Source organism: Pseudoalteromonas sp. NFXS39 (assembly GCF_040148775.1).
Lineage (GTDB): Bacteria > Pseudomonadota > Gammaproteobacteria > Enterobacterales > Alteromonadaceae > Pseudoalteromonas > Pseudoalteromonas apostichopi.
The window spans coordinates 1-57,671 of sequence record NZ_JAGDEC010000004.1; the positions used below are offsets into that span (position 1 = coordinate 1).

Sequence of the window (57,671 nt, forward strand, 5' to 3'; positions counted from 1 at the left end):
CAATCTGGCGCGGATCTCATCGTAGAGCTGGGACTAATGAAAGTCTCTAATAGACTCTGAATACATTAGCGCAAACCATCTCCGTTATTTTAAATTATTAACTTGCAAAACGGGGCGTACCATACATTTTGCCCCAAAACAAGTTAGGGTAAATCCTCTAATGGTTGCTTTGAGCGAAGCAGGCATTCAAAGTGTTAATGAATGAATAAATAATCAATTCTCGTTATGTAATATAATTGGCTTCTCGTTAAAATTTTTCATAAATATTTAAGCTACTAATTTTAAAAGCCTTTTTTATGCGTGTTCCCGTAATGTATTTTCCCCATTCTCGAATAAGTAAATTCTCGGTTATAGGGTAGTCTAAACAATTGTAATTCCTTTAGGTTATGTGTAAGTTATTAATAATTAGATTATTAATAACCGTATTTTGATAATTCTGGAAATTGACACATTGAGTGTTAACGGGAATTCTCGGTAATACGCTGTCGGGCCTATTTATGGAACGTGACGAACTTTTAAAGCATGCATTTACACTTGAAGAACTTTGTCAAATTAAGCTAAACCAGAGTTCCAAGAAAAAAGATGCAGCAGAAGCAGAAGAATATGCATACAAATTACTAACCGCTTTAAAGTGTCCAATAGTTACAAAAATAGATGGGCAAGATAAATATAAATATCTAGAAGACGGCTTGTTAAAGCCAGACTTTATTGTTGGTTCCCGAAGCTTTGGAGAAAACCGCCCAAAAGATTTTTATGTTGACGTTCAGTGTATCACTGGAGGTCCGTGGGATATTACGTCTAAATCTAACCCGTATTTCGAAAATGGTAGTGCTCCAAGAAATATTTGGAAATCTAACGCTCCGTATGAGGTAGTTGATAAAGCTCCAAAGAAGAATTTTTATGGCGATGAACAAGCTTTAAAAGATGCAGTTTGGAGTACTTTTAGTAAAAAAACTCAAAAGTATGGGCTGGAACGTAACTCTCCAAGATTTGGCTTAGTCAGTATCGCTCAAAGTTCCGAAATTGATTCGCTAATGCATTTGGGTAATATAGTGTCCGACATATGCCATACACTACAAAGACATGTAGGTAATAACGATTTTGCGTTTAATAAAATTGCAGATCTCCAAATGGAATTTTTAACAAAACAAAAAACAGGAGTAATACCTATCGTAGCTCCATTTGACAAAGATTATTGGTGTTTTTGGATAATAACGAGTCGATATTTCCCTTACGGTAACTGCTTATTTATTGTAAACACTACGGGTGTATCTAGGTCTGTTAAAGAATTTGGTAATTCTCCAGTTACAAATTGGCTTAAACAAATTCATACTATGCAAGGTTATGATTACTTTAATAAAATTGATTAAATCAGGCATAACAACGCGCTCAAGGGCGGATGTAAAAAGTTTGGCGTTAGCCAACCTTAAACTCACATTTAGCGCGAAAATCCTAACTAGGAAATGTCCAAATACGAGTTTGCTCGAGATCCTGATTTTCAGATGTAGATACATAAACAAAAAGAGCATTGTATATAGCGCGATATAAATGGCGCTTACAATGCTCTTCAAAGACTACTTTAAAATAACGAGGTTATTTAAGTGAGTCGTTAATTTCTTTTAGTGTTGCAACTGGGTCTGCCGATTGGGTGATTGGGCGGCCTACAACTAAATAGTCGCTGCCATCTTCAACGGCTTGTTTTGGTGTCATGATGCGCTTTTGGTCACCTGCATCACTGCCTGCAGGGCGAATACCAGGAGTAACCAGTTTAAAGTCTGCGCCAAGTTCTGCTTTTAGCTTTTTCGCTTCTTGTGCTGAGCACACTACCCCATCAAGGCCTGATTCTTTAGCAAGGTTTGCTAGGTAAATTACTTGCTCTTCAGGTGTTTTATCTACACCTAAACGAGTAAGCTCTGCGGCATCCATACTAGTTAATACAGTTACTGCAATCAGTAATGGCGCGTCATCACCAAACTGCTCTAAAGCTTGTTTTGCTTTAGTCATCATTTCAACGCCACCAGAGGCATGCACGTTAACCATCCATACACCCATTTTTGCAGCTGCTGTTACAGCTTTAGCCACTGTGTTTGGAATATCGTGAAATTTTAGGTCTAAGAATACATCAAACCCTAAGTCGATTAGTTCCTTAACAAAGCTAGGACCAAAATACGTGAACATTTCTTTGCCTACTTTAAGACGACACGTATCAGGCGATAATTGCTTTACAAACGCAAGAGCTGTTTGTTGATCATCGTAATCAAGGGCAATTAATACTTTTTTTGAATCTTCGACAGACATAACTTTCCTAAAAACTAATGGACTAATATGAATTAAAAACCGTCTATGCCACGGCTTGGAACAATTGTTTCCCAGTGCTTACAAGATGGACATACCCAATAAATGGTATGACTGGTAAAGCCACAGTGTTGGCACTGAAAATCAGGTTTGGTTGCGATATAAGACGTTACTAGCTTATCAATTTGATCGAGTACATCTTTAATATCGTTGTTTTGTTTGGCAAGTAGCTGTAATAAAAAGCTAAAGCCACGAATAGTTGGATGACGCTTTAAACTATCCGTTAAAAATTTTATCGCTTGCTCTATGTGACCTTGCTCAAGTAAGGCTTGGCAGTGTTTTATTTTTATTAATACGCCACCTTTATCGAGCAGTTCATTAAGTAATTCGTAAAACTGATGCGTTAAATTTAGCTTTTGATAGCTCAGTGCAAGCTCTTCAATAAATACCGGCGCAAAAAACGTGAACTGACTGATTAGCTCGCGCCAATAGTAAATTGCTTTTACATAATCTTCATTGGTAAAGGCACTGTGACCAAGCTCATATAATGGACGAATGGCTTTATGGTTTAAGCTAATGGCTTTACGCATAATTTGCGTATCATTATCTTGTAAGGCCGCTTCACAGTAAAAATTGGCAATGGCTTTTACATGCTGAGGTTTAGTGAACAACTCACTGTGGGCCTCGTACATGTTAATGCCCTTTTCCCATTCACGAGTTTGTGAATAAAGATTAATAATTGGTTCGAGCGCTTCTTTATATCCTGCTTTTACGAGCCAAACTAAATGCTCTTCTGCGCTATCTAATAAGCCTGCCATGATGTAATCTTCAGCCAGCTCTAAACGACTGGTTGCAGCTTGTTGTTCATCAAGGCTTGGGTGTTTTAATAACAGCTCATGAATTTTAATTGCGCGGTCAAGCTCGCCACGGCGGCGAAACATAGTTGCCAGTGTTGAATAGTGTTCAACTGAGTCGGCAGCAACTTCAAGTAGATTGATAAGGTGCTCTAAGCCTTGGTCTTCTTCTCTGTCTAAGAGAAATTTAAGGCCTTTAGAATATTCAGAGGTGATTTGGCGATTAAGCTGATGAGCTTGGTTTTTAGCGCTGTTTTTACCCATTATCCAACCGTAACCGGCTGCAACGGGTAAAAGTAAAAACAGAAGCTCAATCATGATTAGGTGTCTTTATTAGCAACAAGCTTTTTATTGTTTTTTTCAGGCGCTAATTTTTTCTTTAAACGATAATTTTGCCACTTTAACTGAGAAAATAGTGTAAAGCTTATAAAACAACCAATTGCGACACCTAAAATAAAGCAGATACTTATTACAACAGCTAGGGGTAAAGTATTACTAGCGATTAAATAATTGATTTGCACCAATTGTGGATTCTGTGAACCAAGTACAAACGCAATAAATAAACACAGCGCAATTAATACAATTTTTAATACCCTAAACAAGTAACTACTCCTGTATAAAACTAGGCAATACTCGCATTTACGCGGTCACGTAACTCTTTACCTGGTTTAAAATGTGGTACATGCTTACCGTCTAACTCAACTGTTTCGCCAGTCTTAGGATTACGACCTGTGCGAGGAGAACGATAATGCAATGAGAAACTTCCAAAGCCACGGATCTCGATGCGATCTGAGCTAGATAATGAACCGGCCATTTGTTCAAGAATTTCTTTAACGGCATTTTCAACATCTTTCACAGGGATGTGTGCATGTTGCTCGGCAAGTTGTTCTATCAATTCTGACTTAGTCATAGCGTTTCCTTAAAGAGTGGTAAAGGAAGGGCAAAACTGCCCTTCCAATTTTAAAAGACTAGATATTAGTCTTTTTGAGCATTTTTGAATGCTGCAGCCATAGCGTTTTCGAACGCTGGCTCTTCTTTCTTAAGCTTCTCTAGTACTTCTTTCTCTTCTGCTTCGAAAAGAGCTTTAACAGATAAGCTTAAAGTGCGGTTCTTACGATCAACACCAACGTATTTCGCTTCGATTTCGTCGCCTGCAGAAACTACAGTAGTAGCATCTTCAACACGCTCTTGAGCGATATCAGCTACACGGATGTAACCTTCAACGCCTTCGATAAGCTCAACAGTTGCGCCTTTCGCATCAACTTCAGTCACTTTACCTTTAACAATAGCACCTTTTTTGTTTGCGTCCAGGTAGTTATTGAATGGGTCAGCTTCGATTTGTTTAACGCCTAGAGAGATACGCTCACGCTCTGGGTCAACTTGTAATACGATAGCAGTGATTTCGTCGCCTTTCTTGAATTCACGTACAGCTTCTTCGCCAGGCGTGTTCCAAGAAATGTCTGAAAGGTGAACAAGACCGTCAATACCGCCTTCAAGACCGATGAAGATACCGAAGTCAGTGATTGATTTGATCTTACCAGTAACTTGGTCGCCTTTGTTTTGTAGACGAGCAAATTCTTGCCATGGGTTAGCAATACATTGCTTAAGACCAAGAGAAATACGACGACGCTCTTCGTCGATTTCAAGAACCATAACTTCAACAGTGTCACCTAGTGAAACAACTTTTGAAGGGTGGATGTTCTTGTTAGTCCAATCCATTTCAGAAACGTGTACTAGACCTTCTACGCCTTCTTCGATTTCAACGAAACAACCGTAGTCAGTAAGGTTAGTTACACGACCAGAAAGCTTAGAACCTTCTGGGTAACGACCAGCGATAGCTGCCCATGGATCTTCGCCAAGCTGTTTAAGGCCTAGAGATACACGAGTCTTTTCTTTGTCGAATTTAAGAACTTTAACTGCGATTTCGTCGCCAACATTAACGATTTCTGAAGGGTGCTTAACACGCTTCCACGCCATGTCTGTGATGTGTAGTAGACCGTCAACACCACCAAGGTCAACGAACGCACCGTAGTCAGTAAGGTTCTTAACGATACCTTTAACTTCTTGACCTTCAACAAGGTTAGCAAGAAGCTCTTCACGCTCTTGTGAGTTTTCTGATTCGATAACTGCACGGCGAGAAACAACAACGTTGTTACGTTTTTGGTCAAGCTTGATTACTTTGAACTCAAGCTCTTTACCTTCAAGGTGAGTTGTGTCACGTACTGGACGAACATCAACAAGTGAACCAGGTAGGAAGGCACGGATTGAATCAACTTCAACAGTGAAACCGCCTTTAACTTTACCGTTGATAACACCAGTAACAGTCTCTTGCTCTTCACATGCTTTTTCTAAGCGGATCCACGCTTCGTGACGCTTCGCTTTCTCACGAGAAAGGATAGTTTCACCGAAACCGTCTTCGATTGCGTCTAAAGCAACATCTACTTCGTCGCCAACAGCAACTTCTAGTTCACCAGCAGCATTTTTGAATTGCTCAGCAGGGATTGCACTTTCAGATTTAAGACCAGCATCAACAAGTACGATGTTGTTCTCGATTGAGATAACAGTACCTTTAACGATAGAGCCTTGCTCTGCTTCAAAACCCTTAAGGCTTTCTTCAAATAACTGCGCAAAATTTTCTGACATTATACGTCTCTAAATAATTAAATAACCAATTAGCAACCATGCTGCATGGGGTTGTTAAAATAGCGCTGGCTTCCTGCCGGCACCTTAATAAATTACTTTTTAGCTTTTGGAAGCTTTCCTGCAAGTACTGCTTCGTCGAGTAAAGTTACAACTTTATCAAACACTTGCATTGCATTGAGCTCACTAGTATCAAGCTCAATAGCGTCTTCTGCAGGAACAAGCGGCGCAACTTCACGCGTCATATCGCGGTGATCACGAGCTTTTATGTCCTCAAGTAGACCACTTAGTGTAACATCAAGACCGCGTTCATTCAACTCAGCAAAGCGACGACGAGCGCGCTCTTCAGCTGATGCGGTTAAATAAATTTTCAATGGTGCATCTGGAAACACAACTGTGCCCATATCACGACCATCGGCAATTAGGCCGCTCTCAGTACGAAACGCACGTTGACGACGTAATAATGCTTCTCTCACCCGTGGTAATGCAGCAATTTTTGATGCCGCAGCACCCACTTCTTCGTTGCGGATTGTGGTTGTGACGTCTTCGCCTTCCAAGACAATTTTAGAAGTATGTGTTTGGCTGTCGACCAAAAACTGTACATCTAAGTTTGCAGCTAACGGCACTAGCGCATCTTCATTATCTAGTTCAATTTGATGATGAAGCGCTGCAAGTGACAGCACACGATAAATCGCTCCACTGTCTAATACATCCCAACCTAATTTCTCGGCTAACAAGCGACAAACAGTTCCTTTACCTGAACCACTTGGGCCATCGATGGTGATTACGGGCATTGATAACGCCTGCATTTATAACCTCCTGCAATGCACACCAAAATAAATCCGCGATATTATACGTCAGTTCTTAAAATAGATCCGCATCTAGAGTGTAACTTTTTATATTTTCTTCTGTTTTATTGACTTGAGACAGACTCTAGTACTTTGAAAAACGTTGGAAAAGTTTTGTATGTACATTTAGGATCGTTAATGGTTATCGGCTTCCCGCCAACAGCAACCATCGCAAAACACATGGCAATACGGTGATCGTTGTACGTATCAATCGCTACATCATTGAATGTTTCTGGTGGTGTTATTTCGATGAAATCTTCACCCTCAACAACTTCTGCACCAACTTTTCGAAGCTCAGTAGCCATTGCATATAAACGGTCTGTTTCTTTTACACGCCAGTTATAGATATTACGAATCGCCGTTGTACCTTTTGCGAAAAGCGCAACGGTTGCGAGAGTCATCGCTGCATCAGGGATTGCATTAGCATCAATATCAACCGCGTTCAGCTCGCCTTTACGAACCACCAGCTTTTCATCGTACCAATCGATTTTAGCGCCGACTTGTTCCATAACTTTGGCAAAACCAATATCACCCTGAACAGATGCAGCACCTACCCCATTAATTTCAATTTCGCCGCCTGCTATTGCAGCCGCCGCAACAAAATAAGAGGCGCTTGAAGCATCACCTTCGACCATAATACGCTCAAGTGCTTGATACTGCTGACAGCCTTTAACGTAAAACGTTTCATAGTTGTCATGACTCACAATAACACCAAAACGCTTCATCACATCTAGGGTAATATCAATGTAAGGCTTTGATACCAGCGTGCCTTTAATGGTGATTTTTGTGTCGCCATTAAATAATGGTGCCGCCATTAGCAACGCAGTTAAGAACTGGCTCGAAATACTGCCATCAATTTCAACTTTACCGCCGTTGATTTTGCCGCCTTTAATGGCCAGTGGTGGATAGTCTTTATGCTTAAGATATTCAACATCACCACCCAGAGCTTGCAGTGCATCAACCAAATGGCCGATTGGGCGCTCTTCCATACGTGGCTCACCCACCAGCTGATATTCGCCTTCTACAGCAGCTAATACAGCTGTCAGTGGACGATAAGCAGTACCAGCATTGCCTAAAAATAATGGCTCACTTGGGGTTTTAAATTTACCTGAAACCCCCTCTACGGTAGCCACTGTTTTATCTTCATTAAGCGATACATTTACGCCCAAAAGATTTAACGCACCTAGCATATGACGAATATCATCACTGTCGAGAAGGTTTTCAACAACCGTTGTGCCCTCTGCCAGTGCTGCTAACAGTAAGATACGGTTTGATAAACTTTTTGAGCCTGGCAGTGTCACACTACCATTTACTTTTGAGATTGGTTCAAGACGAAGCTGTTCCATAATTAGCTGTGCTCCTTGGCGAATTTTTCCATAAAATTAACCAAAGCTTGAACACCTTCAAGTGGCATCGCGTTATAAATGCTTGCGCGCATACCACCAACAATACGATGGCCTTCAAGGGCTAATAAGCCTGCTTCTTTTGACTCATTAATGAATTTTTCATTCAATGATTCATCGTTTAACCAAAACGGTACGTTCATGCGTGAACGGCAATGCTTGGCAACTTTATTACTATAAAAATCTGAGCTATCAATAAAGTTGTAAAGTAATTCTGCTTTTGCGATGTTTTGCTCTTCCATCGCTTTAACGCCACCGTTTGCTTCAAGCCATTCAAATACTTCAGCAGCTAAGTACCATGCAAATGTAGGTGGTGTGTTATACATGCTGCCTTGTTTAGCTTCTAACGCGTAATCAAGAATTCCTGGCTTTGCAAGGCCTTCACGTTCAAGTAGCGTTTTACGAATAATAACAATCGATAAACCAGACGGGCCGATATTTTTTTGTGCGCCAGCGTAAATAAGATCAAACTGATTTACATCAAATTCGCGCGATAAAATAGTCGATGACATATCAGCAACAATCGGTGCAGATGGATGTGATGGTACTTCGAAAATCTCAATGCCATCTACGGTTTCATTCGGGCAATAGTGGATGTACGACGCATCAGCAGGTAATTCCCAGCTGCTTGCTGGTTTGATAGAGAACTGACCATTTTGCTGTTCATCATCACGTACATTAATACTTTCAACAGCAGTGAATTTAGCAGCTTCTGAAGTAGCACCTTTAGACCATACACCGTTTTCACAGTACACAGCTGGTTTATCATCAAGGTGAAGATTCAATGGCACAGCACTGAATTGACCACGGCCACCGCCGTGCATAAATAACACTTCAAACTCATCACTAATATTCATTAAGCGACGCAGGCTTGCTTCACATTTAGCAGTAAGTGCTAAAAAGTCGCTGCTGCGATGGCTAATTTCCATCACAGAGACACCTAAACCTTGCCAATCTATAAATTCTTTTTGTGCTTTTTGCATAACTGCCGGCGGTAGCATTGCCGGTCCTGCACAAAAATTATATTTAGTCATTACTTTGCCTCATTCCAGTAATTATAGTGCGGATAAAAAAAGCGGCCGAAGCCGCTTTTTAAATCAATGTTATTCTGAAGGTGGGTTATCACCCGTTTCTTCAGTATTGGTATCGACTACTTCAACGGCCTCGCCTTCGATGGCTTCAAGCTCATCAACTTCGATTTCTTCGATACGTTGTAAACCAACTACTTGCTCTTCGTCAATAGTTCGTATCAAAATAACGCCTTGAGTATTACGACCAACCGTAGAAACCTCATTAACACGGGTACGTACTAATGTACCGCGATTAGAGATGATCATGATTTCGTCGTTTTCGTCAACTTGTACTGCACCAACCACAGCGCCATTACGCTCGCTTACTTTGATTGATACAACACCTTGTGTTGCACGGCTCTTCGATGGGTAATCTTCAAGTGCTGTACGCTTACCGTAACCGTTTTCTGTCACAGTTAGGATCGCACCATCTGACTTAGGTACGATTAACGACACAACGCGTTGGTCGTCAGCCATCTTAATACCACGAACACCCGTTGCTGTACGGCCCATTGGACGAACACCTTTGAAGCGGATTTCCGGGTTACCGTTTTCGTCTAGCACAGGGTTGCCGTTTTCATCAACAACTTCTGACTCTTCTGCTTCTTTAAAGCGGACAACTTTACCGGCATCAGTGAATAGCATGATTTCATTCGTGCCATCAGTGATATCAACACCAATTAAGCTATCACCTTCATTCAGGTTAACAGCGATAATACCGCTCGCACGTTGACGGCTGTATGCTGTAAGTGGTGTTTTCTTAACTGTACCAAACGCAGTGGCCATGAAGATGTATTTATCTTCTTCGTACTCACGTACTGGTAAGATAGCGGTAATACGCTCATCAGCTTCAAGTGGTAATAAGTTTACAATTGGCTTACCACGCGCTGCACGGCTTGCTAATGGTAACTGATAAACTTTCAACCAATATAAGCGACCTGCCGTTGAGAAACACAGAATTGTATCGTGTGTGTTAGCAACCAATAGACGCTCGATGAAGTCTTCATCTTTCATCTTAGTTGCTGACTTACCTTTACCACCACGGCGCTGTGCTTCGTAATCAGAGAGTGGTTGATATTTAACGTAACCTTCGTGAGAAAGCGTTACTACAACGTCTTCTTCATTGATTAGGTCTTCAAGGCTAATATCGTGAGCAGCTGCACTGATTTCAGTACGACGTTCGTCACCATATTGCTCTTTAATTTCTACTAGCTCGTCGCGGATAACTTCCATTAAACGATCTGGGCTTGAAAGAATGTGTAAAAGCTCAGCAATTAGATCAAGTAAGTTTTGGTACTCGTCTAAGATTTTCTCATGTTCAAGACCTGTTAGTTTGTGTAAACGTAGGTCTAAAATTGCTTGTGCTTGTTGCTCAGATAAATAGTACTGACCGTCACGGATACCTAAATCAGCGGCTAACCAGTCAGGACGTGCTACGTTATCTTCACCTGCCTTTTCAAGCATAGCTTTAACTGTACCAAGTTCCCAAGGACGAGCTGTTAATGCTGCTTTTGCTTCTGCTGGGGTTGGTGACTTACGAATAAGTTCGATAATCGGGTCGATATTCGCAAGAGCAATCGCTAAGCCTTCAAGCGTGTGAGCACGGTCACGGGCTTTACGTAAATCGAATACAGTACGACGTGTAACAACTTCACGGCGGTGAACGATAAACGCTTCAAGCATTTCTTTTAAGTTGAAACACTTAGGTTGGTTGTTATCAAGTGCAACCATGTTCATACCAAACACAGTTTGTAACTGAGTTTGTGCATATAGGTTGTTTAAGATTACTTCACCAACATCACCACGTTTGATTTCGATAACGATACGCATACCGTCTTTATCTGATTCGTCACGTAGTGCGCTAATACCTTCAATCTTCTTATCTTTAACTAGCTCAGCGATTTTTTCGATAAGGCGCGCTTTGTTAACTTGATAAGGAATTTCGTGAACAATAATGGTTTCACGACCAGTTTTTTCGTCAACTTCGATTTCAGCGCGAGCACGGATGTATACTTTACCACGACCCGTTAAATACGCCTGCTCAATGCCTTTTTTACCATTGATAATCGCCGCAGTCGGGAAATCCGGACCCGGGATATATTCAATAAGGTCAGCAATTGACATGTCTGGGTTTTGGATCAGCGCTAAACAACCATTGATAACTTCTGTTAAGTTATGAGGTGGGATGTTTGTCGCCATACCAACAGCGATACCCGAAGAACCGTTTACTAATAAGTTAGGTACTTTAGTAGGTAATACGTCAGGAATTTGCTCAGTACCGTCGTAGTTAGGTACGTAATCAACCGTTTCTTTTTCTAAATCAGCTAATAATTCATGTGACATTTTCGCCATACGGACTTCCGTATAACGCATTGCTGCCGCAGAGTCACCGTCAACAGAACCAAAGTTACCTTGGCCGTCAACAAGCATGTAGCGTAATGAGAAAGGCTGCGCCATACGAACGATGGTGTCATATACCGCGCTGTCGCCATGTGGGTGGTACTTACCGATTACATCACCAACAACACGTGCTGATTTCTTGTAAGGTTTATTCCAATCATTATTGAGTTCGTTCATTGCGAACAAAACGCGGCGGTGAACAGGCTTTAAGCCGTCACGTACGTCTGGCAATGCACGACCTACGATTACACTCATGGCATAATCAAGGTAAGAATTTTTTAATTCATCTTCAATATTGACTGGCAGAATTTCATTGGCGAGATCAGTCATTTGATTTCACATTCCTTCAGTATTGACTCATTAAGAGGCAAATCGCCGTCTTAAGAGCTTTAGTTATTATTTCCTGACCATGCTATCACAATTTATTTAGATTTACAGGCGCTAAATCTTTGCGATTTATTAATTTACCCCTATATAATGGCCTCAGATTAACGAGGAAGTTTTTTATGACCGAGCATCAAAATGTAGATAATGCAGAAATTGCAAAGTTTGAAGCCATCGCAGAACGTTGGTGGGACCGCGACGGAGAGTTCAAACCCCTTCATGAAATAAATCCTCTTCGCTTGGATTTTGTCGCAGATAAAGTGGGCGGCTTATTTGATAAGGAAACCTTAGATGTTGGCTGTGGTGGCGGCATCTTAAGTGAAAGCATGGCCCGTATGGGCGCTAAAGTAACTGGCATTGATATGGGCCAAGAGCCATTAACCGTTGCTAAGTTACATAGTTTAGAAACAGGCGTGCCTGTTGATTATATAAAAGTACCTGCAGAGCAATTTGCTGCTGAGCACCCTGCTCGCTTTGATGTTGTGACGTGTATGGAAATGCTTGAGCATGTTCCAGATCCTGCTTCTATTATTCGCGCTGTAGCAGAACTTGCTAAACCTGGTGCCGATGTATTCTTTTCAACATTAAATAAAACACCAAAAGCTTATTTGTTTGCCATTGTTGGTGCTGAAAAGCTATTGAAAATGGTACCTGAAGGTACCCATGACCATAAAAAATTCATTAAACCTGCACAGCTTATTGCATGGGCTGAAGAAGCTGGATTAAAAGTACGCGCCAGTACAGGTCTTAACTATAATCCGTTTTCTAAGCAGTACAGCTTAAACGATGATGTAAGTGTTAATTACATCCTGCACTTTGAGAAACTAGCGTGATGAGTGGTGTGCAAACACCCTCTATCGATTTTGATGCCTTTATCTTTGATTTAGATGGCACTCTACTCGATACTGCGGATGACTTAGGTGGTGCATTAAACCGCGTGTTAGCAGATGCCAATGTGGCCCCTGTTGCTGAACATGTTTATCGCCCTGCTGCTTCTAATGGTGCAAATGCATTATTAGAAGTAGGCTTTGGTGATAAATGGCCAGAACTTGAACAACTCGCTTTGCGCCAACAGCTTCTTGATTACTACGCCGAAGATATCGCTGTACACAGTAAATGCTTTAATGGCATCGAGCAGCTTTTAATTGCACTTGAGCAAAACAATATTAAGTGGGGCATTATGACTAATAAGCCCGGCTTTTTAACTGAGCCCTTAGTACAAGCTATACCCTCTTTGAGTAAAGCGATGGCGGTAGTAAGTGGCGATACATTAGCTGTTTCAAAACCATCTCCCGATCCACTTTTACACACAGCTGAGATCTTAGACGTTGATCCGTGTCGCTGTTTATATATCGGTGATGCTGAACGTGATATACAAGCTGCAAAAGCTGCCAATATGTATAGTGCAACGGCGTTATGGGGTTACATACCCAGTGTTGATGCTGCTCTTGACTGGCAAGCGGATTTCAATTGGCAAACACCCATTGATGGATTTAACCATATATAGTGTTATTTGATAGATGAAACACCATATATTGTGATTTGATTCACTTTTGAGCATTCTTTGATGATAAAAAAATCAGTCAAAATTTATTTTTAAAAACGATAAATTTTCTGGATCTTTTGTTGATTTCTACAAATTTCGTCTTCTATGAATGTTCAAAGGTTAATGGTTACTAACACAATACGTTTATCCAATAGTTATCCACAAAATGGGGCAATTCTATCCCTTGCAAAACAACGCAGACCACACTATCTTGTGATCTGCAATTTAAACAACACCAGATATTGTGGCTAAATGTTATTCAATTAGTTCACCCTGGTATTGAATAATAATAATTACATAAAGAATACCTTTGTCTTTACAACGATAATTTCCCAAGGAATACAGGCAAAACTATGAACCAACAGCTATCTGTAAGCAAACGTGACGGCCGTAAAGAGTCACTTGATCTAGATAAGATCCATCGCGTGATCGCTTGGGCCGCAGAAGGTCTAGAGAATGTGTCTGTCTCACAAGTTGAATTAAAATCTCATATTCAATTTTATGACGGCATTCGTACCGATGACATTCATGAAACAATCATCAAAGCTGCAGCTGATCAGATCTCTAAAGATACGCCTGATTACCAATACCTAGCTGCTCGCTTAGCTGTATTCCATTTACGTAAAAAAGCGTACGGTCAATTTGAGCCGCCACGCTTATATGATCACATCACGAAATTAGTTGAAGACAAACGTTATGATCAACACCTTTTGGTTGATTATACCGAGCAAGAAATTGACGAGTTAGATGCTTACATCGATCACAACCGTGACTTAAACTTCAGCTACGCTGCTGTAAAGCAACTTGAAGGTAAGTATTTAGTTCAAAACCGTGTTACTGGTGAAATTTACGAAAGTGCACAGTTTTTATATATCTTAGTTGCTGCAAGCTTATTCTCTGATTATCCAAAAGAGACGCGTATTGATTACATCAAGCGTTTTTATGATGCAGTGTCTACCTTCAAAATTTCGTTACCTACGCCAATTATGGCAGGTGTTCGTACGCCTACACGTCAGTTCAGCTCATGTGTACTAATTGAATGTGGTGATAGCCTAGACTCTATTAATGCGACATCATCTGCGATCGTTAAATATGTTTCGCAACGTGCTGGTATTGGTATTAATGCGGGTCGCATTCGTGCGCTTGGTAGCCCTATTCGTAATGGCGAAGCGTACCACACAGGTTGTATTCCATTTTATAAGCACTTCCAAACTGCTGTTAAGAGCTGTTCACAAGGTGGTGTTCGTGGCGGCGCAGCTACGCTGTTCTATCCACTTTGGCATTTAGAAGTTGAAAATTTATTAGTTCTAAAGAACAACCGTGGTGTTGATGATAACCGTGTACGTCATCTTGACTACGGTGTGCAGTTCAACAAATTAATGTATAGCCGTTTAATCAAAGATGATTACATCACATTATTTAGCCCATCAGATGTTCCGGGTCTATACGATGCGTTCTTTGAAGATCAAGCGAAGTTTGATGAGCTATACATCAAGTACGAGCAAGACGAGTCAATTCGTAAAAAACGTATTAAAGCGATTGAGTTATTCTCAATGTTTGCACAAGAGCGTGCGAGCACAGGTCGAATTTACTTACAAAACGTTGACCACTGTAATACGCACAGCCCGTTTATCTCGACTGTTGCGCCAATTCGTCAATCTAACCTATGTTTAGAAATTGCATTACCAACTAAGCCTCTTAGCAATGTAATGGACGAAGAAGGTGAAATTGCCCTTTGTACGCTTTCAGCGTTTAACTTAGGTGCAATTGAGTCACTTGATGAATTAGAAGAGCTTGCAGAGCTTGCCGTACGTGCTCTTGATAACTTACTTGATTTCCAAGACTACCCTGTTCCTGCGGCTAAAAACGCAACTATGGGTCGTCGTACGCTAGGTATTGGTGTTATTAACTACGCATACTACTTAGCGAAGAACGGTAAGCGTTACTCAGATGGCAGCGCAAATGCCCTAACTCACAAAACATTTGAAGCTATTCAATATTATCTAATGAAAGCATCAAATGAGTTAGCGAAAGAACGTGGTGCGTGTCCTAAGTTTAACGAGACAACGTATTCTCAAGGCATTATGCCAACAGATACTTATAAGCGTGACCTAGATCAGTTCTGTGATGAACCTCTTCACTTAGATTGGGATTCATTACGCGAAAGCATTAAAGAGCATGGTATGCGTAACTCTACGTTATCTGCACTTATGCCTTCAGAGACATCATCGCAAATCTCTAACGCAACAAATGGTATTGAGCCACCACGAGGTCATATCAGCGTTAAAGCAAGTAAAGATGGTATCTTAAAGCAAGTAGTTCCAGATTATGAAAATCTGAAAGATAACTACGAGCTACTGTGGGATATTCCTTCAAACGATGGTTACCTACAGCTTGTTGGTATTATGCAAAAATTCGTTGACCAAACGATCTCTGCAAACACCAACTATGATCCATCTAAGTATGAAGGCGGTAAAGTACCTATGAAGGTGCTATTAAAAGACCTACTGACTGCGTACAAACTCGGTGTTAAAACTCTGTATTATCACAATACACGTGATGGTGCATCAGACTCTCAAGATGAGTTAACACCAGAGGTAGAAGATGACGGTTGTGCAGGCGGCGCTTGTAAAATCTAATTAAATTAATAACATAACAAAAGCGGGCTCATTAGCCCGCTTTGTCCTGACTGTTTTTTGAGAAATCACTATGTCTTATACAACTTTTAGCCGAAATCATAATAACCAATTACAAGAACCGATGTTTTTCGGCCAAACGGTAAACGTGTCACGTTACGACCAACAAAAGTACCCTATCTTCGAAAAGCTAATCGAAAAGCAACTTTCGTTCTTTTGGCGTCCTGAAGAGGTTGATGTAAGTAAAGACCGTCTTGACTTCCAAGCATTACCAGATCACGAAAAGCACATCTTTTTAAGTAACTTAAAATATCAAACTTTACTTGATAGTGTGCAAGGTCGTTCACCTAACGTTGCGTTACTACCAATTGTGTCTATTCCTGAGTTAGAAACGTGGATTGAAACATGGGCGTTTAGTGAAACGATTCACAGCCGTTCATACACACACATTATTCGTAACGTGACGCAATCTCCTGAGCTTATCTTTGATGATATCGTAAGCAACGAGAAAATCAGCGAGCGTGCTGATGCCGTTACTAAATATTACGACGATTTAATCAACATGATTTCTGTTTACAACCTTTACGGTGAAGGAAAACATGTGATCAACGGTGAAGAGGTTAAAGTCAGTTTATTTGACCTTAAAAAGCAACTTTACCTTGCGATGATGTCGGTTAACATCCTAGAAGCTATCCGTTTCTATGTTAGCTTTGCCTGTTCATTTGCATTCGCAGAGCGTGAATTAATGGAAGGTAATGCGAAAATTATCAAGCTAATTGCACGTGATGAAGCTCTACACCTTTCTGGTACACAACACATCTTAAACATTATGCAAGAAGGTAAAGACGATCCAGAAATGGCCATCGTTGCCGCACAATGTCGCGAAGAAGCGATTCAGATGTTTGTTGAAGCAGCTGAGCAAGAAAAAGATTGGGCAGAGTATCTTTTCAAAGATGGTTCAATGATTGGTCTGAACAAAGATATCTTATGTCAATACGTTGAATACATCACTAATGCCCGTATGACTGCAGTAGGCCTACCAGCACAGTTCGAAAGTAAGAGTAACCCTATTCCGTGGATCAACTCTTGGTTAGTATCTGACAATGTTCAAGTTGCCCCACAAGAAGCTGAAATTAGCTCTTACCTTGTAGGTCAAATTGACTCTCAAGTTGATGCATCTGACTTTGGTGACTTCGACCTGTAATGAGCTCAAACACAACTGCAGAGGTTATCCTTGCAGGAACAGACAGCCAGAATCTTGAATTTGATTCTGGCTGTTCATCTCTCCTTGAATGCCTAGAACAACACAAAATAGATGTCCCCTACCAATGCCGTGAAGGCTATTGTGGCGCATGCCGTGCTAAATTAGTCGAAGGTGATGTGAGTTATAATCAAGAGCCACTCGCGTTTGTGCGGGCAGGTGAAGTATTACTCTGTTGTAGTAAACCCAATGGAAAAGTAAAACTTGAGCTTTAATGCCATACAAGCTCGCTAGTTTGGTAGAAATTTTCTTTATCAGAGACACTCACCATTTGCTGATCAATTGTAACATCCCACTGTAGATTTTTAGTTAAATGACTCGCCAACTGCTCAATGAAGTTATCATCAAACGCAATTAAATGACCATTACTGATCAGTTCCAACTGATGTTCATTTTCTTGTAACCAATTGTTGTTTAATGTTGTTACAACCCAAAGCTCGTCAACTCTTTTAGCTATTTTATTGAGTTGTAAAATATCCGGTTGGTCAACAGCAAGCCATGTTTGATAATGCTCATCTAATGCTTTTATTGACACATCCGGTTCGCCATGACTGAACTTTGCATTCAGCATCGCTGTTTCGTTGTGTGAAAATAAGCAATAACTTAAAAGCTTAAGAACAAAGTGTTGATAGCTTTCACGACGGTCACAAGCAGTAGTAAACACCTCTTTGTGATTGCGGTGCTCTCTTAAATCAGCAATGGTGAAATTTGCTTTAAAGACTCTATTTTTATCAGACATAAGATTTAGCCATCCAAAAGTAACAGCCTAAGTATAGTGTATGGTGTTAAAATCGCGACTTAATGGAAAGTTATAGTATAACGTTATTGCGATTGAAAAATTGCAGTGTTATATTATAACGCAACACTTAACAACAAACTTAGAAGTAGTAATGATGAAACAAGTTTCAATTCTTTCTAGTGCTGTTGCCGCTGCGCTGTTTTCTCAATCCACAATGGCTGCTGTGATCACAGGTCAAGTATTAGATAAAAACCAACAACCTATCAGCAATGCTGAAATACACGTACACGGTAAATCTCAAAGCGTTGTTACTGACAAACAAGGTCAGTTTAAAATTGATGTAGACAACCAAGGTCAACTACACATCAGTAAAAATAATTTCATCGATAAACGCATTGCTATTAATGGTGACGATCAAAACCTAGTCGTTACACTTACACCTACTTCCGTTGAAACGGTTGTTGTTTATGCATCAGCACTTCATAAGAATAGTCTTGAGATGATTTCGCCAGTTAATGTATTAGCGGGCGATGAACTAAAAGACAAGGCTAAACCTACACTAGGCGAAACACTAAAAGGTTTACCCGGTGTTAATGCAAGCTATTTTGGCCCTGTATCTTCTAGCCCAATTATTCGTGGTTTAGATGGTCCGCGTGTAAAAATCACCCAAAATGGTCTTGATAGCAGCGATGCATCACGAATTGGTCCAGATCACGCAACATCGAACGACAGCTTAGCAGCTGAGCAAATCGAAGTACTTCGTGGCCCTGCTACCCTACTTTATGGCTCTGGCGCAATTGGTGGTGTGGTCAACGTAGTTGATAACCGTATTCCAACGGATAACATTGATACTTTAACAGGTGCTGCACAATACACTCACGATACGGTATCAAATACCAACACTTATGCTGCAAAACTTGAAACCGGTAACGATGGTTTTAACTTCCATTTTGATGGTACTAAGCGTAAAGGTCATGACTACAAAACACCAACGTTCGAGCTTCCTGAAGAGCATGACGAACATGAAGGTGAAGATCATGAAGAACACGAAACAGCTAACAGTGTTGAAAACACCTTTATCGATAGCCAAACTGTTAACTTTGGTACAAGTTATGTTGGCGACCACCTAACACTGGGTGTTTCTTATGGTCGTATCGAAACTGATTATGGTATTCCTGCTCATTCACACCATCATCATGCGCATGACGAGCAAGATGAACATGAAGACGAGCATGATCAACATGAAGAACCTGTTTTCGCTCAGCTAGAGCAAGATCGCTGGCAAGGTTACATGAGCTATGCACTTCATGATAACTGGATTGAAAATATCTCACTACGCGTTGGCTACACCGACTATAAACATGCAGAAATTGAAGATGGTGCCGTGGGAACAGTGTTTACAAACAAAACAACTGAAGCACGTGCAACCGTTGAGCACAAGTTAGGCCTTTGGCACGGTATGGCAGGTTATCACTACACTGAGTCTGACTACGATGCAGATGGTGAAGAAGCTTTTACACCTGCAAGTGTGACTAAAACAAACGCAATTTTTATGCTTGAAGAGCGCCAGTTTGGTGATGTGACCGTTGAGCTAGGTGCACGCCTTGAAGATTACCAAATCGACTCTGCTGTAAGCATGGCTGAGCATCATCATGATCACGATCATGAAGAGGAAGAAGAGCACCATGACGAAGAAGCTGAAATCATCAACTACAGTGAAGATTTCACAAACCTGAGCTTATCTGCAGGTGCAATTTGGCAATATCAAGAAGGCCAAAGTGTAGCTTTAAGTGTGTCTCGTTCTGAACGTGCGCCACTAAGTGCTGAATTACTGTCAAACGGTGTTCATATCGCAACAGGTACCTACGAGCTTGGCTTAGGTTATCATATTGAAGACAGCGAAATTCATTTTGAGCCAGAGGATATCGAGCAAGAAACTGCAACCAACTTTGATTTAAGTTTCCGCCGTTTTATTGGTGATTTTGGTTATACAGTTAACTTCTTCTATAACGACATTGAAAACTACTACTACCAGCAAAATACAGGTTTGGTATTTGATGAAGAGCATGGCTTAGAATCTGCAGCTGAAGCAGACGAAGATGCAATGGCGGTTTATCAGTTCAGTAGTAAAGATGCAAAACTATACGGCATTGAATTTGACGTACACTATCAAGTAACGCCAAGTGCCTTGGTTAAAGTGTTTGGTGATTCAACAACCGCTAAACTAAAAGATGATGAAGGTTATTTACCTCGTATCCCAGCTAATAAACTAGGCTCTGAATTACAGTACACAATTGCTGATTGGAAATTTAGCCTAACAGGGACTCATTATTTTGAGCAGTCTGACATTACTGCTTACGAGACAAAAACAGAGGGTTATACCCTGTTTGATGCATCAGCAAACTATCAACTTGACCTAGGTCCTGTGGATACACAACTTTATATCAATGTTGACAACTTAACCGATGAATTAGGCTTCGTACACAGTTCATTTATTAAAGAAAAGGCTCCACTACCAGGTCGTAACTTCAGCCTAGGTATTCGTGGCTATTTTTAATTTGATTTAACTTTTAATAGTTATAAAAAAACCCTTTCACTTTAAAAGTGAAAGGGTTTTTTATTAAGCTTAGAAACTTAAACAATTAGTAAAGGGGTTTAGCCTTTCTGTTCAATCTTCGCCCATGAATCTCGAAGACCCACAGTTTGATTGAATACTAATGAATCTGCTTTGCTATCACGACAGAAATAGCCTGTACGCTCAAACTGGAAGCCCTGCTCCGCTTGTGCATTAGCAAGTGAAGGCTCTACTTTAGCATTTGCAAGAACCACTAGAGATTCAGGGTTAAGTGTTGCGTTAAAGTCTTCGGCAGCCGCTGGGTTTGGTACGTTAAATAAACGGTCGTATAAACGAACTTCAGCTGTGATAGATTCACTTGCTGATACCCAATGAATTACACCTTTAACCTTACGGCCATCACTTGGGTTTTTACCCAGTGTTTCAGGATCGTAAGAGCAGAATATAGTGGTAATTTCACCATTTTCGTCTTTTTCAACACGCTCGGCTTTAATTACATATGCACCACGTAAACGTACTTCTTTATCAAGCACTAAACGCTTGAACTTATTGTTTGCTTCTTCACGGAAGTCTTCACGCTCGATATAAAGCTCACGAGTGAAAGGCACATCACGGCGACCCATCTCTTCTTTATTCGGATGGTTTGCAACAGACAAGGTTTCTACTTTATCTGCATCATAGTTTTCGATAACAACCTTGACCGGATCAAGAACAGCCATTGCACGTGGTGCATTTTCGTTTAGGTCTTCACGGATACATGCTTCTAACATGCCCATTTCAACCATGTTCTCTTGTTTAGTGACACCGATGCGTGAACAAAATTCACGTACTGAGGCAGGTGTATAACCACGACGACGTAGACCAGCAATCGTCGGCATACGTGGGTCGTCCCATCCTTCAACATGGCCATTAACTACTAAGTCGTTTAATTTACGCTTAGACATAATGGTGTATTCAAGATTTAATCGTGAAAACTCGATTTGTTGTGGATGACACTCAAGGCTGATGTTATCTAATACCCAATCGTATAAACGACGGTTATCTTGGAATTCAAGCGTACATAATGAATGTGTGATGCCTTCTAGCGCGTCGGAAATACAATGCGTGAAGTCGTACATTGGATAAATGCACCATTTGTCGCCCGTTTGGTGGTGATGAGCAAAACGTACACGGTATAAAATCGGATCACGCAATACCATAAATGAGCTTGCCATGTCGATTTTTGCACGCAGTACACACTCGCCTTCTTTGAATTCGCCATTTCGCATTTTTTCAAAAAGCGCTAGGTTTTCTTCAACTGGCGTGTCGCGGTAAGGACTGTTTTTACCTGGTTCTTTCAAAGTACCACGGTATTCTCTTGCTTGATCAGGAGATAAGAAACATACATATGCTAGGCCTTTTTCGATAAGCTCAACAGCATAACCATATAAAGCATCGAAATAGTTAGATGAATACTTAATTTCACCATCCCATTTAAAACCTAACCACTGCACATCTTCTTTAATTGAGTTTACGTAGTTGATGTCTTCTTTTTCTGGATTCGTATCATCAAAACGTAAATTACAAAGACCTTGATAATCTTGGGCGATACCAAAATTCAAACAAATAGACTTCGCGTGACCAATGTGTAAAAAACCATTTGGTTCTGGTGGAAAACGCGTGTGTGTAGTCGCATGCTTACCGCTTGCGAGATCTTCATCGATACGCGTTCTAATAAAGTTACTTGGGCGATTCTCAATTTCCGCCATAGGAGCATAATCCTCTGAATATTGCATGGTGACAAAACTAATGCATTATTACAAAAACAAACCCTAACATACAGTAGTAGAATCATGTTTATTGAAGATATTAAGTCGATTGTTGAATACATAGTTCACAGACTCAACAAAAACGCTAAAAAAATTGTTCTAACGCAATAAAATGATCATTGACTAACGATATAGTGCCACTAGTTTCACTACCAATAAGGAAAAAAGATGGCTTCGCTCAATCAACACCGAGTCTATATTCCAAGCTCAGCACGTGCAAATCAGTATGTGTTAGTTGAATTTAAACCTACTGATGAGTTTTTTGCCCAGTTCACAAATGTTAGCTGTGCTTATAAGCGTCTTGCAAGGGAGTTATTTGCACTCTGTGATGAGTATGAATTACACAATGTTCACTTAATCGCTAACGATAAACTGCCGGTAGTTCGTTACCATGATGAGGCGTATAGTTTAGAAACCGCGAAACAAATTTTATTTTTCTATAACCCTCAATACCATGAAGCACACAATGTGTTTGCTGATGGTGAACAAAAATGCAAAAAAATTCGTTTATTGTTCCTGGCGACTGGTGAAGATATTCGCGCTAATGCGGCAAGTTTTCATCATAATGTGCAGCGAGTAATAAACTCTTTACAAGAAAAGATATTAAGCAATCAGCCAACTTTAAAAGTTCGTGATCACCAACACCTTACTTATGATTTATTTGCCAAAGCAAAAGGTCACAAAGAAAGCTATGGTTATAAATTACGAAGCTTGTATCCTCGCTTTCAATCTCGCCAATGTCATTTACCAACTGAACACAGTGAGATAGCTTATGCAGGTTTTTCGATTCCTGTGACTCGTGCTATCAAAACTCAATTTCAACATATGTTGAATGAAGAGAATTACACCGAGTTTTATCAATACATTTTTGATGCGTTTAAACGTGCTTGTGATAAACGCGGATTAACACTGGGTGCATTTATCGCTAATGGAACACGACCTATTGTCCGAAATAGTAATATTGATAACGCACAAAGTAACAGTGAACTACAAAAGTTAACCTTTGATTGCAGCTCTGAGCAAGTACAATTACAACAATATTGGAATGCAAATCAACTTGTTGATTCACTGCATTTCGTAATAGCAGCAGCAGACAAAGACAAACATGACATTGGTTATGGCAAGTTTATGAATCATGTACAGAGTGCGATTAATGAAGTGACAGATGAACTGGCATTTAATCCAACTCGTCAAGATTTACGTGTTCGTTTTTATCAGCACATAAACTATCAATACTAACTAAGTTTAGTTTAATTAATCGAGGTGACGTATTCACGTCACCTTTTAATTATCGATTATTGCTTAGCTTAGTTAAGTCTAGTCGTAGCACCTTAGAACGACGCTCATAGTTATAAAGTGCTTTTTTCTTTTCAGGTAATTCATCAACCGTGACCAGTTCAAAGCTTTGCTCTAAAAACCAATGAATACTACGGGTAGTCAACGCAAATAAATGCGAATAACCTGCACGTTTGGCTTTATTAATAATAAACCGCAGCAGAAAACTGCCACGGTCTGCATCTCGGTACTGAGGATGAACAGCAAGACTTGCAAACTCCCCCACTTGTTCATCTGCAAACGGATATAAAGCCGCACAGGCAATGATAAGCCCATCACGCTCTATCACAGTAAATTGTTCAATTTCAATTTCAAGCTGCTCACGAGAGCGGCGTACTAAATACCCCTGCTGTTCAAGTGGCCTGATAAGATTAATAATACCGGTAATATCAGAGATGCTAGCACTTCGTAATTGTTCAGAGCTTTGCGGCGCGATTTGTGTACCAATACCATCTAATGAGAACAACTCTTGTAGTAACGCGCCGTCTTCTTTATAACTAACTAAGTGACAACGATGCACGCCACCACGACAAGCATCAATCGCCGCTTGTAAGAAAACCGTTGCACTTAAACATGCATCTGGTTGATTACGATAACTTGCTAATAGTTGCTCAGCTTCATTTGGCATTAACTCAGCAATCGCTTCACCATTTTCATCTAAAATACCAGCTTCTTGGCAAAACCCGAGCATTTTATCTGCACGAAGCTTTAGCGCTACTTGTGTTGCAATTTCTTCTGCAGTTAAGTTAAAGCTTTCACCGGTAACCGATGCCGCGATTGGTCCAAGTAATACAATACCGTTGTTATCTAATTGATGGCGAATCCCCGCGACATCAACACGTCTTACTCTACCTGAATGATGATAGTCTACACCTTCATCAACCCCTAAAGGTTGAGCAATAACAAAATTACCACTCACTACATTTAGAAATGAACCTGACATAGGAGTACTACTTAAAGAGGTTGATAAGCGCGCAGTAATATCGAATTGCATAGCACCCGCGACCTTTTTAATGACTTCAAAAGTTGCATTATCAGTCACTCGTATCTCATTATGAAACTGACTAGTTATGCCAACTTGTTCAAGTGCCGCATTAAACTGTGGACGAGCCCCAAATACTAATACAATCTTAATACCAAGACTGGTTAGAAGCGCAACATCATTAATGATGCTACGACAACCAGACTGGTCAATCGCCTCTCCGCCAAGCATAACAACGAAAGTTTTACCGCGGTGAGCATTAACGTATGGGGTTGACTGGCGAAATCCATCTACCAATTCTGTGGTACGCACGTAATATTTACCTTATTAAAGTCGAGTGTTTTAATAAAAACAGATATACAAGCCACAAGTGTAGAGAATTTATATTCACAAATAAAGCATTATTATTCTTAATTTGCTATAGAATTTTTCATACCATAAATTAAAAAGAAGCAAATACAAAAAAGGCCCGCATAAGCGAGCCTTTCTTAAGAGATTATAAACTGATTACCAGCCTGTTTTCTCTTTAAGTGCAGCACCGATATCAGCTAGTGAACGTACAGTTTTTACGCCAGCAGCTTCTAATGCAGCAAATTTTTCATCAGCAGTACCTTTACCGCCTGCGATGATTGCACCAGCGTGACCCATACGCTTACCTGCAGGTGCAGTAACACCAGCAATGTAAGAAACAACAGGTTTAGTCACGTTGTGCTTGATGTATTCTGCAGCTTCTTCTTCTGCAGTACCACCGATTTCACCGATCATAACGATAGCTTCAGTTTGCTCGTCTTTTTCGAACATTTCTAAAACGTCGATGAAGTTAGTGCCAGGGATAGGGTCACCACCGATACCAACACATGTTGATTGGCCGAAACCAGCATCAGTAGTTTGTTTAACCGCTTCGTAAGTAAGCGTACCAGAACGTGATACGATACCTACTTTACCAGGCTTGTGGATGTGACCAGGCATGATACCAATCTTAGTTTCACCAGGAGTGATAACACCTGGGCAGTTAGGACCGATCATACGAACACCAGTTTCATCAAGCTTAACTTTAACGTCAACCATGTCTAGTGTAGGGATACCTTCAGTGATACAAACGATAAGCTCGATGCCAGCATCGATTGCTTCTAAGATTGCATCTTTACAGAAAGGTGCTGGTACGTAGATAACTGATGCAGTTGCGCCAGTTGCTTCAACAGCGTCACGTACTGTGTTGAATACTGGAAGACCAAGATGCGTTTGACCGCCTTTACCTGGGCTTACACCACCAACCATTTGTGTACCGTACTCAAGCGCTTGCTCTGAGTGGAAAGTACCTTGGCCACCAGTGAAACCTTGACAGATAACTTTTGTATCTTTATTGATTAATACAGACATTATTTGCCCTCCGCAGCAGCAACAACTTTTTCAGCTGCGTCTGTTAGTGATTCAGCAGCGATGATGTTAAGGTCAGAACTAGCTAGTACTTCACGACCTAGTTCAGCGTTAGTACCTTCTAAACGAACTACTACAGGAACGTTTACACCCACTTCTTTAACTGCGCCGATGATACCTTCTGCGATCATGTCACAACGTACGATACCACCAAAGATGTTAACTAAAACAGCTTTAACGTTGTCGTCAGATAAGATGATCTTGAATGCTTCAGAAACACGCTCTTTAGTTGCACCGCCACCAACATCTAGGAAGTTAGCTGGCTTGCCACCGTGTAGGTTTACGATATCCATAGTACCCATCGCTAGGCCTGCACCGTTAACCATACAGCCTACGTTACCGTCTAGTGCAACGTAGTTAAGCTCGAAGCTTGCAGCGTGAGCTTCACGCGCGTCTTCTTGTGAAGGATCGTGCATTTCACGGATTTTAGGTTGACGGTAAAGCGCGTTACCATCTACACCGATTTTACCGTCTAGACAGTGAAGGTTACCTTCGTCTGTGATTACTAGCGGGTTGATTTCTAATAGTGCGAAATCGAAATCGTTGAACATGTTAGCAAGACCCATGAAGATCTTAACGAACTGTTTCATTTGAGTAGGGTTTAAACCTAGTTTGAAGCCTAACTCACGAGCTTGGTAAGCTTGAGGACCAACTAGTGGATCGATCTCAGCTTTGTGAATTAGTTCTGGAGTTTCTTCTGCAACTTGCTCGATTTCAACACCACCTTCAGTAGATGCCATGAAAACAACTTTACGAGAAGCACGATCTACTACAGCGCCAAGGTATAATTCGTTAGCGATGTCAGTGCAGCTTTCTACAAGGATTTTAGCTACTGGCTGACCATTTTCGTCTGTTTGGTAAGTAACTAAGTTTTTACCTAACCAGTTCGCAGCGAACTCTTTAACTTCGTCGATTGTTTTAACTAGCTTAACACCGCCAGCTTTACCACGGCCACCTGCGTGAACCTGTGTTTTAACAACCCACATATCACCGCCGATTTTCTCAGCAGCTGCTGCAGCTTCTTCAGGTGTATCGCAAGCGAAACCTTGAGAAACTGGTAAACCATATTCGGCAAAAAGTTGTTTTGCCTGATACTCATGCAAATTCATGATGCTTTATCCAATTTTTTATACTAAAAGAGCTGAATATTTATGCAAAATAAACAGCTATCCCAAATTGCGCACTTAGTATAAATCCCAAGGCTCCACATGAAAACCCCAGTTAGACCAAAGGCGCAAAAAAAAAGCTGTGAACAAGGTTCACAGCTTAGTTTTCATACAACCAGATTAAACATCTAGTAGTAAACGAGTCGGATCTTCAAGTAACTCTTTAATTGTTACTAAGAAACCTACAGATTCTTTACCATCGATTTGGCGGTGATCATAAGATAACGCTAAGTACATCATTGGTAAGATTTCAACTTTACCATTTACAGCCATAGGACGCTCTTGGATTTTGTGCATACCTAAGATTGAAGACTGTGGTAAGTTGATGATTGGAGTAGATAGTAATGAACCGAATACACCACCGTTAGTGATGGTGAAGTTACCACCAGTCATGTCATCAATTGATAATTTACCGTCACGACCTTTAAGCGCTAGCTCACGGATACCTTTTTCGATTTCAGCAACAGAAAGCTTGTCACAGTCTTTAAGTACTGGTGTAACAAGACCACGTGGTGTAGAAACCGCGATGCTGATGTCGAAGTAGTTGTGATAAACAATATCATCACCATCAATAGACGCATTTACTTCAGGGAAACGCTTAAGTGCTTCAGTTACGGCTTTCACATAGAAAGACATGAAACCTAAACGAATACCGTGACGTTTTTCAAAAACTTCTTGGTACTGCTTACGAAGATCCATGATTGGCTTCATGTTAACTTCGTTGAATGTCGTTAACATTGCAGTTGAGTTTTTCGCTTCAAGAAGACGATTAGCGATTGTTTTACGTAAACGAGTCATAGGAACACGTTTTTGTGTACGGTCACCCATAGGTGCTGCTGGTGCTGCTGCTTCAGCTTTAGGTGCTGCTGCAGGTGCTTTTAAGAACTTATCAACATCTTCTTTTGTTACACGACCATTTTTACCAGAACCTTTGATTTTTGATGCATCAAGGCCTTTCTCAGCAATTAAACGACGTACTGACGGCGTTAATACGTCAGAGCTATCATTTGAATCGCTTGCTGGCGCTTCTTCAGCTTTAGCTGCTGGCGCTGCAGGTGCTGCACCCGCTTTAACTTTACCAATTACTTGCTCACCAAGTACTGTTTCGCCTTCAGCGTGAATGTGCTCACCCATGATGCCGTCTTCTTGAGCAACAACTTCAAGAACAACTTTATCAGTTTCGATGTCAACAAGGTTTTGATCGCGAGTTACCGCTTCACCTGGTTGAACGTGCCAAGTAGCAATTGTCGCGTCTGCGACTGATTCTGGAAGTACAGGTACTTTAATGTCCACTTCTTTACCTTCTGATGCTGGTGCTGATTGCGCCGCTGGCGCGTCTTCTGATTTAGCTGGTGCAGATTCGTCACTTGCTGGTGCAGCATCTGCATCACCAAGTAATGCAATTACTTGTTCGCCAAGTACTGTTGCACCTTCTTCTTGTGAAATTTCAGTGATTACACCGTCATTTGGTGCAACAACTTCTAAAACAACTTTATCTGTTTCGATATCTACTAAGTTTTGGTCGCGGCTTACTTTGTCGCCAACACTTACGTGCCATGTTGCAACAGTAGCATCAGCAACCGACTCAGGAAGTACAGGAACTTTAATTTCTGTGCTCATTGCTTATCCTTTCTTTTCAATAGTAAGCGCATCTGCAACGAGCGCTTGTTGTTCTTTATTATGCACTGACATGTAACCACACGCTGGTGATGCTGATGCTTTACGACCTGCGTAAGTTAATTTAGCACCGGCTGGAATTGCATCAACGAAGTGGTGTTGAGAACAATACCATGCACCTTGGTTTTGCGGTTCTTCTTGACACCAAACAAAATCTTTAACGTGTTGGTAACGCTGCATGATTGTATCCATCTCAGCATGTGGGAATGGATATAGTTGTTCTACACGAACAATAGCAATGTTATTTAATTCTTGCTTACGACGCTCTTGTAGTAGCTCGTAGTAAACTTTACCACTACAAAATACAACGCGTTCTACTTTATCTGCTGCAATATCATCGATTTCGTCAATCATATTGTGGAACACACCTTCTGATAACTCTTCAAGTGAAGATGTTGCCAGCGGGTGACGAAGTAGCGACTTAGGCGTCATAACAATCAATGGACGGCGTAAAGGACGAACAGATTGACGACGAAGCATTGCATAGACTTGTGCAGGTGTTGAAGGAACACATACTTGCATATTGTGATCAGCACACAACTGTAAGAAACGTTCTAGACGTGCCGAGCTATGCTCTGGACCTTGACCTTCATAACCATGTGGAAGTAAACATGTAAGACCACATAAACGACCCCACTTCTGCTCACCTGAACTTAAGAATTGGTCAAATACAACTTGTGCGCCATTCGCGAAATCACCAAATTGTGCTTCCCACATTACAAGTGAAGTAGGTTCAGCTGTAGCATAACCATATTCAAACGCAAGAACAGCTTCTTCAGAAAGAACTGAATCGTAAACTTCAAATGCACCTTGATTTTCACTGATATTTTGCAGCGGTAAGTATGTTGATGCATCTTTTTGATTATGGATAACCGCATGACGGTGGAAGAATGTACCACGGCCAGAGTCTTGACCAGTTAAACGGATATCTGTACCCGCATCAACAAGCGTTGCATAAGCAAGTGTTTCAGCCATACCCCAATCAAGTGGTTTTTCACCTGTAGCCATCAACTTACGGTCATCGTAGATTTTATTAACACGCGACTGAGCTTTATGGCTTTCTGGGAAGCTTGCTACTTTTTTACCAAGTTCTTTTAATTTTTCAACAGATACAGTTGCATCGTACTCAACATCCCAATCGTGACCAACAAACTTAGCCCAATCAGAAGAGTGCGATGTTTCTAGTTGAATTTCTTCAACAACACAGTTGCCTTTATCTAGACCGTTACGGTAATCATCAGCAAGTGCTTTTACTTCATTTTCTGAGAATGAACCTTCAGCAACTAATTGATCTGCGTAAATTAGACGAGGTACTGGATGCTTTTTGATTTTTTGGTACATAAGTGGTTGAGTCGCATTCGGCTCATCCGCTTCGTTATGACCATGACGGCGATAACATACTAAATCAATCACTACATCACGTTTAAACTGGTTTCTGAAATCTAGCGCGATTTGAGTGACAAATGCTACCGCTTCAGGATCGTCAGAGTTAACGTGGAAAATTGGTGCCTGAACCATTTTCGCAATATCAGTACAGTAAGGTGTAGAACGTACATCAGACTGTTTAGACGTTGTGAAACCTACTTGGTTATTTACAACGATGCGAATACTACCACCACAACTAAATGCATTAGTTTGCGATAAGTTAAATGTTTCTTGAACAACACCCTGACCTGCGATTGCAGAGTCACCGTGAATAGTAATCGGTAATGCTTTAATACCTGACTTATCACCTAGACGGTCTAAACGAGCACGTACCGAACCCATAACCACTGGATTAACGATTTCTAAGTGAGACGGGTTAAATGCAAGTGCCATGTGCACGTTGCCACCCTTAGTTGCAAAGTCAGATGAATAACCCATGTGATATTTAACATCACCTGAGCTTAATGTGTCTTTGTGTTTACCAGCGAACTCATCGAATAATTCTGATGGGTTTTTACCTAATACGTTCACTAGTACGTTCAAGCGACCGCGGTGAGCCATACCAATAACAGCTTCTTTTTGTCCGCTTTCACCTGCACGATGAATTAGTTCTTTAAGCATTGGTACTAATGCGTCACCACCTTCAAGTGAGAAACGTTTTGCACCAGGGAACTTAGCCCCTAAATATTTTTCAAGGCCATCTGCAGCTGTTAATCCTTTAAGGATACGTAGCTTTTCTCCTTTAGAGAACTTTGGACGTGATTGCACTGATTCTAAACGTTGTTGTAACCAACGCTTTTCTTCAGTTGAAGTGATGTGCATATACTCAGCACCAACCGACCCACAATAAGTAGTTTTGAGTGCTTGATATAGCTCACCTAATGGCATGGTTTCGCGACCGACAGCAAACGAACCCACATTGAATTCACGGTCAAAATCAGCTTCAGATAAATCGTGGTATTCAAGTTCAAGATCTCGAACTCGCTCGCGTTCCCAGATACCTAACGGATCTAGGTTGGCATTTTGGTGACCACGGAAACGGAAAGCATTAATAAGTTGTAGCACTTTGACCTGTTTAGGATCGCCAGAGCCACCCTCTGCTACCACTACTTCTCTATGCTTGTTTTTAGCAAGCTGTGCAAATTGTGCACGAACATCTGAATGTTTTACGTCAACATCCACACCATCAACTTTTGGTAATTGTTCGAACACTTCTCGCCATTCTTCTGGCACAGAAGTCGCATCATCTAAGTACGCTTCATAAAGCTCTTCTACGTAAGCAACGTTACCGCCGTTTAAGTGAGAAGATTCTAGCCATGCCTTCATCACACCTTCGTGCATTTATAAGCCCTTTTCTTTAGCGCAGAAATTAATTGTTGTAAAAACAAGGTGGTTAATCACTTAACCACCTTACATATTCAAGCTTTAAACAGCGCGGTTCAATAGCATTGATTTGATTTGTCCAATTGCTTTGGTCGGGTTAAGACCTTTTGGACACACGCTAACACAGTTCATGATACTGTGACAACGGAACACGCTGAACGCATCGTCTAGGTCTGCAAGACGCTCTTCAGTTGCTGTATCGCGGCTATCAGCCAAGAAACGATAAGCATGAAGAAGACCCGCAGGACCGATGAACTTGTCTGGATTCCACCAGAACGAAGGACACGATGTTGAACAACATGCACATAAGATACACTCATATAAGCCATCTAACTTATCACGTTCTTCGATTGACTGAAGACGCTCACCCGCCGCAGGCGTGTCGTTGATTAGATAAGGCTTAACTTTTTCGTATTGAGTGTAGAACTGACTCATGTCAATAACAAGGTCACGTACCACTGGTAAACCTGGTAAAGGACGAATTACGATTTTACCTTTGCCACCTTTTAGTAGCGTTGATAAAGGTGTAATACACGCTAAACCGTTTTTACCATTCATGTTGATACCGTCAGAACCACACACACCTTCACGGCATGAACGACGGAATGATAATGTTGGATCTTGCTCTTTTAATTGCATAAGAGCATCCAATACCATCATATCTTGGCCTTCTTGCGTTTCTAGCGAGAAGTCTTGCATACGTGGTGCATTATCAACATCTGGATTGTAACGATAAACCGAAAATTGTACTTGTGCCATCGTCTCGCTCCTAGTATGTACGTGCTTTAGGTGGGAAAGCTTCACGCAGTTTCGGCGCGTAGTTTACTTCACGTTTTGTCATTTCATCTGTAACTGGGTTATAGATAGAGTGACATAACCAGTTGTCGTCATCGCGATCTGGGAAGTCAAAACGAGAGTGTGCACCACGGCTTTCTGTGCGGAAGTTCGCAGCTACTGCTGTTGAGTAAGCTGTTTCCATCAAGTTATCTAGCTCTAGACATTCGATACGTGCTGTGTTGAATTCAGTTGACTTGTCGTCAAGACGAGCGTACTGAAGACGTTCACGAATTTCTTTAAGCTCTTTAAGACCTGTTGCCATTGCATCACCTTCACGGAATACCGAGAAGTTAAGTTGCATACACATTTGTAGATCTTTCTTGATTTGAACTGGGTCTTCACCTTGGCCAACTTTAGAGTTTTCCCAACGATTAAAGCGTGCAAGAGATGCTTCAAGGTCAGACTCAGACGCATCTTTACCAGCTTCAACACCGTTAAGGTACTTACCTAAGAAGTTACCGGCTGCACGGCCGAATACAACTAAGTCAAGTAGTGAGTTACCACCTAGACGGTTAGCACCGTGTACAGATACACAAGCAATTTCACCAACAGCGAATAAACCTTCAACTACTTTTTCTTGGCCATTTGCATCGATTTGTAATGCTTGACCATTAACGTTAGTTGGAACACCACCCATCATGTAGTGACATGTTGGGATAACTGGGATTGGCTCTTTAGCTGGATCAACGTGTGCGAATGTTTTCGCAAGGTCACATACGCCAGGAAGACGTAGGTTAAGTGTCTCTTCACCTAAGTGGTCAAGCTTAAGCTTGATATGTGGACCGTAAGGACCATCGCAACCACGACCTTCACGGATCTCAGTCATCATTGAACGAGCAACAACGTCACGAGACGCTAAGTCTTTAGCATTTGGAGCGTAACGTTCCATGAAGCGTTCGCCGTCTTTGTTTAGAAGGTAACCACCTTCACCACGACAACCTTCAGTTACAAGTACACCAGCGCCAGCAATACCTGTTGGGTGGAACTGCCACATTTCCATATCTTGCATTGCAACACCAGCACGTGTAGCCATACCAACACCGTCACCAGTATTGATGTGTGCATTCGTTGTAGATGCGTAGATACGGCCTGCACCGCCTGTTGCTAAAACAACAGCTTTCGATTTGAAGTAAACAACTTCGCCAGATTCGATGTCGATTGCTGTACAACCAACAACGTGACCGTCGCTGTTTTTAACTAAATCAAGTGCGTACCACTCAGAGAATACGTTTGTTTTGTTTTTAACGTTCTGTTGGTATAAACAGTGTAATAGCGCGTGACCAGTACGGTCAGCTGCTGCTGCAGTACGTGCAGCCTGTTCACCACCAAAGTTTTTCGACTGACCGCCGAAAGGACGTTGATAAACACGGCCATTTTCAAAACGAGAAAATGGTAAACCCATGTTTTCTAATTCAGTAATAGCTTCAGGACCTGTTTTACACATATATTCGATAGCGTCTTGGTCACCGATAAAATCGGAACCTTTAACAGTATCGTACATGTGCCATTCCCAGTTATCTTCATGTGAGTTACCCAGAGCAACCGTAATACCACCCTGTGCAGACACAGTGTGAGAACGTGTAGGGAAAACTTTTGAGATAAGTGCACAGGTTTTGCCTGATTCAGTGATAGCTAGTGCTGCGCGCATACCCGCACCACCGGCACCAATCACTACAGCGTCAAATTCACGAACAGAATAATTCACTTAAACACCCCATAAAACGATTAGACCAATTGCTACGTAAGCAACAGCCATAAGGTTTAATACAAAGCCTAAAACAGCACGTAATTTAGCGTTTTTGACATAGTCCGTAAGAACTTGCCAAAGGCCGATACGGGTGTGAACCATGATGCAAACTAGGGTAATTAAGGTAAACCCTTTCATTGCTAGGTTAGAGAATAGGCCCTGCCAGGCTTCGAAAGTGACTTCTGGCGTACATAAAAAATAACCGATAATAAAAATCGCGTAAGCGCTGATTATTAATGCAGTTGCACGTAGTGATACGAAATCTTGTACACCATCACGTTTAAGAGTTGCTTGATTTAAAACCATATCCACACTCCTGCTAGAATTGCAGCTACAACACCTAAAGCTAATGCAACTTTAGCGCTGAAGTTACCTGATTCAAGTTCTTCCCAGTGACCCATGTCCATAATGATATGGCGGATACCACCGATTAAGTGATACGCCAATACAGAAATGGTGCCCCATGCTATGAATTTGGCAATGAATCCGCTGAACAGACCCTTGACGAATTCAAAACCTTCTGCAGAAGAAAGAGACTCAGACCAAGCCCAAATGACAAACGTTAAAGCAAAAAATAATGCAACACCGGTGACGCGGTGAAAAATTGATGCTTTAGCCGTTGCCGGCATAGATATAGTTGTTAGATCTAGATTTACAGGTCTTTGCTTTTTCACAGTTACTTGCCCATCTTGCCCACTTAGGAGCTCATCTACTTGTTTTTCTAAAACCCATCAAAATGAATTTCGATGGAACTATCTAAGTAAACCGTGTTGATACACAAAAAGTTCACACTGATGCAAAACTCAAATGTAAAAATAAAGTTTACCTACAGACAATACGGTATAAAACCTTGGATAGTATATATAGCCAATGGTCTTTTTACAATTCTTGTTTAGTAAGAGACGTTTGCGAATTAGCCAATAGTATAATATTTAATCCTGGTAGAATATTTATTATCCATTTGTGCATAATGTTTATAAAAATTGACTTTACACCCCTCTTTCACGTTAAAATGAAAAGAATGTGCTTAAACAGATTCAGAACATAACAATCAGAGTTGTTATCTTAATAGGAGATAAATAGATGGCGGATAAGAAAGCCACGGTCCATATTGATGGTCTTGATCCAATCGAACTTCCAATTTACCAAGGCACTGCTGGCCAAGACGTAATCGACGTACGTACGTTAGGTTCTCACGGCCACTTCACTTACGACCCAGGTTTCATGTCGACCGGTTCTTGTGAATCTTCAATCACTTACATCGATGGCGGCAAAGGTGTTTTATTACACCGTGGTTACCCAATCGAGCAATTAGCTGATGAATCAAACTACATCGAGCTTTGCTACTTACTATTAAACGGCGAGTTACCTACTAAAGAACAATACGAAGCGTTTGCTCAAGAAATCACGCACAACACAATGCTTGATACTAAAATTGCAAACTTCTTCCAAGGTTTCCGCTTTGACGCTCACCCAATGGCAATGCTTTGTGGTGTTGTAGGTGCTCTTTCTTCTTTCTACCACGAAGATTTAGACATCACAGATGCAACACAACGTAAAACAAGCGCAATCAAGCTAGTTGCTAAATTACCAACTATCGCTGCTATGGCTTACAAATACAACGTAGGCCAACCGTTTGTTTACCCACGTAACGACTTAAGCTTCGCTGAAAACTTCTTACACATGATGTTCTCAGTACCAGCTGAAGAATACAAAGTAAGCCCTGTTCTTGCTAAAGCAATGGACAAAATCTTCATGCTTCACGCTGACCATGAGCAAAACGCGTCTACGTCAACTGTTCGTTTAGCAGGTTCTTCAGGTGCTAACCCTTACGCGTGTATCGCTGCTGGTATCGCATCTTTATGGGGTCCTGCGCACGGTGGTGCTAACGAAGCATGTCTTAACATGTTAGAAGAAATCGGTTCTGTTGACCGTATCGACGAGTACGTTGCTAAAGCGAAAGACAAATCTGATCCTTTCCGTCTTATGGGCTTTGGTCACCGTGTATACAAAAACTTCGACCCACGTGCGACTGTAATGCGTCAAACGTGTCACGAAGTACTTGCTGAGCTAAACATTCAAGATCCACTTCTTGATATCGCTATGAAGCTTGAGCAAATCGCACTTGAAGACCCATACTTCGTTGAGAAGAAATTATACCCTAACGTAGATTTCTACTCAGGTATCATCTTAAAAGCAATCGGTATTCCAACAAGCATGTTCACTGTAATCTTTGCAATGTCACGTACTGTTGGTTGGATCTCTCACTGGGATGAGATGCTTTCTCAACCTGGTCACAAGATCAGCCGTCCTCGTCAGTTATATACTGGTGAAACTTCACGCGATTACGTACCAACAGACAAGCGTTAATACGAATTTGCGTTTAAAAAAGGCCGCTTTGCGGCCTTTTTTGTTGCCCTGCACTTGTCTATTTGTACAAAGTAATTAAAATCGTCGCATTCTTGTAGCTTAAGGCCTTTCATGTTCGATATCACAAAAATACGTGCTGACTTTCCAATACTGAATGAAACAGTCAATGAGCAGCCTTTGGTGTATTTAGACTCAGCGGCTACCTCACAAAAGCCACAGGCAGTTATTAATGCACTTAGCCGTTTTTATAGCCACGAGAACTCCAATGTGCACCGCGGCCGTCATACACTCAGTGAAAACGCGACACGCCAATATGAGCATACAAGAACGCTACTTGCAGATTATTTTTCAGTAAAAAATAATGAGATAGTGTGGACCAAAGGGGCAACCGAATCGATTAATTTAATCGCAAATGGTCTGGCTTCGAGGCTTAATCCTGGCGATAAAATTGCCCTATCTGCTATTGAACATCACGCCAATATAGTCCCTTGGCAACAACTAGCACAGCGTACCGGCGCAGAGCTTATTATTATGCCTATTGAAGATGATTTGGTCATTGATAGTGCTCATTGCAGTGACTTTATAAAACTGCATCAGCCAAAAATTGTCGCTGTTACCCATGCATCAAATACATTAGGAAATATTACTGATTTAGGACCTATCCTTGCAGCATGTAAAGCCTCAAATGCGATTTCTGTAGTTGATGGTGCACAGGCTGCTATGCATTTACGTCCTAACTTACAAGAAATTTCCTGTGATTTTTATGTATTTTCTGCCCATAAAATGCTCGGACCAACAGGATTAGGTGGTCTATATGGACGTTTTGAGCTACTAAATTCGCTTGACGTTTACCAGACCGGTGGTGAAATGATTGAAGCAGTGAGCCTTACTCATAGCACTTTTCGAGAGGCGCCAGGTAAATTTGAAGCCGGCACTCCAAATATTGCTGGTGTAATCGCCTTTGCTGAAGCCATTAATTATTTAACATCTTTAGATTTTCAGCAGATGCGTCAACATGAGCATACAGTTTTCGATTATGCAATAAATAAATTGGCTGCTATTGATGGTATTAAAATCTATTCAAACCAAAGAGATAACATTGGTAACATCAGCTTTAATTATCGCGATGAACATCCTTTTGATTTAGCCACCCTACTTGATGGGTTTGGCGTTGCAGTTCGCAGTGGTCACCATTGTACACAACCTATAATGAGCCATTTAGGTATTCCTGGTACAGTACGAGCCAGTTTTGCGTTATATAACAATAAAGATGACGTAGATGCATTTATCAGTGCCGTTAAAAGTAGTATCGAAATATTAGATTAATTGTGGATAAAATATGAATTCAACGTTTGAAGCCATTAGTAAAGATATTGAAACGGCTGCAGGCTGGCAGCAAAAATATCGCCAAATAATGCTGTTAGGTAAGCAATTACCTATTATGCCTGAGGTACTAAAAGTTGATGACGCGCTCGTTAAGGGGTGTGAAAGTAAAGTTTGGCTATATATTGACTTTGATCACTCAGAAAACAGCCTCGTTTTAGCTGGTGACTCTGATACTCGTATCGTAAAGGGGTTATTGGCTTTGATTTTAGCCTTATACAATGGTCTAACACCGGAGCAAGCAGCACAAATTAATGCATATGATGAGTTTGAACGACTCGGTCTAATTAGCCATTTAAGCCCTTCTCGGGGTAATGGCATCAAAGCCATGGTTGATAGAATTCAAACCATGGCCGACCAAAAACGATAAGTCTTATACATTACGCTGTTTTTTATCAAGGTACTTTCTAATTGCTTTGGCTGCAACAAAAAAGCCAAAGCTTCCAGTTACCATCGTGGCTGAGCCAAAACCATTGTTACAATCCATATTCATTGAGCCATCTGCACCTTGTTTTGCTTGGCATACCTCACCTTCAGAGGTTGGATATACAAGCTGCTCTGTTGAATAAACACAATCAACGTTAAATTTACGCTTTGGATTGCTACTAAAGTTGTACTGTTTTCGAAGAATATAACGTACTTTTGCTAGCAAAGGGTCATGAGTAGTTTTAGCTACATCACCAAAGCTGATTTGACTTGGATCAGTTTGCCCACCTGCACCACCGGTAGTAATAACGGGTAACTTTATACGTTTACAATGAGCAATTAGCGCCGCTTTTTCTTTAACAGCATCAATACAGTCAATTACATAATCAAAACCTTGAATATGTTCACGAATGTTATCTAGCGTAATGAAGTCATCAATAACGTTAATTTTGATATCAGGGTTTATCAGCTCACAACGTGTTTTCATGGCTTCAACTTTTGCCTCACCTACCGTACCAGTTAAAGCATGAATTTGACGATTCACATTCGTAGCACATATATCATCAAGGTCAATGAGAGTTAGTTGCCCTACACCCGTTCGAGCCAACGCTTCAGCGGCCCAACTACCTACGCCCCCAATACCTATGACACAAAAATGTGCTTGTTGTAACCAATCAAATTGCTGATGACCATATAAACGTTTAATGCCACCAAAACGGATGTCTTGTGTTGTTTCTTTCATTTACCAATCCAACGTCCAAGGAGCTGTCCACTCTTTGAATTCGTCTGAGTTAAAAACTTCATTGAGATGAGCGCCTAAAGTGTAATCGCAGCGATATTCTTTAAGTTGCTCTTTATAACTAAACTGTAGTGCATAGGCATGCAAATTTGTTCGTTCATCCTTGCTTCCTGCGTAGAGTGTATCGCCGAGTATGGGTGCACCTAAACTTTTCATCGCCACCCTTAATTGATGAGTCTTGCCAGAAAATGGTTTTAACAAATAAGCACGTAATCCTGCTCGAATACTTTTTGAGTAAAATCTTGTTATAGCAGGGTTAGTTTGACTCTTTAATAACTTAAATGCCCCTCGACGACTTTTCTGCATGTCACCTTTTATCCAGCCTTGTTTTTTCTTTGGTTTAGCATCACTGAGTGCTAGATAAAACTTGTTAACTTTATGAGCACTAAACAGCGCGGTGAATTCAGCTGCTGACTCTTTGCTACGGGCTAAAATAATCAAACCTGAAGTAACTTTATCGAGTCTATGAATTGGATATAGCTTTTCATTTACCAGTTGCTCAGCAAGTACAACAAAACCGGCACATTCTTCACTGTGAAAGCTAACACCTGCAGGTTTATAAAAAACATGGAAATCATCTTCACTTGCATGAAGATGAACGCTGCTTACATCATGCATATTTAATTGCCAAGCACAGCTATGACGCGAGCCAAATCTTCAGGGGTATCAACGCCTGCTTGTGGAGCGCATTTTGCCTTAGCGATTTTAATCTTGTGACCATGGTAAAGTACACGTAACTGTTCTAAAGACTCTAGTAGCTCTAAACGCGTTTGCGGCAACTCAATATAATCTTTGATGAAGCCTGCGCGATAGGCATAAAGACCAATGTGACGAGCAAAATCAGCTAAATTTAATTGAGAGTGATCATTTTTCATCATCGCATCACGGTGATAGGGAATTGGCGATCGAGAAAAATACAGGGCGTTGTTATCCACATCGCTAATGACTTTTACACAATTAGGATTAAAAATATCTTCAATCTCATCGATACTTGTACTTAATGTAGCCATAGGTGCATCCGAATCAGCAAGAAGCTTAGCAACTTGAGATACGTTTTCACTTGCTAATAAAGGCTCATCACCTTGTACGTTCACTACAATGGTGTCACTCTCTAGCTCTAATTGCTCAACGACCTCAGCTAAACGCTCAGTGCCCGATTGGTGATCTTCACGTGTCATCAGTACATTACTGGTAAACTCTTTAACTGCATCAAACACTATTTGATGGTCAGTCGCGATATAGACTTTTGATGCACCGGAAGCAACCGCTTTTTCATAAACGTGTTGGATCATAGGCTTGCCACATATATCAGCAAGTGGTTTACCAGGTAAACGCGTCGATGCGTAGCGTGCTGGAATGACGACTACGAATTCCACTTATCAACCTCTTCTTGGCTTAATTCACGAGCTTCATTTTCTAGTAGCACCGGAATATCATCTTTGATTGGATACGCAAGTTTCGCAGCAGTGCTAATAAGCTCTTGATTCTCTTTATCAAGACGTAATTTACCTTTGCACACAGGGCAAGCGATAATTTCAAGTAATTTTGTATCAAAGGCCATTGAGGATCCCTTTTTGTTTTAATAATAAATTAAGTTTTTCGATAACTGCAGGTGTCGGTTTTGCATCAACAGGTAAATAATACCAATTAGGCTTTGCAAAACTAAAGCATTTAACTGCATCTTTTTCTGTCATAAACACGGCGTCATCTGCAAAATCGCTAAAGTCACTTGCTTGATAAGCATAATGATCACGAAAATGATGGGTAGATAACAAGCTAATACCCTGCTGCTTTAAACTCATTTCAAAGCGTTTTGGGTTACCAATAGCACTTACGGCATGGCCTTTATCTTGTACTGAACCGATCGGTTCTGCATTGCTAACGGCTCTAAACGGACTACACGTTAAATCATAGCGGCTCTGTGCGTCGCCACCATTTTCAATTACTAGATCAACCGATTTTAAACGCGCTTTTGTTTCGCGAAGCGGACCTGCTGGCATGAGCAGTCCGTTACCAAATTGACGTTCACTATCAACAATACAACACTCAATATCACGCGCCATTTTATAATGCTGCATTCCGTCATCAGAAATGATGACATCGATATCATGTTGTTCTAATTTTTTAATGCTAGCTTGTCGATCCGGTCCTACCATAACAACACAGCCTAAGCGTCGTTTAATAAGCACAGGTTCGTCACCTGCTTGTGTTGTAGTTGTTTCATCAGTCACTAACAACGGATACGAATCAGACTGACCACCATAGCCACGGCTGATCACTGCCACTTTTAAACCTTGCTGTTGTAAGTATTCAGCAAGCCAAATAACAAATGGCGTTTTGCCATTGCCACCGACACTAATGTTGCCGACGACTATTATAGGAACACGCGCTTTAAAAGCCTTAAGTATATTAAGCTTATAAAGCAAGGCACGAAGTGTAGAGATAAGCCAAAAAAGCGCACTCAAAGGTAACAACAAAACACTGAGTAAACCTGGCTTTTTATACCAGCTTTTTTCAATTACACTCACTACTGCTCACCAAACTGCATTTTACATAAAGCTGAATAGGTGCCGTCTTTTTCAAGCAGCTCGCTATGCGTGCCCTTTTCAATAACCTGACCATGGTCGATTACATAAATACAATCACTGTTTTCTATTGTTGATAAACGGTGTGCTATCACAATCGATGTTTTTTCTTTCATTAAGCTATCAAGTGCTTGCTGGATCAGTTTTTCAGACTCTGTATCGAGAGCAGATGTCGCCTCATCAAGAATTAAAATAGGAGCATCTTTTAAAATTGCACGCGCGATTGCAATTCGCTGACGTTGACCGCCTGATAGCATTACGCCGTTTTCACCTACCATGGTATTTAAACCATCAGGTAAATCTTTAACGAACTCCCAGACATGGGCTTGCTTAGCAACTGCCATTAACTCATCGTTTGTTAATTCGCGCTCGAGTCCATAACAAATATTATTCGTAATAGTGTCGTTAAATAAAACCACTTGCTGTGAAACCAGTGCAAATTGCTTACGTAGGTCTGTCAGTTTGTAATCAGCGATGTTGACACCATCAAGCAAAATTTCACTGTCACCTTCAAGCTCATAATAACGTGGTAATAAATTCGAAATGGTCGATTTACCTGAGCCTGAACGACCCACTAAAGCAATACTTTCGCCAGCATTAATCGAAAGTGATAAATTCTTTAATACAGGCTCATCTTTAGTTGGGTATTTAAAGGTCACATTGTTTACTTCAATTTTACCAGTTACTTTATCAACGCTGTAACTGCCAGTATCTTTTTCTACTTCTTCATCAAGTACTAAAAAGATACTTTGCGCTGCTGAAATACCACGTTGTAAGTCACTATTTACGTTTGATAGTTGCTTAAGTGGACGTAACAACATCATCATTGATGAAATAAGTAATACGAAGTCGCCAGAACTGATGGTATCAATCATTGACGGCATAGACACGACCCATAGAATAACGGCCATCGCGCTTGCAGCTAATATTTGGATTACGGAGACACTTAATGCTTTGGTCGCGTCCATTTTAATGCGCTGCTGACGGTTATGATTGTTGATTGCAGAAAACTGTGAGATTTCTTGCTGCTGACCACCAAAACCATGAATAACTTTATGACCAGATAGCATTTGTTCTGAGCTGCGAGTGACTTGACCCATTGCAGACTGGATTTTTTTCGAAATCATACGAAATCGTTTTGATACAAATGCGACAATAACAGCCACCAGCGGAATAATGACTAAAAATATCAGTGAAAGCTTCCAACTGGTATAAAACATATTGAAAAGTAAAAAGACAACAAACGCCCCTTCTCTAACAACAATTAATAAGGCTTTAGTAATGGCTTGTTGAACTTGCTCGGTATCAAAGGTGATTTTAGATATTAAATCACCGTTCGAATTTTTATCATGAAAAGAAACTGGCAGATGTAAAATATGTTCAAATAATTGCTGGCGCAGGGTTCTCACAACTTGAGAGCCCACATAGCTTAAACAGTAAGACGACATGTAGTTAAACATGCCTCGACCTAATACCAATGCAATTACAACAAAGGGAGCGTAAGTTAAAACATCCGTGTTACGGTCATTTAAACCATCATCAATGAACGGTTTCATTAAATTGATAAACAATGCATCCATGGCAGAATAACCAATCATGCCCACAATGGCGAAAAACGCGATTAACTTATAATCACCCACATAACTGATTAATCGCTTGTAGATTTGGGATGTAGTTTGATCCATAACACTCTCTTATTCATAGACTTTGACTATTGTAGCCTTAAGGGGGTAAAAACAAAACGTCAATCTTGTTCGAACCAATAACTTTCCTGCTCGCGCGCAAACTCTATACGATAATTATCTTCATAGAATTTTATACGAATATGGCCAAGTTCTGCAGTTGAGAACTGTCGTATATGGTGCTCATTGTATCGTTTTACAACATCTGGGTGAGGAAATAACCATTGCCCTTGGTAAGCAGATGAATGGATAACCACTTCAGGCTCTACAGCATTTATAAATCTATTACTTGAAGAGGTATTACTACCATGGTGTGGGCTCAATAAAACAGTCGATTGCAGGTCGACACCATTTTCAATAAGCTTGGTTTCTGCAGCTGTCGAAATATCGCCCGTAAGTAACACTGAATAGTTTAAACGCGTTATTTTTAATAAACATGACAGATCGTTTCGATTATCTCTACTGTCGTCGGCATGAAAACTATTAATTTTGACCCCTTCAAGTGTGAAACTGTTTGTTTTACACGACTCTTCAAGCCCTTTAGGATGGAAGATGCTTAAAGTCTCTGCATAGCCTGCTAATTGCCAACTAGCTAAGCCGCCAGAATGGTCGCTATCTAAATGACTGATCACGGTTGCAACAACAGAGAGTTGTTGTTTACGAATGCTTTGAAGTAATACTCGGCGAATATAATCGTAACGGCCAAAATACTGAGGCCCTAAATCATAGATAATGGCTTTGTTATTGGTACTCACCATCACCATTAAACCATGCCCAACATCAAACACGTCTAACTGAAATTGAGCTTTGGGCTGTAACTTGAAATCAACGGCATAAATACAAATGGGTATTAAACAAACGTACTTGTTTGGACAAAATAACAAAATAAGCAATGTGCTGTAACTAATGACTAATATTGAAAAATCAAACTCGCTGAATGGAAACCAGCGCCAATCATGGGGAATAGAGAGCAACAATTGATAACTCAAATACAATACACTGTCTACTAAAGACAATAAACTTGTAATATCGAATAGACTCGAAAACAAGCTATAAAAAATCAGCAGTGGTAATATCAGTAAACCGACTAAAGGCACGGCAATAAGATTTATCAATAAGCCGATAATGCTCGTGCCATTGAAATAATAAAGAGATAAGGGAAGTAACCCGATAAACAAAGCACACTGAATCTGGAAGAGTTGAACAAACCTGTTTAAGAATCCAAGTCTTACATCTAGTGTATTTCTAGTTAATAAAAATATTATTGTTACCGCTATAAAACTAAAATAGAGTCCAGGGTTCAACATTGCAAATGGATCTATCAACAATACGATACATAAAGCATAAATAATTGAGCGCCAACGCAGCGGATTTTTACCCAAATTATAAATAACCAAATAACACCCAAGCATTACAAGTGCACGACTGGCAGAGACAATGAAACCGCTGAGGTAGACATAAATAAATGAACAACTAAATCCAAATAAAGCAAAAATATTATTCAGTTGGAATGATTGCCGAATAGGCAAATGACTGACTCTTAGCAACCACTTCGAGCTAAAAAACCCTACTGCATATATAAGTCCGATATGAAGTCCTGAAATAGCAAGCAAATGACTTAAACCTAATTCACGCAATTGATTATTATCTTCGTAGCTTATTTTGCTTTTATCGCCAGTTAAAAGCGCATAATAGAGCCACTGTAATCGGCTATTTGCTGTAATTTTATCTATGTATTTTAGGTATCTATCACGTAAACTCGTATTGGTATGATGATCTAGATAAGTTATTTCTCCTACGCTTCGACCTTTATAAAATATTCTCTCGAGTAGCGCTTGCCTTTCTCTATCAAAACTATAGAAATTCTTAACAGAACGATAACGCTTAAGTTTTAGGGATGCACTTATTTCATCACCTGAAACAACGGGTTTATCTGATGAAATACTTAGCATCGCAAAAGGAGTTGGTCTAATCGTAACAGGACAAGATTCAATACTTTTTAAATTGGCTTTTAGATAGTAAGGGCTTTTATCACTGTATGTTTCAACCACCTCAAATCGAACTAATCGCCTTTGTTGATAATCGATTTGACAGTCAGAGGTTGAGTAAAAAATGAAGTAATGAAAAATCACTACTAAAATAGCGCAAATAAACCCTGACAATAGAGTTAAAAAAGGCTTAAAATAGGCACCTGCTAGCAATACAGCAAAACTCATTATATAAAACGCCGCAGTGCTAAATGTATATAGGGTGAAAAAACAGCCTATGACAAAGCCGCTGCATAACCAAATAGATGTAAATGGTTGCTTTAAATGGCTAAAAAAACGATCCAACGCTTTTTACCTGATCATAACAAGGTAAGAGAACACAAGTATTTAAGAATTTTTGGTCGTTTATTGCATGATGCCAATTTATGGCACTTAAATAGACGTTCAGCACGCGGTGCATTTGCGGTTGGTTTATTTTTTGCGTTCATCCCTGTTCCTTTTCAAATGGTTCTTGCAGCCGCCCTGGCTATTCCATTTCGAGTGAATTTACCGATTTCTGTTGCAACAGTGTGGATCACTAACCCACTGACCATGCCTCCTATTTTCTATTGTTCATATATTGTTGGCACTATTGCACTTGCTCAACCACAGCAGCACTTCCAATTTGAACCAAGCTGGCAATGGTTTATAGATAGTCTAACAACAATTGGCCCAGCCTTTTTAGTCGGTTCACTCATTTGTGCAACTGCTGCTGCAATCATAGGCTATTTTGCTACCGACATGCTTTGGAAACGCTCTGTTCGTAAAGCGTGGATACATCGCCATAAAAAATAACTGATTTCAGTATAGACAAAAAACCCAGCTTTAAGCTGGGTTTTTTATTTAGGTTTTAAAGTAATTTACTTTATACCAAGTTTTTATTTTCTAAATATACGACGTGCTGCTGCAAATGGTAATAGCAGTAATGCATACCAAGGGAAGCTTGCTGATTGACGCTCGTATTGCTCAACCTCTTCAGCTTGACACTCTTCAACATTGCCATCAATTGGTGTTAACTTAACAGCAACTGCAACACTTTCGTATTCGGTATTACCGTTAATATCTACAACAACATTGCCAAATGAATCTGTCTTTTCAACTGTTTTAGTCGCAACACCGAAGATTTCGTTATTGTTGTTAATTGCCTTTGCTTCAGCAACCGTATATTTAAAACGAGTCTCACCATCTTCTTCGAAACACGGTAATAAATCGTTTAAGTTAACAATTTTATCTTCACCAATGGTGTACATGAAACCTTCACGACGACGAGTTGACGTATTGTAGATATCTGTCTCGCCTTCACCAACTACAATACCATTATCATTGATATCGTTTGCTAATGAGCTAGAGCTCGAGAAGTAATCCGTTGGGAAAACAACACTGTCGCTTTTCTTGTCATAGTAAAAGAATTTTGTTCTGTTTGTGCCGTCAATACGTTTACTTGCATAACCAACTACAACGTCATCGTTGTTAACAGCTAAAGGCTGACCTGAGATCCAATCATCTTCTTGATCAATAAACTCTTTTACTTCACCATTTTCGAAGATAACAGGCATTGTAATTCGCGTATCTCTGCCTTTGTATCGAACATCAGAAGTACCGACGATTAAGCCACTTTCATTGATCGCAATTGCGTTGCTACGAAAAGCGAAATCTTCGTCATCTTTCGGTGTTAAGCCTAAACCAAGCATCTCAGTGTTAGTAATGTTTAAATTGCTATCTAACGTCCACTTCACAGCCTGTTTATTATAGATACCTGTTTTATATTGACGATTATATGATTCCACACAATCAGAAACAGGTTCATCTTCGTTATCGCATTTATCTTCAATATCTTTTAAAGGGTCAGCAGCAATGTTCGTTGATACTGTACCTACAACTTCGTAACCATTGGCAGTCTTGACAATATCATTCGCCGAACTAACACCACCAAAATCATCAAATTCAGGGGCAAGTTCAACTTTTACACCATCGGCTGAGATTACGATGGCACGACTGATAAAATCTCTTAAGAAATGCGTTTCTTCTTCGTCTTCATCTGTTTGAGTAAACGATGTTTTCTCATAGGGTGCACTACCCCAACCTACCATCACACCATCATCTGTTACAGCATTAAGTAAGTTAGAAGTCGAGCGCGTTAAACCATCAAAATCAACTGACTGTTCATCAAATAAAACTTGCTCTGTCGAACCTTCTGCGGTGTAACGTGTTGCGATTGCACTTGATAGCTTTTGGTATTCTGAGTCAGTTGCACGTCCAGTTAAAAAACTAACCATGAATGCATGAGCATCAGCGTTAGTATTCACTGCATCGTTGTTCTCAATGTCATCTAACGTAAATGTGATTTCTTTATCAATTAATTCAAACTGTTTTTTAGCGGTATCATAGGCGTCTTTGATCAACGAATCCGTAAAATCGATATAAGAGATATCTACTGGTAACTTGTAAAGACCATTTGCTAAACCAATAATGTGTCCATTTTCACTAACATCTGTAATGTAGTTAAACTTCGCGCCCTCGATTCCACCTAATTCTTCTAATTTATAGGTTGCGCTCATCGCTGAGGTACTTAGGGTGGCTAAAATACTGGCAGCGAGTAATTTGTATTTCATTTTAATCCTTACTACTGATTCTTTAAATCTTCGAGTTCTTCCCAGCGCTCAAAAGCGGCTTCAAGCTCAGACTCTAACTCGGCTAAATGGTTCAATGCTTCTGTTGTAATTGCAGCATCTTGCTTAAAAAAGTCAGGGTCATTAACCACAACTTGCTGAGCGTCTAACGCTTTTTCAAGTTGTTCCACTTTACTGGGTAATTCTTCTAATTCAAGTTTTAATTTGTAAGAGAGTTTATTACTTTTCTTTGGTGTATTATCTTGGCTAACAACGGCTGGCTTTTCTTGCTTAATTTGTTGCTGTTGTTGTTTTTCTTGCTCAGCTAAATGAGCGGCGTATGCTTCATAGTCGCTGTAACCGCCAACAATGTCTGTGATCTTGCCGTTCCCCTCAAAGGCCCATACAGAGTTACAGGTATTATCAATAAATTCACGGTCATGGCTAACTATCAATACGGTGCCTTGGTATTGGTTAATAATCTCCTCAAGGAGCTCTAACGTTTCGATATCAAGGTCATTGGTTGGCTCATCGAGTACAATAATGTTAGATGGCTTTAAAAATAGCTTTGCTAACAATAAGCGATTCTTTTCACCACCAGAAAGTGCTTTTACAGGCGTACGAGCCCGTGCCGGAGGAAATAGGAAGTCTTGTAAGTAACCTAACACATGACGAGAACGACCGCCCATCATCACTTCTTGCTTGCCTTCAGCAACGTTGTCTTGCACTGTAGCTTCTTCATCGAGCTTTTGGCGGTATTGGTCAAAGTAGGCAAATTCTAAATTAACACCTTGTTTAACACTGCCGCTATCTGGAACTAAGTCACCAAATAAAATTTTCAGCAGCGTTGTTTTACCTATACCGTTTGGTCCCACAAGACCAACTCGGTCGCCCCGCATAACAAGCGTCGAGAAATCTTTCGCAATCACTTTGTCTTTAAATGCATGACAAATGTTTTTAGCTTCAAACACCAACTTACCAGAACGATCAGCAGTTTCAATGTTGAAATCAGTTTTACCAACTTGATCTACACGTTGCTTACGCTCTTTACGTAATTCTTTTAGTGCGCGTACTCGCCCTTCATTACGTGTTCTACGTGCTTTAATGCCTTGACGGATCCACGTTTCTTCTTCAGCTAAACGTTTATCAAACAGTGCATTCTGTGTTTCTTCTACTTTTAAATCATGCGCTTTTTGCTCAAGATAAGTTGCGTAATCACCAGGATATGAAACAAGCTTACCACGGTCTAAATCGAGAATACGAGTAGCAACTGCACGTATAAACGCACGATCGTGAGATATAAAAACGATACCGCCTTTAAACTCTTTTAAAAACTGCTCAAGCCAAATAACACTACTCATATCTAAGTGGTTAGTTGGCTCATCAAGTAACAGTAAGTCGGGTTCACTAACCAAAGCCCTTGCTAGAGCAACTTTACGTAGCCAACCACCCGATAATGATTCAAGTTTGGCCTCTGGCTCCAGCTCTAAGCGAGATAAAACTAATTGAATACGGGTATCAAAACGCCAGCCATCAACTGTTTCCAATTCATTAGATAAACGCTCTAATTTGTTCAGCAATTTATCGTTATAGTCTGTTTGCATTTGATTACTAACGTGGTGATATTCTATCAGTAAGTTAGCAATATCTGGCATGCCTTGAGCAACATAATCAAATACTGAACCTGCTGCCCCTTTGGGGGGATCTTGCTCTAGACGAGAAATACGAATACCGCCTAATTGGTTGATTTCGCCATCATCCAATGTCACTTGGCCATCAAGTACTTTTAGTAGTGTTGATTTTCCTGCACCGTTACGGCCAACGATACATACACGCTCACCTGACTCAATAACGGCATCGGCATCATCTAGTAGCGGATGTGTACCATAAGCGAGTTGCGCTTTGGCTATTCTGATTAAATCCATCGTGATTACTACTCTTATTCTTTATTATCAGCAATAAATTGCGCTAACTGCTCAGCATCAAAAGGCCAGAATAATTTCTCACCTTGATGTGCTTCAACAACCGGAATACTGGTTTGGTATAGAGCAATCAGCTGTTCACTGTCCATAATGTCTTTTGCTACAAACGAAGCGTTTGCAGCAATTAATAATTCATCGGCCATTTCACACAGATGACAGCCATCAGTGTGGTACAGGGTAAAATTAGCCATGGGTAATAAGCCAACTATTATGGATTTGCTTATTACGCTTAAAGTCTGGTGATAGAGTCTTATCAGAAATGTTTTCTGCTTTTAAACCCAGACCCATTAGCCCTACTTCATCCATGCTAAAGCCACGCTTATTATTTGAGAAAATAAGCGTACCGTTCGGGCTTAAGATTTTCTTAACCCACGTAAGTAATTTAATGTGATCGCGTTGTACATCAAATGCATCTTTCATACGTTTTGAATTTGAGAAAGTCGGTGGGTCTAAGAAGATTAAATCATATTGACCTTGAGCATATTCAAGCCATTTCAAGCAGTCAGCTTGTTCAAAACGATAGCGAGTATTACTTAGGTCATTCAACGCAAAGTTCTCTTGCGCCCACTTTAAGTAAGTTTTTGACATATCAACGGTGGTGATAGCTTTAGCACCACCTACTGCCGCATGCACAGATGCACTGCCAGTATAAGCAAACAAGTTTAAGAAACGTTTGCCTTGCGAATTTTGTTGAATATATCGGCGTGCCAAACGATGATCTAAAAATAAACCAGTATCTAAATAATCAAAAAGGTTAACTTTAAATTTAGCACCAAACTCTTCGACGACTTGAGTGCGATTTTGTTTTGATACTTTAGTGTATTGCTCTTCACCTTTTTGTTTTTTACGCACTTTAACTGCGATATTTTCAGGTGCAATTGCTAACTGTTCAGCAGTCAGGCTTATGACATCCTGTAAGCGTTTTTGTGCCGTATTATCATCAATTTCTTTCGGTGCAGCATATTCAAAAATAACAGCTGAGTCATCATAAACATCAACAGCTACGTTATATTCTGGAATATCAGCATCATAAACGCGATAACAGCTCACTTCATTTTGTTTTAACCAGTTCTTTAAGTTTTGCTTGTTTTTCTTTAAGCGGTTTGCAAATGCCGTTGAGCCTTCAAAATTAAGTGCAGGTTTGTCTTCTTTGCTTAGCTCTACTTGTTTATCGTCTAGTTGGTATAGATTTAAAACAACATCTAACGGGCCATTTTTGAACTTATAGCGTTTTAATTTAACAAGTTTTAATAATTTAAATAGGCTTTCGTCTGTGCCTAATAAAGCAAGCTTCCAATGGTTAAAGTGCTTTTTAAAGCCCACACCTAAACTACGGTGTAAGTTAACCAGCTCAGCCATTGAACCTAAGCGCTCACCATAAGGTAAATTTGAAATCACCACTCCTGGTAATTTCGCTACAGAGGTTAACTTAGTCGCATCGCTTTGTTTAAATTTAATCACATTACCAAGGTCTGCTCGCTCGGCGTTTTCCTGAGCTTTTGCAATCACACCGCCATCAATATCATGGCCAATAAGCCATAACTTTGGATCTGTAATTTGAGCAGTTAATTCAGCTTTTAACTCTTTATATTTTTGAATACGAAAACTTGGCAAGCGCTCGAACGCGAAACCTTCACGGAATAACCCCGGTGCTTCATTGCGTGCCATGCTGGCTGCTTCAATTAAAATGGTACCAGAACCACAACATGGGTCGAACAAAGGTTGCTGTACGTTTTCAAGCCAGCCACTACGTTTTACAAGAGCTGCAGCTAAATGCTCTTTAATTGGAGCCTTGCCTTGATCTTGACGATAACCACGTTCAGACAAACGAGGGCCAGAATAATCGATATAAAGCGCGACCCCTTGGCGGTTCAATCTAGCTACAACACGAACATTGGCGTTGTATTTATCAACATCTGGGCGCTGCTCGAATAAATCCGCAAAATAATCGACAATCGCATCTTTAACAACGAGACCTGAAAATTGCGTATTTTTTAAGTCGTTATTAGTACCGCTAAAATCAACAGCAAAGCTTTGTTTAGGACCAAACCATTCTTGCCAAGGCTGCAAGCGTGCAAATTGATAAAGGCTGTCTTTGTCTTTTACGCCTTCTTTTTCTTCTATCAGCATCATGATACGAGTGGCAAAGCGACTCGATAAACAAATCTTTTGTGCTAATAAGCTATCAGCTTCAAAACGTACAGAGCCCACGGTTTGTTTTGAGACTTCTGCACCGAGTGCTGTAAGCTCATCAACAAGTAAATTTTCTATTCCGATAGAAGTAAGTGCGATAAATTGCAAAGTAAAAACCCTTAAATGCTAATTGCGCAGGATTATAGCATAGCTTGGCGAACAAAAACGCCAACATTTGCAGGGATATTAGGCAGATTTAAACTGTTTTTGTTGAATATAAACAGGATGGATACGGTTATTTAAAACCTTAATGGCTTCAAACTGCTCAAGTGATAGATTTTCGTCTAATTGAAAATGTTGACTTAAGTTAATACACACTGAGGCTTCACTTGAATGGTCGACAATTAAAAACTCACCCTCTTGTGCTTGTGAGCACAACTTCACTACAGCTTCAACACTTGGTTGGCTGCCGTGATACTCATGAAAAAACCAACTTTTTGCAAGTACTGGCTTTAAATGAAATTTTACCGCTGTGGCATTAAGAGCAATTTGGCAAAGCTCTGCAGGATTCCATAATGAGAAAGTTTCGAGGTATTGATAAACTTGCTGATAAAAAGCAGCATCTTCAAGGCTAAAATTTGGTTCTTTTAGCACAGCATCGGTAAGTTGGCGAAGTTTATAAGGCGTGCACAGTTGCATATCTTGGTCAAGATCAACCAAAAGACGATTGTTTTTCGCACAAGCAAGCCATTTCCATTGCTTAGATGCTTGTAACATGTCTCCTCCCTAAAGAATAAATACTGTGCGCTTAATCATAAATTATAACTAAAGCAGACCATTAATAAAATGATTTTTTAGAACATTTTATTAATGATCAATTGCTTAGATAACTGATCCTTATAAGCCATTTAGGATCGTTTTTACCAATTCCGGACCTTTATAAATAAAACCAGTGTAAACTTGAACTAGGTCTGCACCTGCTGCAAATTTTTCTTTTGCCGACTCCGCATCTTCGATACCACCCACACCGATAATCGGTAGTTTACCTTCGGTTAAGCGCTTAAGCTCGCTAACCACGTGGGTTGAGCGCTGACGAACTGGTTGCCCAGATAAACCACCCGCTTCATTTGCGTATTGTTGTCCTTGCACCAAAGCGCGCTCAAGAGTGGTGTTCGTGGCAATAACGCCATCGATCTTATTGTTGATCAATGATTCACTTACTTGAGCAATTTGTACTTCATCAAGATCTGGGGCGATCTTAACCAGCATAGGTACTTGTTTGTTATGCTTTGCAACTAAATCAAGTTGTTCGTTCTTTAAGCTTTGTAGTAAATCATCCAGCGCTTCACCGTATTGCAAGTCGCGTAGACCAGGGGTATTCGGTGAAGAGATATTTACCGTAATGTATGATGCATGTTCGAACACTTTACGCATACAGTGGATGTAATCATCTTTACCCTGCTCGTTTGGTGTATCTTTATTTTTACCAATATTGATACCTAAAATTCCGTCATATTTCGCCGCTTTAACATTGTTAACTAGGTTATCAACACCCTTGTTGTTAAAACCCATGCGATTAATAATCGCATTTGATTCAGGTAGACGAAAAATACGTGGTTTATCGTTACCAGCTTGAGGACGTGGGGTAACAGTACCTACTTCAACAAAACCAAAGCCCATTTGCGAAAATGCATCAATACACTCTGCATTTTTATCTAAGCCTGCTGCTAAACCTACCGGATTTTTAAATTCTAACCCCAAAAAATTTACAGGTTTATTAGGGACAGATTGAGACCACGCAGCACTCAATGGCGTATGAGCAAATCGTCGTAAATTATTAAGTGCAAATTCATGAGCCCACTCCGCATCACGGGTAAACATAAAACGGCGAGCTAGATCATAAAACATGGTTTGTTCCTCAGGTAAAATAAACAAGGTAGCCGTTTAAAACGGACCATTGCAAATTAAGGGCAAAAAAATACCCCAGCGAGCTGGGGTATGTATTTTAACGACTTTTCACTTATTTGGAAGTGTCACAGTTGTGGCTTAGCAACATTAGTTCACGAAGTGCCACTGAGAACTTCGCAAAATCGTGGCTTTGCGATGTTTTGAACTCAGATAACATCTGCTTCCAACGTTGTAATAGTAGATCTTGATTATCCATCCACTCATCAATTTGTGCATCAATGTCTTTGCTATCTGCTGCAAAGCTATTAAGTACCACAGCTGATAATGTACGTTGTTGCCAATCCAGCTCTTCACGGTATGACGCACGAGCAAGTGCTTGCCAGTGGTTCGCAACCGGTTGGTTAGTGATTTGGTCAAGGAACCAATGAAGGCCCATACGTGCACCCAACTTGAAGTACGTATTAGAAACCATATCAATACTACGCTCTGAATTATTTGCAATTTCAGCTAAGTCCATTACAGAGAATAAGCTTGATAGTGAAACTATGCGTGTCGCTAGTGCTTTTGGTACATTGCTGTCAATTAACTTGTCAGCTGCTTTAACTAGACGCTCGCTCTCTTTTTCAACCATATAGCTGTTTAGGTTTTCACTTAAATCAGCAAATGTTGGTGCGAAGAATTCAATTGCTTGCTCAATCGTTTGTGCTTTATTGCGATGACGTAAGAACCAACGTGTTGCACGACGAACCGTACGACGTAACTGATATAGCATTTCTGTTTGCACAGCTGCTGGGATCTTATTATCAAGCGCAACAATTGATGACCAAGTTTCTGGCATCTGGAACACTTCTTTTGCAATTGAGTAGCAAAGTGCGATTTCAGCTTCATTCGCACCTGTTTCTTCTTGCATACGAACCATAAAGTTAAGGCCCATATCGTTAACGATATTATTCGCAAGTTTAGTTGCGATAATTTCTTTACGAAGTGGGTGGTTATCCATTGCATCGTTGAACTTCTCACGAAGTGGCACTGGGAACGACTTAACTAATAATTGACGGTAGTATGGGTTTTCAGTGATTTCATCAACCACTAGAGACTCTTTAAGTACCATCTTCGCATAAGAAACTAATACAGATAGCTCTGGACGAGTTAAATCTTTACCCGCTGCTGCGCGCTCTGCAAGTTCTTCATCAGTTGGAATAAACTCGATTGCACGGTTTAACTTGCCATCTTTTTCAAGTGCGTGGATGAAACGTACTTTTTCTTTTAGCGTCGACGTACCTTTTGATTGAGTAATCGATAAGGTATGCGTTTGACGATAACAATCTTTTAATACTAACTCAGATACTTCATCAGTCATTGAATAAAGTAGCTCATCACGTTGTTTACGCGTTAAGTCACCTTCTGCAACTAGACCATTAAGTAAAATCTTAATATTAACTTCGTTATCTGAACATGCTACACCACCCACGTTATCAATGAAGTCAGTGTTAACACGACCGCCTTTAGCAGCAAATTCGATTCGACCTAATTGTGTTGCACCTAAGTTACCACCCTCGCCTAAGATCTTCGCACCAAGCTCAGAACCATTAATACGAAGTGCATCATTCGCGCGGTCACCAACATCAGCATCAGTCTCTTTAGAGTGCTTGATGTAAGTACCGATACCACCATTCCAAAGTAAATCAAACTCCATCATTAGTGCTGCTTTGATTAACTCATTAGGTGTCATGCTCGCTTTCTTAGTGCCGAGCATTTTCTTCATTTCTGGGCTTAAGCTAATTGATTTAGCCGCACGAGAGAATACACCACCACCTTGTGAAATAAGGTCTTTGTTGTAATCTTCCCAAGAAGAACGCGGTAGATTAAATAAACGTTCACGCTCTGGGTAAGATGTCGCTGCATCTGGGTTTGGATCAACAAAGATGTGCATGTGGTTAAACGCTACTTGTAAGCGAATGTGCTTAGAAAGCAACATACCATTACCAAATACGTCACCCGCCATGTCGCCGATTGCCACAACAGTGAAATCAGTTGTTTGACAGTCAATATCCATTTCACGGAAATGACGTTTAACAGATTCCCACGCACCTTTTGCCGTGATACCCATTTTCTTGTGGTCGTAACCTACTGAGCCACCTGATGCAAATGCATCACCTAGCCAGAAGTTATATTCATTTGCGATGCCGTTAGCGATATCAGAGAAAGTCGCAGTACCCTTATCGGCAGCAACAACTAAATACGGGTCATCTTCATCATGACGAACAACATCAACTGGTGGCACAATTTCACCACGTTCAATGTTATCTGTGATATCTAATAAACCACGGATGAAAATCTTGTAACACTCTTGGCCTTCTTTGAAGAATGCTTCACGCTCTGTTGGTAGCTGTTTACATACGAAACCGCCTTTAGAACCAACTGGTACGATAACCGTGTTTTTAACTTGTTGCGCTTTAACAAGACCCAGTACTTCAGTACGGAAATCTTCACGACGGTCTGACCAACGTAAACCACCACGAGCAACTTTACCACCACGTAAATGCACACCTTCAACGCGCGGCGAGTATACGAAGATCTCGAACGCAGGAAGTGGTAATGGCATTTCTGGGATCATAGAAGGTTGCACCTTGAATGATACGTAAGACTTAAATTGGCCATCCGCTTCTTTTTGGAAAAAGTTCGTTCTTAGGGTTGCATTGATCATATCAACGTATAAACGGATGATACGGTCATCATCTAGGTTTGCTACGTTTTCTAGTTCAAGATTTACTTGTGCAACTAGCTTCTCAAGAGCCTTCTCACTACCTGGGTTCTTAACAGAGAACTTTTTAGTGAATAAGTTAACGATTTGCGAAGCAATATGTGGGTAATTGGCAAACGTGCTTTCGATGTATGTTTGCGAGAAAGTTACACCAATCTGACGCATGTATTTAGCGTATGCACGAAGAATAGACGCTTCACGACCTGTTAAGCCACCCATTAATACTAAACGGTTGAAACCATCGTTTTCTAATCGGTTATTCCAAACATTAGTCAGTGCGGCACGGAAACGTGCTGATACTTTATCAAAATCAGCAATGCCCTTATTGTCAATTAGCATGGTGAAATCCATGATCCAATTAACTTTACCGTCAGTCGTTTTAACTGAGTAAGGTGTTTCACCCACTACGCGTAAACCAAAATTTTCTAACATTGGCATTACGTCAGATAAGTGGATTGGCTCATCTTTATGGAATAAGCTTAAACGAACAACGTTGGTATTTGCTTCTTCTTGTGGACGGTAAAACAACATTTCTAGTTTGTTTTCGTCAGTAAG

At 40.5% G+C, this 57,671-nt stretch carries 46 protein-coding genes (1 of these 46 running past the window's edge); 12 read left to right on the forward strand and 34 right to left on the reverse strand.

Features of this window, described 5'->3' with window-relative positions:
- Window positions 1–497 precede the first annotated feature (497 nt).
- On the forward strand, window positions 498–1,370 hold the full coding sequence (locus tag J3455_RS08630) for a hypothetical protein (RefSeq protein ID WP_349561546.1): 873 nt from the start codon (window positions 498–500) through the stop codon (window positions 1,368–1,370).
- A 223-nt stretch (window positions 1,371–1,593) separates the two neighbouring features.
- Here the strand turns inward: J3455_RS08630 and pyrF are convergent, their stop codons facing one another.
- The 9 genes from pyrF to gyrA form a co-directional block, all read right to left on the reverse strand.
- On the reverse strand, window positions 1,594–2,298 hold the full coding sequence (gene pyrF / locus J3455_RS08635) for an orotidine-5'-phosphate decarboxylase (protein WP_063705476.1): 705 nt from the start codon (window positions 2,296–2,298) through the stop codon (window positions 1,594–1,596).
- Between the two features lie 32 nt (window positions 2,299–2,330).
- On the reverse strand, window positions 2,331–3,467 hold the full coding sequence (gene lapB, locus J3455_RS08640; RefSeq protein WP_130051432.1) for a lipopolysaccharide assembly protein LapB: 1,137 nt from the start codon (window positions 3,465–3,467) through the stop codon (window positions 2,331–2,333).
- A 2-nt stretch (window positions 3,468–3,469) separates the two neighbouring features.
- On the reverse strand, window positions 3,470–3,751 hold the full coding sequence (locus J3455_RS08645) for a lipopolysaccharide assembly protein LapA domain-containing protein (RefSeq protein WP_054551349.1): 282 nt from the start codon (window positions 3,749–3,751) through the stop codon (window positions 3,470–3,472).
- 20 nt (window positions 3,752–3,771) lie between these two features.
- Complete coding sequence (gene ihfB, locus J3455_RS08650; RefSeq protein WP_036968575.1) at window positions 3,772–4,059, reverse strand: integration host factor subunit beta; 288 nt, start codon at window positions 4,057–4,059, stop codon at window positions 3,772–3,774.
- Between the two features lie 65 nt (window positions 4,060–4,124).
- Window positions 4,125–5,792: a 30S ribosomal protein S1 gene (gene rpsA / locus J3455_RS08655; RefSeq protein WP_054551350.1), complete on the reverse strand. Its 1,668-nt coding sequence runs from the start codon at window positions 5,790–5,792 to the stop codon at window positions 4,125–4,127.
- Between the two features lie 92 nt (window positions 5,793–5,884).
- Complete coding sequence (gene cmk / locus J3455_RS08660; RefSeq protein WP_130051431.1) at window positions 5,885–6,598, reverse strand: (d)CMP kinase; 714 nt, start codon at window positions 6,596–6,598, stop codon at window positions 5,885–5,887.
- A gap of 104 nt (window positions 6,599–6,702) precedes the next feature.
- Window positions 6,703–7,983, reverse strand: a complete 1,281-nt coding sequence (gene aroA, locus J3455_RS08665; RefSeq protein WP_349561549.1) for a 3-phosphoshikimate 1-carboxyvinyltransferase — start codon at window positions 7,981–7,983, stop codon at window positions 6,703–6,705.
- Between the two features lie 2 nt (window positions 7,984–7,985).
- A complete protein-coding gene (gene serC, locus J3455_RS08670) occupies window positions 7,986–9,074 on the reverse strand; it encodes a 3-phosphoserine/phosphohydroxythreonine transaminase (protein WP_178927010.1) in 1,089 nt (362 codons plus the stop codon).
- Between the two features lie 69 nt (window positions 9,075–9,143).
- Window positions 9,144–11,840, reverse strand: a complete 2,697-nt coding sequence (gene gyrA, locus J3455_RS08675) for a DNA topoisomerase (ATP-hydrolyzing) subunit A (RefSeq protein WP_130051428.1) — start codon at window positions 11,838–11,840, stop codon at window positions 9,144–9,146.
- 176 nt (window positions 11,841–12,016) lie between these two features.
- Between gyrA and ubiG the strand changes: the two genes are divergently transcribed.
- The 5 genes from ubiG (at window position 12,017) to yfaE (ending at window position 17,552) form a co-directional block, all read left to right on the forward strand.
- The gene (gene ubiG, locus J3455_RS08680; RefSeq protein ID WP_105174078.1) at window positions 12,017–12,727 is read left to right on the forward strand and encodes a bifunctional 2-polyprenyl-6-hydroxyphenol methylase/3-demethylubiquinol 3-O-methyltransferase UbiG; all 711 of its coding nucleotides are present in this window, start codon (window positions 12,017–12,019) and stop codon (window positions 12,725–12,727) included.
- The gene (locus J3455_RS08685; protein WP_130052287.1) at window positions 12,727–13,401 is read left to right on the forward strand and encodes an HAD family hydrolase; all 675 of its coding nucleotides are present in this window, start codon (window positions 12,727–12,729) and stop codon (window positions 13,399–13,401) included. Before ubiG ends, J3455_RS08685 begins: the two co-directional genes overlap by 1 nt.
- Before the next feature lie 392 nt (window positions 13,402–13,793).
- Window positions 13,794–16,079: a class 1a ribonucleoside-diphosphate reductase subunit alpha gene (gene nrdA, locus J3455_RS08690; RefSeq protein WP_130051427.1), complete on the forward strand. Its 2,286-nt coding sequence runs from the start codon at window positions 13,794–13,796 to the stop codon at window positions 16,077–16,079.
- A gap of 70 nt (window positions 16,080–16,149) precedes the next feature.
- Window positions 16,150–17,280: a class Ia ribonucleoside-diphosphate reductase subunit beta gene (gene nrdB, locus J3455_RS08695; RefSeq protein WP_130051426.1), complete on the forward strand. Its 1,131-nt coding sequence runs from the start codon at window positions 16,150–16,152 to the stop codon at window positions 17,278–17,280.
- Window positions 17,280–17,552: a class I ribonucleotide reductase maintenance protein YfaE gene (gene yfaE, locus J3455_RS08700; protein ID WP_130051425.1), complete on the forward strand. Its 273-nt coding sequence runs from the start codon at window positions 17,280–17,282 to the stop codon at window positions 17,550–17,552. Before nrdB ends, yfaE begins: the two co-directional genes overlap by 1 nt.
- Here yfaE and J3455_RS08705 read toward each other — a convergent pair.
- Window positions 17,549–18,076, reverse strand: coding sequence for a YaeQ family protein (locus tag J3455_RS08705; RefSeq protein ID WP_130051424.1), 528 nt, complete (start codon window positions 18,074–18,076; stop codon window positions 17,549–17,551). The two genes, yfaE and J3455_RS08705, sit on opposite strands and share 4 nt — an antisense overlap.
- Before the next feature lie 154 nt (window positions 18,077–18,230).
- Here J3455_RS08705 and J3455_RS08710 point away from each other — a divergent pair, with 154 nt between their 5' ends.
- Window positions 18,231–20,633, forward strand: a complete 2,403-nt coding sequence (locus J3455_RS08710; protein ID WP_349561654.1) for a TonB-dependent receptor — start codon at window positions 18,231–18,233, stop codon at window positions 20,631–20,633.
- Window positions 20,634–20,731: 98 nt separating this feature from the next.
- On the opposite strand, the gene glnS is transcribed toward J3455_RS08710, so the two are convergent.
- Window positions 20,732–22,399 carry a glutamine--tRNA ligase gene (glnS, locus tag J3455_RS08715; RefSeq protein WP_349561552.1) on the reverse strand — a complete coding sequence of 556 codons (1,668 nt, stop codon included), beginning with the start codon at window positions 22,397–22,399 and terminating at the stop codon, window positions 20,732–20,734.
- 228 nt (window positions 22,400–22,627) lie between these two features.
- Between glnS and J3455_RS08720 the strand changes: the two genes are divergently transcribed.
- Window positions 22,628–23,698, forward strand: coding sequence for a DUF3083 family protein (locus J3455_RS08720; protein WP_349561553.1), 1,071 nt, complete (start codon window positions 22,628–22,630; stop codon window positions 23,696–23,698).
- 49 nt (window positions 23,699–23,747) lie between these two features.
- Here J3455_RS08720 and argA read toward each other — a convergent pair whose 3' ends face one another.
- The 9 genes from argA to sdhC form a co-directional block, all read right to left on the reverse strand.
- Window positions 23,748–25,088, reverse strand: coding sequence for an amino-acid N-acetyltransferase (argA, locus tag J3455_RS08725; RefSeq protein ID WP_167657603.1), 1,341 nt, complete (start codon window positions 25,086–25,088; stop codon window positions 23,748–23,750).
- Window positions 25,089–25,283: 195 nt separating this feature from the next.
- On the reverse strand, window positions 25,284–26,156 hold the full coding sequence (gene sucD, locus J3455_RS08730) for a succinate--CoA ligase subunit alpha (protein ID WP_130051420.1): 873 nt from the start codon (window positions 26,154–26,156) through the stop codon (window positions 25,284–25,286).
- Entirely contained in the window at window positions 26,156–27,322 is a 1,167-nt protein-coding gene (gene sucC / locus J3455_RS08735; protein ID WP_054551366.1) for an ADP-forming succinate--CoA ligase subunit beta, read from the reverse strand. Before sucC ends, sucD begins: the two co-directional genes overlap by 1 nt.
- 177 nt (window positions 27,323–27,499) lie before the next feature.
- Complete coding sequence (gene odhB, locus J3455_RS08740) at window positions 27,500–28,999, reverse strand: 2-oxoglutarate dehydrogenase complex dihydrolipoyllysine-residue succinyltransferase (protein ID WP_239977753.1); 1,500 nt, start codon at window positions 28,997–28,999, stop codon at window positions 27,500–27,502.
- A gap of 3 nt (window positions 29,000–29,002) precedes the next feature.
- On the reverse strand, window positions 29,003–31,822 hold the full coding sequence (locus J3455_RS08745) for a 2-oxoglutarate dehydrogenase E1 component (RefSeq protein ID WP_349561554.1): 2,820 nt from the start codon (window positions 31,820–31,822) through the stop codon (window positions 29,003–29,005).
- Window positions 31,823–31,906: 84 nt separating this feature from the next.
- Window positions 31,907–32,623, reverse strand: a complete 717-nt coding sequence (locus tag J3455_RS08750; protein WP_054551369.1) for a succinate dehydrogenase iron-sulfur subunit — start codon at window positions 32,621–32,623, stop codon at window positions 31,907–31,909.
- A 10-nt stretch (window positions 32,624–32,633) separates the two neighbouring features.
- Entirely contained in the window at window positions 32,634–34,406 is a 1,773-nt protein-coding gene (sdhA, locus tag J3455_RS08755; protein WP_130051417.1) for a succinate dehydrogenase flavoprotein subunit, read from the reverse strand.
- Entirely contained in the window at window positions 34,407–34,754 is a 348-nt protein-coding gene (sdhD, locus tag J3455_RS08760; RefSeq protein ID WP_130051416.1) for a succinate dehydrogenase, hydrophobic membrane anchor protein, read from the reverse strand.
- The gene (sdhC, locus tag J3455_RS08765; protein ID WP_082401567.1) at window positions 34,745–35,122 is read right to left on the reverse strand and encodes a succinate dehydrogenase, cytochrome b556 subunit; all 378 of its coding nucleotides are present in this window, start codon (window positions 35,120–35,122) and stop codon (window positions 34,745–34,747) included. The genes sdhD and sdhC overlap by 10 nt, the downstream gene beginning before the upstream one ends.
- Before the next feature lie 409 nt (window positions 35,123–35,531).
- Here sdhC and J3455_RS08770 point away from each other — a divergent pair, with 409 nt between their 5' ends.
- From J3455_RS08770 to J3455_RS08780, 3 genes are all read left to right on the forward strand, one after another.
- Window positions 35,532–36,818, forward strand: a complete 1,287-nt coding sequence (locus J3455_RS08770; protein WP_054551373.1) for a citrate synthase — start codon at window positions 35,532–35,534, stop codon at window positions 36,816–36,818.
- Window positions 36,819–36,929: 111 nt separating this feature from the next.
- Window positions 36,930–38,144: an aminotransferase class V-fold PLP-dependent enzyme gene (locus J3455_RS08775; RefSeq protein ID WP_349561555.1), complete on the forward strand. Its 1,215-nt coding sequence runs from the start codon at window positions 36,930–36,932 to the stop codon at window positions 38,142–38,144.
- A 13-nt stretch (window positions 38,145–38,157) separates the two neighbouring features.
- On the forward strand, window positions 38,158–38,571 hold the full coding sequence (locus tag J3455_RS08780; RefSeq protein ID WP_130051414.1) for a SufE family protein: 414 nt from the start codon (window positions 38,158–38,160) through the stop codon (window positions 38,569–38,571).
- A gap of 3 nt (window positions 38,572–38,574) precedes the next feature.
- On the opposite strand, the gene tcdA is transcribed toward J3455_RS08780, so the two are convergent.
- The 7 genes from tcdA to J3455_RS08815 are packed head-to-tail and all read right to left on the reverse strand — an operon-like array spanning window position 38,575 to window position 45,744.
- The gene (tcdA, locus tag J3455_RS08785) at window positions 38,575–39,369 is read right to left on the reverse strand and encodes a tRNA cyclic N6-threonylcarbamoyladenosine(37) synthase TcdA (RefSeq protein WP_130051413.1); all 795 of its coding nucleotides are present in this window, start codon (window positions 39,367–39,369) and stop codon (window positions 38,575–38,577) included.
- Window positions 39,370–40,044, reverse strand: a complete 675-nt coding sequence (locus J3455_RS08790; RefSeq protein WP_349561556.1) for a TIGR01621 family pseudouridine synthase — start codon at window positions 40,042–40,044, stop codon at window positions 39,370–39,372.
- 2 nt (window positions 40,045–40,046) lie between these two features.
- Window positions 40,047–40,802 carry a 3-deoxy-manno-octulosonate cytidylyltransferase gene (kdsB, locus tag J3455_RS08795; RefSeq protein WP_130051411.1) on the reverse strand — a complete coding sequence of 252 codons (756 nt, stop codon included), beginning with the start codon at window positions 40,800–40,802 and terminating at the stop codon, window positions 40,047–40,049.
- Window positions 40,790–40,987: a Trm112 family protein gene (locus J3455_RS08800; RefSeq protein WP_036968654.1), complete on the reverse strand. Its 198-nt coding sequence runs from the start codon at window positions 40,985–40,987 to the stop codon at window positions 40,790–40,792. Before J3455_RS08800 ends, kdsB begins: the two co-directional genes overlap by 13 nt.
- The gene (gene lpxK / locus J3455_RS08805) at window positions 40,977–41,954 is read right to left on the reverse strand and encodes a tetraacyldisaccharide 4'-kinase (protein WP_130051410.1); all 978 of its coding nucleotides are present in this window, start codon (window positions 41,952–41,954) and stop codon (window positions 40,977–40,979) included. Before lpxK ends, J3455_RS08800 begins: the two co-directional genes overlap by 11 nt.
- On the reverse strand, window positions 41,954–43,696 hold the full coding sequence (msbA, locus tag J3455_RS08810; protein WP_130051409.1) for a lipid A export permease/ATP-binding protein MsbA: 1,743 nt from the start codon (window positions 43,694–43,696) through the stop codon (window positions 41,954–41,956). The genes lpxK and msbA overlap by 1 nt, the downstream gene beginning before the upstream one ends.
- Window positions 43,697–43,755: 59 nt before the next feature.
- On the reverse strand, window positions 43,756–45,744 hold the full coding sequence (locus tag J3455_RS08815; RefSeq protein WP_349561559.1) for a DNA internalization-related competence protein ComEC/Rec2: 1,989 nt from the start codon (window positions 45,742–45,744) through the stop codon (window positions 43,756–43,758).
- A 261-nt stretch (window positions 45,745–46,005) separates the two neighbouring features.
- Between J3455_RS08815 and J3455_RS08820 the strand changes: the two genes are divergently transcribed.
- Window positions 46,006–46,515 (forward strand): DUF2062 domain-containing protein, encoded by a 510-nt coding sequence (locus J3455_RS08820; protein ID WP_130051407.1) that lies wholly within the window; start codon window positions 46,006–46,008, stop codon window positions 46,513–46,515.
- Between the two features lie 83 nt (window positions 46,516–46,598).
- Here the strand turns inward: J3455_RS08820 and J3455_RS08825 are convergent, their stop codons facing one another.
- From J3455_RS08825 to J3455_RS08855, 7 genes are all read right to left on the reverse strand, one after another.
- The gene (locus J3455_RS08825) at window positions 46,599–48,332 is read right to left on the reverse strand and encodes a DUF3466 family protein (protein ID WP_130051406.1); all 1,734 of its coding nucleotides are present in this window, start codon (window positions 48,330–48,332) and stop codon (window positions 46,599–46,601) included.
- 11 nt (window positions 48,333–48,343) lie between these two features.
- Window positions 48,344–50,254 carry an ATP-binding cassette ATPase Uup gene (uup, locus tag J3455_RS08830; RefSeq protein WP_130051405.1) on the reverse strand — a complete coding sequence of 637 codons (1,911 nt, stop codon included), beginning with the start codon at window positions 50,252–50,254 and terminating at the stop codon, window positions 48,344–48,346.
- 14 nt (window positions 50,255–50,268) lie between these two features.
- Entirely contained in the window at window positions 50,269–50,502 is a 234-nt protein-coding gene (locus tag J3455_RS08835; RefSeq protein WP_130051404.1) for a glutaredoxin family protein, read from the reverse strand.
- A complete protein-coding gene (gene rlmKL / locus J3455_RS08840; RefSeq protein ID WP_349561561.1) occupies window positions 50,495–52,612 on the reverse strand; it encodes a bifunctional 23S rRNA (guanine(2069)-N(7))-methyltransferase RlmK/23S rRNA (guanine(2445)-N(2))-methyltransferase RlmL in 2,118 nt (705 codons plus the stop codon). Before rlmKL ends, J3455_RS08835 begins: the two co-directional genes overlap by 8 nt.
- Window positions 52,613–52,690: 78 nt before the next feature.
- Window positions 52,691–53,221 carry a cell division protein ZapC domain-containing protein gene (locus J3455_RS08845; RefSeq protein ID WP_130051402.1) on the reverse strand — a complete coding sequence of 177 codons (531 nt, stop codon included), beginning with the start codon at window positions 53,219–53,221 and terminating at the stop codon, window positions 52,691–52,693.
- 120 nt (window positions 53,222–53,341) lie between these two features.
- Complete coding sequence (gene pyrD / locus J3455_RS08850; RefSeq protein ID WP_130051401.1) at window positions 53,342–54,352, reverse strand: quinone-dependent dihydroorotate dehydrogenase; 1,011 nt, start codon at window positions 54,350–54,352, stop codon at window positions 53,342–53,344.
- Window positions 54,353–54,464: 112 nt separating this feature from the next.
- Window positions 54,465–57,671, reverse strand: partial view of an NAD-glutamate dehydrogenase gene (locus J3455_RS08855; protein WP_130051400.1) — the 3' portion only. 1,632 nt of this gene lie beyond the right edge of the window; the window shows 3,207 of its 4,839 coding nt (coding positions 1,633–4,839); its start codon lies beyond the right edge, outside the window; the stop codon is at window positions 54,465–54,467.

Coding starts and splice junctions, on each gene's coding strand:
- J3455_RS08780 (WP_130051414.1), top strand. CDS start 38,158: ATGAATTCAACGTTTGAAGCCATTAGTAAAGATATTGAAACGGCTGCA.
- J3455_RS08845 (WP_130051402.1), bottom strand. CDS start 53,221: ATGTTACAAGCATCTAAGCAATGGAAATGGCTTGCTTGTGCGAAAAAC.
- J3455_RS08835 (WP_130051404.1), bottom strand. CDS start 50,502: ATGGCTAATTTTACCCTGTACCACACTGATGGCTGTCATCTGTGTGAA.
- aroA (WP_349561549.1), bottom strand. CDS start 7,983: ATGGAACAGCTTCGTCTTGAACCAATCTCAAAAGTAAATGGTAGTGTG.
- pyrF (WP_063705476.1), bottom strand. CDS start 2,298: ATGTCTGTCGAAGATTCAAAAAAAGTATTAATTGCCCTTGATTACGAT.
- sdhD (WP_130051416.1), bottom strand. CDS start 34,754: ATGGTTTTAAATCAAGCAACTCTTAAACGTGATGGTGTACAAGATTTC.
- lapB (WP_130051432.1), bottom strand. CDS start 3,467: ATGATTGAGCTTCTGTTTTTACTTTTACCCGTTGCAGCCGGTTACGGT.
- ihfB (WP_036968575.1), bottom strand. CDS start 4,059: ATGACTAAGTCAGAATTGATAGAACAACTTGCCGAGCAACATGCACAC.
- J3455_RS08790 (WP_349561556.1), bottom strand. CDS start 40,044: ATGCATGATGTAAGCAGCGTTCATCTTCATGCAAGTGAAGATGATTTC.
- J3455_RS08770 (WP_054551373.1), top strand. CDS start 35,532: ATGGCGGATAAGAAAGCCACGGTCCATATTGATGGTCTTGATCCAATC.
- glnS (WP_349561552.1), bottom strand. CDS start 22,399: ATGGCGGAAATTGAGAATCGCCCAAGTAACTTTATTAGAACGCGTATC.
- gyrA (WP_130051428.1), bottom strand. CDS start 11,840: ATGACTGATCTCGCCAATGAAATTCTGCCAGTCAATATTGAAGATGAA.
- J3455_RS08820 (WP_130051407.1), top strand. CDS start 46,006: ATGGCTAAAAAAACGATCCAACGCTTTTTACCTGATCATAACAAGGTA.
- J3455_RS08825 (WP_130051406.1), bottom strand. CDS start 48,332: ATGAAATACAAATTACTCGCTGCCAGTATTTTAGCCACCCTAAGTACC.
- odhB (WP_239977753.1), bottom strand. CDS start 28,999: ATGAGCACAGAAATTAAAGTTCCTGTACTTCCTGAGTCGGTTGCTGAT.
- J3455_RS08750 (WP_054551369.1), bottom strand. CDS start 32,623: ATGGCACAAGTACAATTTTCGGTTTATCGTTACAATCCAGATGTTGAT.
- J3455_RS08630 (WP_349561546.1), top strand. CDS start 498: ATGGAACGTGACGAACTTTTAAAGCATGCATTTACACTTGAAGAACTT.
- J3455_RS08710 (WP_349561654.1), top strand. CDS start 18,231: ATGAAACAAGTTTCAATTCTTTCTAGTGCTGTTGCCGCTGCGCTGTTT.
- ubiG (WP_105174078.1), top strand. CDS start 12,017: ATGACCGAGCATCAAAATGTAGATAATGCAGAAATTGCAAAGTTTGAA.
- uup (WP_130051405.1), bottom strand. CDS start 50,254: ATGGATTTAATCAGAATAGCCAAAGCGCAACTCGCTTATGGTACACAT.
- sucC (WP_054551366.1), bottom strand. CDS start 27,322: ATGAATTTGCATGAGTATCAGGCAAAACAACTTTTTGCCGAATATGGT.
- yfaE (WP_130051425.1), top strand. CDS start 17,280: ATGAGCTCAAACACAACTGCAGAGGTTATCCTTGCAGGAACAGACAGC.
- rpsA (WP_054551350.1), bottom strand. CDS start 5,792: ATGTCAGAAAATTTTGCGCAGTTATTTGAAGAAAGCCTTAAGGGTTTT.
- J3455_RS08705 (WP_130051424.1), bottom strand. CDS start 18,076: ATGTCTGATAAAAATAGAGTCTTTAAAGCAAATTTCACCATTGCTGAT.
- serC (WP_178927010.1), bottom strand. CDS start 9,074: ATGACTAAATATAATTTTTGTGCAGGACCGGCAATGCTACCGCCGGCA.
- J3455_RS08800 (WP_036968654.1), bottom strand. CDS start 40,987: ATGGCCTTTGATACAAAATTACTTGAAATTATCGCTTGCCCTGTGTGC.
- cmk (WP_130051431.1), bottom strand. CDS start 6,598: ATGCAGGCGTTATCAATGCCCGTAATCACCATCGATGGCCCAAGTGGT.
- J3455_RS08685 (WP_130052287.1), top strand. CDS start 12,727: ATGAGTGGTGTGCAAACACCCTCTATCGATTTTGATGCCTTTATCTTT.
- nrdB (WP_130051426.1), top strand. CDS start 16,150: ATGTCTTATACAACTTTTAGCCGAAATCATAATAACCAATTACAAGAA.
- J3455_RS08745 (WP_349561554.1), bottom strand. CDS start 31,822: ATGCACGAAGGTGTGATGAAGGCATGGCTAGAATCTTCTCACTTAAAC.
- tcdA (WP_130051413.1), bottom strand. CDS start 39,369: ATGAAAGAAACAACACAAGACATCCGTTTTGGTGGCATTAAACGTTTA.
- J3455_RS08775 (WP_349561555.1), top strand. CDS start 36,930: ATGTTCGATATCACAAAAATACGTGCTGACTTTCCAATACTGAATGAA.
- sucD (WP_130051420.1), bottom strand. CDS start 26,156: ATGTCTGTATTAATCAATAAAGATACAAAAGTTATCTGTCAAGGTTTC.
- pyrD (WP_130051401.1), bottom strand. CDS start 54,352: ATGTTTTATGATCTAGCTCGCCGTTTTATGTTTACCCGTGATGCGGAG.
- nrdA (WP_130051427.1), top strand. CDS start 13,794: ATGAACCAACAGCTATCTGTAAGCAAACGTGACGGCCGTAAAGAGTCA.
- J3455_RS08720 (WP_349561553.1), top strand. CDS start 22,628: ATGGCTTCGCTCAATCAACACCGAGTCTATATTCCAAGCTCAGCACGT.
- msbA (WP_130051409.1), bottom strand. CDS start 43,696: ATGGATCAAACTACATCCCAAATCTACAAGCGATTAATCAGTTATGTG.